Source organism: Ruegeria sp. BK1 (assembly GCF_056535645.1).
On record NZ_JBQFIS010000001.1, the window covers coordinates 2,918,300 to 2,975,970 of the forward strand.

Annotated in this window: 52 protein-coding genes (2 of these 52 running past the window's edge); 33 read left to right on the forward strand and 19 right to left on the reverse strand. The window is 58.8% G+C overall.

The window, feature by feature from the left end:
* The 3 genes from ACR3E7_RS14480 to ACR3E7_RS14490 all read left to right on the forward strand — a co-directional run.
* Nucleotides 1-1,173: the 3' portion of an ABC transporter ATP-binding protein gene (locus ACR3E7_RS14480; RefSeq protein ID WP_480504229.1), read on the forward strand. Its footprint begins 537 nt before the window's first position; the window shows 1,173 of its 1,710 coding nt (coding positions 538-1,710); its start codon lies off the left edge, out of view; the stop codon is at nt 1,171-1,173.
* A 117-nt stretch (nt 1,174-1,290) separates the two neighbouring features.
* Nucleotides 1,291-4,557, forward strand: coding sequence for an adenylate/guanylate cyclase domain-containing protein (locus ACR3E7_RS14485; RefSeq protein WP_480504228.1), 3,267 nt, complete (start codon nt 1,291-1,293; stop codon nt 4,555-4,557).
* Between the two features lie 12 nt (nt 4,558-4,569).
* A complete protein-coding gene (locus tag ACR3E7_RS14490; protein WP_480504227.1) occupies nt 4,570-5,733 on the forward strand; it encodes a hypothetical protein in 1,164 nt (387 codons plus the stop codon).
* Here the strand turns inward: ACR3E7_RS14490 and ACR3E7_RS14495 are convergent.
* On the reverse strand, nt 5,726-9,511 hold the full coding sequence (locus ACR3E7_RS14495) for a flavoprotein (protein ID WP_170790134.1): 3,786 nt from the start codon (nt 9,509-9,511) through the stop codon (nt 5,726-5,728). The two genes, ACR3E7_RS14490 and ACR3E7_RS14495, sit on opposite strands and share 8 nt — an antisense overlap.
* Nucleotides 9,512-9,713: 202 nt before the next feature.
* Here ACR3E7_RS14495 and ACR3E7_RS14500 point away from each other — a divergent pair, with 202 nt between their 5' ends.
* Both ACR3E7_RS14500 and amaB read left to right on the forward strand, forming a co-directional pair.
* Complete coding sequence (locus ACR3E7_RS14500) at nt 9,714-10,820, forward strand: saccharopine dehydrogenase family protein (RefSeq protein WP_480504226.1); 1,107 nt, start codon at nt 9,714-9,716, stop codon at nt 10,818-10,820.
* Between the two features lie 18 nt (nt 10,821-10,838).
* Nucleotides 10,839-12,335 carry an L-piperidine-6-carboxylate dehydrogenase gene (amaB, locus tag ACR3E7_RS14505; RefSeq protein WP_480504271.1) on the forward strand — a complete coding sequence of 499 codons (1,497 nt, stop codon included), beginning with the start codon at nt 10,839-10,841 and terminating at the stop codon, nt 12,333-12,335.
* Nucleotides 12,336-12,372: 37 nt separating this feature from the next.
* On the opposite strand, the gene ACR3E7_RS14510 is transcribed toward amaB, so the two are convergent.
* Nucleotides 12,373-13,950 (reverse strand): DUF5928 domain-containing protein, encoded by a 1,578-nt coding sequence (locus ACR3E7_RS14510; RefSeq protein ID WP_480504225.1) that lies wholly within the window; start codon nt 13,948-13,950, stop codon nt 12,373-12,375.
* Between the two features lie 141 nt (nt 13,951-14,091).
* Between ACR3E7_RS14510 and ACR3E7_RS14515 the strand changes: the two genes are divergently transcribed.
* Both ACR3E7_RS14515 and ACR3E7_RS14520 read left to right on the forward strand, forming a co-directional pair.
* Entirely contained in the window at nt 14,092-14,910 is an 819-nt protein-coding gene (locus ACR3E7_RS14515) for a sulfotransferase family protein (RefSeq protein WP_480504224.1), read from the forward strand.
* A 236-nt stretch (nt 14,911-15,146) separates the two neighbouring features.
* On the forward strand, nt 15,147-15,587 hold the full coding sequence (locus ACR3E7_RS14520) for a hypothetical protein (protein WP_480504223.1): 441 nt from the start codon (nt 15,147-15,149) through the stop codon (nt 15,585-15,587).
* An 85-nt stretch (nt 15,588-15,672) separates the two neighbouring features.
* Here the strand turns inward: ACR3E7_RS14520 and ilvD are convergent, their stop codons facing one another.
* On the reverse strand, nt 15,673-17,505 hold the full coding sequence (gene ilvD / locus ACR3E7_RS14525; protein WP_480504222.1) for a dihydroxy-acid dehydratase: 1,833 nt from the start codon (nt 17,503-17,505) through the stop codon (nt 15,673-15,675).
* Between the two features lie 108 nt (nt 17,506-17,613).
* Here ilvD and ACR3E7_RS14530 point away from each other — a divergent pair, with 108 nt between their 5' ends.
* The 4 genes from ACR3E7_RS14530 (at nt 17,614) to ACR3E7_RS14545 (ending at nt 20,576) form a co-directional block, all read left to right on the forward strand.
* A complete protein-coding gene (locus ACR3E7_RS14530) occupies nt 17,614-18,165 on the forward strand; it encodes a helix-turn-helix domain-containing protein (protein WP_480504221.1) in 552 nt (183 codons plus the stop codon).
* A 22-nt stretch (nt 18,166-18,187) separates the two neighbouring features.
* On the forward strand, nt 18,188-18,457 hold the full coding sequence (locus ACR3E7_RS14535) for a CBU_0592 family membrane protein (protein ID WP_480504220.1): 270 nt from the start codon (nt 18,188-18,190) through the stop codon (nt 18,455-18,457).
* An 80-nt stretch (nt 18,458-18,537) separates the two neighbouring features.
* Nucleotides 18,538-19,392, forward strand: a complete 855-nt coding sequence (gene sseA / locus ACR3E7_RS14540) for a 3-mercaptopyruvate sulfurtransferase (RefSeq protein ID WP_480504219.1) — start codon at nt 18,538-18,540, stop codon at nt 19,390-19,392.
* Nucleotides 19,392-20,576, forward strand: a complete 1,185-nt coding sequence (locus tag ACR3E7_RS14545; protein ID WP_170790128.1) for an amino acid aminotransferase — start codon at nt 19,392-19,394, stop codon at nt 20,574-20,576. The genes sseA and ACR3E7_RS14545 overlap by 1 nt, the downstream gene beginning before the upstream one ends.
* Nucleotides 20,577-20,683: 107 nt before the next feature.
* Here the strand turns inward: ACR3E7_RS14545 and ACR3E7_RS14550 are convergent, their stop codons facing one another.
* Together ACR3E7_RS14550 and ACR3E7_RS14555 are read right to left on the reverse strand one after the other, a co-directional pair.
* Complete coding sequence (locus ACR3E7_RS14550) at nt 20,684-21,988, reverse strand: ammonium transporter (RefSeq protein WP_480504218.1); 1,305 nt, start codon at nt 21,986-21,988, stop codon at nt 20,684-20,686.
* Between the two features lie 32 nt (nt 21,989-22,020).
* Complete coding sequence (locus tag ACR3E7_RS14555; RefSeq protein WP_058273036.1) at nt 22,021-22,359, reverse strand: P-II family nitrogen regulator; 339 nt, start codon at nt 22,357-22,359, stop codon at nt 22,021-22,023.
* A gap of 258 nt (nt 22,360-22,617) precedes the next feature.
* On the opposite strand from ACR3E7_RS14555, the gene ACR3E7_RS14560 reads away from it, so the two are divergent.
* On the forward strand, nt 22,618-24,804 hold the full coding sequence (locus ACR3E7_RS14560) for a transglycosylase domain-containing protein (RefSeq protein ID WP_480504217.1): 2,187 nt from the start codon (nt 22,618-22,620) through the stop codon (nt 24,802-24,804).
* 57 nt (nt 24,805-24,861) lie between these two features.
* Here the strand turns inward: ACR3E7_RS14560 and leuB are convergent, their stop codons facing one another.
* Entirely contained in the window at nt 24,862-25,965 is a 1,104-nt protein-coding gene (gene leuB, locus ACR3E7_RS14565; protein WP_170786345.1) for a 3-isopropylmalate dehydrogenase, read from the reverse strand.
* 91 nt (nt 25,966-26,056) lie between these two features.
* On the opposite strand from leuB, the gene ACR3E7_RS14570 reads away from it, so the two are divergent.
* Complete coding sequence (locus ACR3E7_RS14570) at nt 26,057-26,584, forward strand: redoxin domain-containing protein (protein WP_170786347.1); 528 nt, start codon at nt 26,057-26,059, stop codon at nt 26,582-26,584.
* Nucleotides 26,585-26,608: 24 nt separating this feature from the next.
* Here ACR3E7_RS14570 and ACR3E7_RS14575 read toward each other — a convergent pair whose 3' ends face one another.
* The gene (locus tag ACR3E7_RS14575; protein WP_480504216.1) at nt 26,609-27,463 is read right to left on the reverse strand and encodes a LysR family transcriptional regulator; all 855 of its coding nucleotides are present in this window, start codon (nt 27,461-27,463) and stop codon (nt 26,609-26,611) included.
* 182 nt (nt 27,464-27,645) lie between these two features.
* Here ACR3E7_RS14575 and ACR3E7_RS14580 point away from each other — a divergent pair, with 182 nt between their 5' ends.
* Nucleotides 27,646-28,044, forward strand: coding sequence for a hypothetical protein (locus ACR3E7_RS14580; protein ID WP_480504215.1), 399 nt, complete (start codon nt 27,646-27,648; stop codon nt 28,042-28,044).
* Nucleotides 28,045-28,141: 97 nt separating this feature from the next.
* Here ACR3E7_RS14580 and ACR3E7_RS14585 read toward each other — a convergent pair whose 3' ends face one another.
* The 6 genes from ACR3E7_RS14585 to ACR3E7_RS14610 form a co-directional block, all read right to left on the reverse strand.
* A complete protein-coding gene (locus ACR3E7_RS14585; RefSeq protein WP_480504214.1) occupies nt 28,142-29,170 on the reverse strand; it encodes an endonuclease/exonuclease/phosphatase family protein in 1,029 nt (342 codons plus the stop codon).
* Nucleotides 29,167-29,997 (reverse strand): hypothetical protein, encoded by an 831-nt coding sequence (locus ACR3E7_RS14590; protein ID WP_480504213.1) that lies wholly within the window; start codon nt 29,995-29,997, stop codon nt 29,167-29,169. Before ACR3E7_RS14590 ends, ACR3E7_RS14585 begins: the two co-directional genes overlap by 4 nt.
* A 327-nt stretch (nt 29,998-30,324) precedes the next feature.
* A complete protein-coding gene (gene leuD, locus ACR3E7_RS14595) occupies nt 30,325-30,930 on the reverse strand; it encodes a 3-isopropylmalate dehydratase small subunit (protein WP_170790125.1) in 606 nt (201 codons plus the stop codon).
* 42 nt (nt 30,931-30,972) lie between these two features.
* The gene (locus tag ACR3E7_RS14600) at nt 30,973-31,527 is read right to left on the reverse strand and encodes an HdeD family acid-resistance protein (RefSeq protein ID WP_480504212.1); all 555 of its coding nucleotides are present in this window, start codon (nt 31,525-31,527) and stop codon (nt 30,973-30,975) included.
* A gap of 37 nt (nt 31,528-31,564) precedes the next feature.
* Entirely contained in the window at nt 31,565-32,968 is a 1,404-nt protein-coding gene (gene leuC / locus ACR3E7_RS14605) for a 3-isopropylmalate dehydratase large subunit (protein ID WP_170786357.1), read from the reverse strand.
* Nucleotides 32,969-33,011: 43 nt separating this feature from the next.
* A complete protein-coding gene (locus ACR3E7_RS14610) occupies nt 33,012-33,119 on the reverse strand; it encodes an isopropylmalate isomerase (protein ID WP_174819376.1) in 108 nt (35 codons plus the stop codon).
* A 90-nt stretch (nt 33,120-33,209) separates the two neighbouring features.
* Here ACR3E7_RS14610 and ACR3E7_RS14615 point away from each other — a divergent pair, with 90 nt between their 5' ends.
* The 4 genes from ACR3E7_RS14615 (at nt 33,210) to ACR3E7_RS14630 (ending at nt 36,076) form a co-directional block, all read left to right on the forward strand.
* Entirely contained in the window at nt 33,210-34,559 is a 1,350-nt protein-coding gene (locus ACR3E7_RS14615; RefSeq protein ID WP_480504211.1) for a mechanosensitive ion channel family protein, read from the forward strand.
* A 155-nt stretch (nt 34,560-34,714) separates the two neighbouring features.
* Entirely contained in the window at nt 34,715-35,074 is a 360-nt protein-coding gene (gene rsfS / locus ACR3E7_RS14620) for a ribosome silencing factor (RefSeq protein WP_058276550.1), read from the forward strand.
* Between the two features lie 44 nt (nt 35,075-35,118).
* Complete coding sequence (rlmH, locus tag ACR3E7_RS14625; protein ID WP_480504210.1) at nt 35,119-35,589, forward strand: 23S rRNA (pseudouridine(1915)-N(3))-methyltransferase RlmH; 471 nt, start codon at nt 35,119-35,121, stop codon at nt 35,587-35,589.
* 1 nt (nt 35,590) lies between these two features.
* A complete protein-coding gene (locus tag ACR3E7_RS14630; RefSeq protein WP_170771071.1) occupies nt 35,591-36,076 on the forward strand; it encodes a flavodoxin family protein in 486 nt (161 codons plus the stop codon).
* A 2-nt stretch (nt 36,077-36,078) separates the two neighbouring features.
* On the opposite strand, the gene ACR3E7_RS14635 is transcribed toward ACR3E7_RS14630, so the two are convergent.
* Nucleotides 36,079-36,426: a hypothetical protein gene (locus ACR3E7_RS14635; protein WP_170786363.1), complete on the reverse strand. Its 348-nt coding sequence runs from the start codon at nt 36,424-36,426 to the stop codon at nt 36,079-36,081.
* 35 nt (nt 36,427-36,461) lie between these two features.
* A complete protein-coding gene (locus tag ACR3E7_RS14640; RefSeq protein WP_170786365.1) occupies nt 36,462-37,160 on the reverse strand; it encodes a DUF599 domain-containing protein in 699 nt (232 codons plus the stop codon).
* An 82-nt stretch (nt 37,161-37,242) separates the two neighbouring features.
* On the opposite strand from ACR3E7_RS14640, the gene ACR3E7_RS14645 reads away from it, so the two are divergent.
* From ACR3E7_RS14645 to ACR3E7_RS14675, 7 genes are all read left to right on the forward strand, one after another.
* Nucleotides 37,243-38,682 carry an FAD-linked oxidase C-terminal domain-containing protein gene (locus tag ACR3E7_RS14645; protein WP_480504209.1) on the forward strand — a complete coding sequence of 480 codons (1,440 nt, stop codon included), beginning with the start codon at nt 37,243-37,245 and terminating at the stop codon, nt 38,680-38,682.
* A 66-nt stretch (nt 38,683-38,748) separates the two neighbouring features.
* Entirely contained in the window at nt 38,749-39,849 is a 1,101-nt protein-coding gene (locus ACR3E7_RS14650; RefSeq protein WP_170790120.1) for an FAD-binding protein, read from the forward strand.
* A gap of 4 nt (nt 39,850-39,853) precedes the next feature.
* Nucleotides 39,854-41,176, forward strand: coding sequence for a glycolate oxidase subunit GlcF (gene glcF, locus ACR3E7_RS14655; protein ID WP_480504208.1), 1,323 nt, complete (start codon nt 39,854-39,856; stop codon nt 41,174-41,176).
* A gap of 111 nt (nt 41,177-41,287) precedes the next feature.
* The gene (locus ACR3E7_RS14660; protein ID WP_237217300.1) at nt 41,288-42,076 is read left to right on the forward strand and encodes a trypsin-like serine peptidase; all 789 of its coding nucleotides are present in this window, start codon (nt 41,288-41,290) and stop codon (nt 42,074-42,076) included.
* Nucleotides 42,073-42,885 (forward strand): trypsin-like serine peptidase, encoded by an 813-nt coding sequence (locus ACR3E7_RS14665; protein ID WP_480504207.1) that lies wholly within the window; start codon nt 42,073-42,075, stop codon nt 42,883-42,885. The genes ACR3E7_RS14660 and ACR3E7_RS14665 overlap by 4 nt, the downstream gene beginning before the upstream one ends.
* 123 nt (nt 42,886-43,008) lie before the next feature.
* Complete coding sequence (locus tag ACR3E7_RS14670) at nt 43,009-43,476, forward strand: Hsp20 family protein (RefSeq protein ID WP_170771055.1); 468 nt, start codon at nt 43,009-43,011, stop codon at nt 43,474-43,476.
* 255 nt (nt 43,477-43,731) lie between these two features.
* Nucleotides 43,732-43,974 (forward strand): glycine zipper 2TM domain-containing protein, encoded by a 243-nt coding sequence (locus ACR3E7_RS14675; protein ID WP_170771051.1) that lies wholly within the window; start codon nt 43,732-43,734, stop codon nt 43,972-43,974.
* Nucleotides 43,975-44,047: 73 nt separating this feature from the next.
* Here ACR3E7_RS14675 and ACR3E7_RS14680 read toward each other — a convergent pair whose 3' ends face one another.
* Nucleotides 44,048-46,231 (reverse strand): esterase-like activity of phytase family protein, encoded by a 2,184-nt coding sequence (locus tag ACR3E7_RS14680; protein ID WP_480504206.1) that lies wholly within the window; start codon nt 46,229-46,231, stop codon nt 44,048-44,050.
* 270 nt (nt 46,232-46,501) lie between these two features.
* Between ACR3E7_RS14680 and ACR3E7_RS14685 the strand changes: the two genes are divergently transcribed.
* The 8 genes from ACR3E7_RS14685 to ACR3E7_RS14720 all read left to right on the forward strand — a co-directional run bounded on the left by ACR3E7_RS14685 (nt 46,502) and on the right by ACR3E7_RS14720 (nt 54,097).
* Nucleotides 46,502-47,584 (forward strand): hypothetical protein, encoded by a 1,083-nt coding sequence (locus ACR3E7_RS14685; RefSeq protein WP_480504205.1) that lies wholly within the window; start codon nt 46,502-46,504, stop codon nt 47,582-47,584.
* An 11-nt stretch (nt 47,585-47,595) separates the two neighbouring features.
* Complete coding sequence (locus tag ACR3E7_RS14690) at nt 47,596-47,901, forward strand: hypothetical protein (RefSeq protein ID WP_480504204.1); 306 nt, start codon at nt 47,596-47,598, stop codon at nt 47,899-47,901.
* Nucleotides 47,901-49,022 carry a hypothetical protein gene (locus tag ACR3E7_RS14695; protein ID WP_480504203.1) on the forward strand — a complete coding sequence of 374 codons (1,122 nt, stop codon included), beginning with the start codon at nt 47,901-47,903 and terminating at the stop codon, nt 49,020-49,022. Before ACR3E7_RS14690 ends, ACR3E7_RS14695 begins: the two co-directional genes overlap by 1 nt.
* A gap of 57 nt (nt 49,023-49,079) precedes the next feature.
* Nucleotides 49,080-51,011 (forward strand): AAA family ATPase, encoded by a 1,932-nt coding sequence (locus ACR3E7_RS14700; RefSeq protein WP_480504202.1) that lies wholly within the window; start codon nt 49,080-49,082, stop codon nt 51,009-51,011.
* A 154-nt stretch (nt 51,012-51,165) separates the two neighbouring features.
* The gene (locus ACR3E7_RS14705) at nt 51,166-51,462 is read left to right on the forward strand and encodes a hypothetical protein (protein WP_480504201.1); all 297 of its coding nucleotides are present in this window, start codon (nt 51,166-51,168) and stop codon (nt 51,460-51,462) included.
* A gap of 371 nt (nt 51,463-51,833) precedes the next feature.
* Complete coding sequence (locus ACR3E7_RS14710; protein ID WP_480504200.1) at nt 51,834-53,171, forward strand: DUF6638 family protein; 1,338 nt, start codon at nt 51,834-51,836, stop codon at nt 53,169-53,171.
* Nucleotides 53,172-53,438, forward strand: coding sequence for a hypothetical protein (locus ACR3E7_RS14715; protein ID WP_170790109.1), 267 nt, complete (start codon nt 53,172-53,174; stop codon nt 53,436-53,438).
* An 11-nt stretch (nt 53,439-53,449) separates the two neighbouring features.
* A complete protein-coding gene (locus tag ACR3E7_RS14720; protein WP_480504199.1) occupies nt 53,450-54,097 on the forward strand; it encodes a DUF1523 family protein in 648 nt (215 codons plus the stop codon).
* Nucleotides 54,098-54,153: 56 nt separating this feature from the next.
* Here the strand turns inward: ACR3E7_RS14720 and ACR3E7_RS14725 are convergent, their stop codons facing one another.
* The 3 genes in view from ACR3E7_RS14725 to flgK are tightly spaced (at most 2 nt apart) and all read right to left on the reverse strand, a layout consistent with a single transcriptional unit that may run on beyond the window.
* Nucleotides 54,154-55,248: a flagellar basal body P-ring protein FlgI gene (locus tag ACR3E7_RS14725; protein WP_480504198.1), complete on the reverse strand. Its 1,095-nt coding sequence runs from the start codon at nt 55,246-55,248 to the stop codon at nt 54,154-54,156.
* Nucleotides 55,245-56,252 carry a flagellin gene (locus tag ACR3E7_RS14730; protein WP_480504197.1) on the reverse strand — a complete coding sequence of 336 codons (1,008 nt, stop codon included), beginning with the start codon at nt 56,250-56,252 and terminating at the stop codon, nt 55,245-55,247. The genes ACR3E7_RS14725 and ACR3E7_RS14730 overlap by 4 nt, the downstream gene beginning before the upstream one ends.
* A 2-nt stretch (nt 56,253-56,254) precedes the next feature.
* On the reverse strand, nt 56,255-57,671 hold the 3' portion of the coding sequence (gene flgK, locus ACR3E7_RS14735; protein ID WP_480504196.1) for a flagellar hook-associated protein FlgK. Its footprint extends 35 nt past the window's final position; the window shows 1,417 of its 1,452 coding nt (coding positions 36-1,452); the start codon falls outside the window, past its right edge; it ends in the stop codon at nt 56,255-56,257.

The window sequence follows — 57,671 nt, forward strand, 5'->3', positions numbered from 1 at the left end:
CCGACGACAGCCTTGGATGTGTCCGTTCAAGCGCAGATTCTGGACCTGATCAAAGAGCTGGCGACCGAGCGGCAGGTAGGGGTTATCCTAATTACCCACGACATGGGCGTGATTGCCGACACCACCGACAAGGTGACGGTGATGTATGCGGGTAAGGTGGTCGAAAGCGGCCCTACGTCTCAGGTCATGGGCCAGCCGACCCACGAATACACCAAGTCCCTGATCGCCGCCGTACCGCGCCCAACACTCAAACTGCATCGCTTTCCGCAAATCAGCTATGGCGGGCGCGAGACCCGCTTTGCGATCGAAGACATGGCCCGCCACTGGCCCAAAGTGGACAATGACACCAGCAAACCGGTGTTTGAGATCCGCAACCTGACCAAGAAGTTCCTGCAAAAGCGAGGGCTTCTGCCGTGGGACCGCACCTATTTCACCGCTGTGGACGATGTCAGCTTTGACATCCGCGCGGGCGAGGTGTTTGGCGTCGTGGGGGAGTCCGGCTCGGGCAAGTCCACCGTCGCGCGGATGATTGCGGGGCTCTATCCGGTTGATGGCGGCACGATCACATTCGAAGGGCAGACAGTCAGCGATCTGACCAACAAAGCCGCGCTGGATGCGTATCGCAAGAACATCCAGATGATCTTTCAGGACCCCTATTCCTCTCTCAACCCCCGGATGCGCGTGGATGAAATCGTGGCAGAGCCGATCCGCCATCACAAGCTGATGGACGGGGCTGATATCAAGCGCCGCGTGGATGAGCTGTTGGATCAGGTTGGGCTGGGTCATGAGGCCGGGCTGAAATACCCGCATGAATTCTCGGGCGGTCAGCGTCAGCGGATTTCCATTGCCCGCGCGCTTGCCACGCAGCCCCGCTTTTTGATCTGTGACGAACCGACCAGCGCGCTGGACGTGTCAATTCAGGCCCAAATCCTGAACATCCTGAAGGATTTGCAGGAGCATCTGGGTCTGACCTTGCTGTTCATCAGTCACGATTTGCCAGTTGTGCGCCAGATGTGCGACCGGGTGGCCGTGATGAAACAGGGCAAGGTGGTCGAGCTGCAAGAGACCAACGACCTGTTCGCCAATCCACAGACCGAATATGCGAGCGAGCTGTTGCGGTTGATGCCCAAACTGGACGATCTGTCCACGGAAGGGTTGAACGCCGAAACCTAACTCTCGCAATCCGTGCAAATATGCGAAAATAAACATTAAATTCGTTAACCATTGCAGACTCGGGCGTGTCTGCCGTGCTAGTCTCACCTTTGGAGTTGGGGGCTTCAGAGGGGCGACATGTCTCAGGACCTTAGGGACTGGCTGAGCGCGCTTGGATTGTCTGACTATGCGCAAGCCTTTTTGGATAACAAAATTGATTTCGCCATTTTGCCCGATCTAACGGGCGAAGACTTGATCGAAATCGGAGTGACGGCAGTCGGTGATCGCCGACGGCTTCTGCGTGCGATTTCGGAACTGGACGTGGCCGAAATGGTCTCGGCCTACACGTCGCAGGCCCCGCTCGAGCCTGCCAAGCGGCAAGTCACCGTCATGTTCGCGGACCTGACCGGATTCACGCGCCTGTCCAGCGAGTTGGATGCAGAAGACATGCACGCGCTGCTGAACGAGTTCTTTCAAAAGGTCGATCACGTGGTCGAGAAATACGGCGGGCGGATCGACAAACACATCGGCGACGCGGTCATGGCCGTATTTGGCGCGCCGATCTCGCACACCAACGACACCGAACGGGCGGCGCGGGCGGCGTTGGAAATTCACGCGGTCCTGCCCAGCCTGACGCGGCCTTTGACTTGCCATATCGGCATCGCCTCGGGGCAGGTGATCGCCAGCACGACCGGCAGCGAAGCGCATACGGAATACACGGTGACGGGAGATGGGGTGAACCTGGCCTCGCGCGTGACAGATATGGCGGGGGTTGGCGAGACGCTGGTGTCCCACGACATTCAGCGCGCGCTGGGGCCCTTGTTCGTGGGCGAGTCGATGGGCGAGAAGGCGATCAAGGGTCTGAATGACCCGGTCGAGCTGTGGCGGCTGGAGCGTCTGGCGCAAAACATCCGGTCGCGCCGTCACCGCTTTGTCGGGCGCGAGCGCGAGATGTCCATCTTCGAGGCCACATTCGACCGGTGCAAGCGCCACGGCAAGGGCGAGGTGCATATCATTCTGGGCGAACCCGGTATCGGCAAAACACATTTGTCGGAACAGGTGGCCGAGCTGGCCAGTGGGCTGTCTTATTCCACGCATACAGGCGTCGTGATGGATTTCGGCGCGCGCGAGGGGCATTCCGCCATTCAATCCGTCGCGCGGAGCATTCTGGGATTAGAGCCTAGCGCCGATGCCGCCACCAGCGCCGACGCTGCCAAGCGGGCAGTTGCGAAAGGGTGGGTGTCGCCCTCCAATGCCGCGCATCTGAATGCCTTGCTTGAGCTGGAACAGGACCCCGGTCTGGCGGAAGTTTATGCCGTGATGGACAACGCCACGCGCCTGCGCGGGCGGCGTAGTGTGATCGATGAGTTGATCGCCGGGCGCAGCCGGGACAACCCGCTATTGATCCAGATCGAGGATATCCACTGGGCCGCGCCAGACATCCTGACCGCATGCGCGCATATGGCGGCGGCGACGCGTGACTTGCCCTGTGTACTATTGATGACAAGCCGCGTTGAAGGCGACCCGATCGACCGGGAATGGCAGATGGGCACGGAGGGTGCCTTGATCTCCAAGCTGGAACTGGCGCCGATGGGAGATGATCAGGCGCGGCAATTGGTCGAGGAATTCACCGGAATAGACCCTGAATTGCTGGAGGCCTGCGTAGAACGGGCCGGTGGCAACCCGCTGTTTCTTGAGCAGCTTCTGCGCAATATCGACGTGCTGAAACGCGAATCCGTGCCCGGCAGCATACAGGGCATCGTTCAGTCGCGGCTGGATTCACTGGACCGCAAGAACCGGGCGGCAATTCAGGCGGCCTCGGTCCTGGGGCAGCGGTTCTCGCCCGAGGTGCTGAATTTCGTGCTGGGTGAGGGGCATCTGGATGTGTCCACCCTGATCCGCTCGGCCCTGATCCGCGAGGCGGGGCAGGATCTGATGTTTGCCCATGCTCTGATCCGCGACGGGTCTTACGCCACGCTGGTCAAATCCGAACGTGCGCGGCTGCATCGGCAGGCAGCAAAATGGTTCGAGGATCGCGACGCCACCCTACGCGCGCAACATCTGGACCGGGCCGGGGCCAATAACGCTGCGCAAGCCTATCTTGAGGCTGCGGACAAGCTGATCCAGGCCTTCCAGTTCGACGATGCCAGCCCGCTGATCGAACGGGCACTGGAACTGCCTGCACCGGCCGGAGTGCGGTTTGATCTGCTTTGCGCGCGGGGGGAGACACACCGCCTACAGGGCTTGTCTGATGAGGCCCTGCGCGAGTTTCATGAGGCCGCATTGCTGGCCGATACCGACGAACAGACCTGCCGCGCCCATATCGGGTTGGCGCAGGCCGCGCGTCAGGCCAGCCGGTATACCGAGGCTTTGGAAAGTCTGGCGACAGCCGAGGCCGCCGCCAAGCGCTGTGGCTCGGATCGGGACATCGCCCAGATCAACTATGTGCGCGGCAATGTCTATTTCCCGCTGGGGCAGGTCGATAAGGCACTGGCCAGCAATGAAACGGCTCTAACACTGGCGCGTAAGCTGGATTCGGTGCGACTTGAGGTTGGGGCGCTCAGCGGTTTTGGCGATGCCAATTTCATGAGCGCCACGATGCAGACGGCGGTCGGGTTCTATACGCAGGCCGTAGAGCGGGCGCGTGAGAAGGGCCTTGTTCGGGATCTTGCGGCGAACCTGCACAACCTCAGCGTTGCGCGCAGCTATTCCGGCGATGTGGCGCAGGGCAAGCTGGACGCGCAAGAAGCCATTGAGGTGTCGCAAAAGTATTTTGCCTTTGTGCCGGAATGCGTGGCCCAGACCTGTCTTGGCGTGGCGCATACCTTTCTGGGTGAGCTGGATCAGGCGTCCGAGGCCTTTTCGGTTTCCGCCGAGATTGCCAACCGGGTCGGGGCCAAACGGCTTGAGGCGCAGGCGCTAGAGCATCTGGCCCGCACACAGGTTTATACCGGGCAACTGGATCAGGCCCGGAAGACGGGCCAGCATGCGGTCGAGATCGCGCTGGAACACGGTCGAAACTTTGTGGGCCCCAAGGCGCTTTCGGCACTGGCCATGGCCGAGCCGGACGCTGATGCGCAGGATCGTCATCTGAAACTGGGGGCCGAGATCATCGCCGAGGGCTGCGTCGGCCACAGCCATTTGCATTTCTACACCGATGCTAGCGCGGTGATGTTGAACCGGCAGGAATGGGACCGGGCCACGGCCTATGCCGATGCCCTGGCCGCCTTTACTGCGAAAGAGCCGCTGCCCATGGTGGACCTGTCCATTCAGCAAACCAAAACGCTGGCGGAATGCGGTGCGTGGGGCATCCCGCTAACCGCACATGAAGGGCTGGAGGCCCTGCGCGCCGGGTTCCGCGACATGGGCATCACGCAGACGCTGGTCGGGCGGCTGGACGATTAGGTAAGGGGTTGAATGAGTATCGAACGCAAAGTCTGGCGCATCTCAGGTGTATTGACGGTTCTGTTGTCCGTTTTGCTGATCGTACTTTGGAACGCGCTGAACCATTTCGAAGGCGATCCGACGCAATTGCCCGATCAGGCTTCGGTCGAGGATTATCTGAAAGACCTTGAGACCGTGCCCGAATATCGCGTTAAAACCGGGATATTCATCAAGTCCTTTGTCTTTACCGGTGCCAGCGACGTTCATGTGACCGGCTATGTTTGGCAGCACTACAAGGATGGCGTGCATGATGCGATCAAACCGGCCAAGGACGATGTCGGGTTTGTTTTGCCCGATGCCTCGGACGCGGCCAGCGGGACGATTGAAGAGGCGTATCGCATTGATCAGGGCGACGAAGAGCTGATCGGCTGGTATTTTGAACAGACCCTAAGACAGAGTTTCGATTACACCAGCTATCCGTTCGACCACAAAACCGTCTGGGTGCGGTTCTGGCCCGCCAGTTTCGACACTGCCGTGGCGCTAATCCCCGATTTCGACGCCTATCCCGCCACAGGGCCCAGGGATATTTTCGGCATCGACAAGCGCATCGTCATGGGCACGTGGGAGCGTGAGAATACCTATTTCGATTATCGCCTGTCCGATCTGGGCACCACGATGGGCCTGAAGGATATCGACTTTCAGACCAACCTGCCCGAGCTGCATTATAACTTTGTCATCAAGCGCAATTTCGGCAACGCGTTCATCGTGCATATGATACCGCTGATCGTGGTGACGATGCTGCTGTTTGGCGCGGTGATGACCGTGACCCGTCGCCCCGAATTGGTCGAGAGGCATGATTTCAGTACCTCCAGCGTGATCGGTACCTGCTCGGTTCTGTTCTTCGTGATCCTGCTGGCCCATGTGCAACTACGCGAAGGCTTTGCCGGTTCGCCGGTGATCTACATGGAGTCGTTCTTTTTCCTGATGTATTTCCTGCTGCTGGCCGTGTCGGTGAACACATACCTGTTCGCGTCCCAAGCCGTGCCATCCCTGCGGTTCATTCACTACAAGGACAACCTGATCCCCAAGGCCGCGTTCTGGCCCTTTGTTCTGCTGTGCATGGTGGCGATCACGGCCTACAACCTCAGCCTCAAGGCGGACCCCGAGGATGAGGCCGTGATCGAGATGCTTAACTAGGGGGCGTAAAACCCGGCTTTGGCGTGCCGGTCGCCATATCCAGCGTGTATTCCGCCACCACCCCGGCAGACCCATCGGCCCATTGGTCCAGATATTTGGTCGGATGCGCGATCACATAGACATAGGCGGGTTTCTTTACCCCATCCAGCAGCACATTGATCCGCTTGCGGACATAGACATTCTCGGGCGAGCCGGGACCGTGATACCCTTCGAGCTTGTCCAGATCCTTCAACCCCGAGGATGACACGCGATAAACCTCGCCCTGGATCGGTTCGCCTCGGCCTTTCTGATCGACCAGCGTGGCCATCCGGTGCAGATAGCCGCAATTGGGATTGTCGCAATGGGGTTCGTGCGGAACGATCAGTGGCATCCGTTGCCGCGTCACCGCCTGCCCGACGAAATCATCCAGCACTTCGGCATGGGCGTCGTGGTTGGGGAAGCCTTTCTTCAGCGACCCGTAGGTGAAATACAGATAAGTCCGCTCGCGGTCGTCGATCAGATCGTCTTCGTCCACCTCTTCGGGGGCGATGACCGTGTGCGCATTGGCCCAATCGTCCAGCATCGCCGCAATCTCGGGCTTTACCTTCCGCACGTCCCTTGCGTTCTTGGGATCGCGCAGGAAATTGATGCAGGAACTGGCGTCGATCCCCGGCGCGCCCAGTAGAACCTTCACCATCTTGGCCGAGTTGTTCATTACCGCCACATGTAGGCTGGTAAAGCCGTGATCGTTGGTGGCGTTGACGTCGATCCCGCGATCTATCAGCTCTTGCGCTGCTTCAAGGTCGGGCTTGCCAAGGTCTTGCCCGTTCTCGTGCAACTCGCCCTCACCACCGGCCGCATAGTGCAGCAGCGTGTCGCCATTGCTGTCATCGACGATGTCTATCCCAGCCATTCCTCGGTCGATGGCATCAAAGACGCGCCCCCATTGGGCGAACTCGTCCGAGGCCGCGGCCTCCTGCGCCCATTTGCAGATATTGTGCTCCTGATCGGCTAGTTCTTCGAAGGCTTCGTCCAGGACCTCCATGATCTGATCCGGGGTGGCCATCATGCCGATCCCCATCATGCCGTTCGAAAGCCGTCCCCGGCGCGGTCCGACGATATCGACCCCCAGATCCCGCAGCTTTTCGACATTGTTCTGGGTTGTGACGTTGTTCCACATATTCGTGTTGCATGCAGGGCAAAGGATCACCGGCTTGTTCCGGTACTGCCACGCCACAAAGACCGAGGTCAGCAGATTGTCAGCAATACCATTAGCGATCTTGCCCATCGTGTTGCACGTCACCGGCGCCACGATCACGCAATCTGCCCAGTCGCACAGCGCCAGATGCGAGGCCCGCAGGGGCATTCCGAACTCGGTATAGCGGAAATTCCACTCATCATCGTCGCGGTAGTAATCATGATGCGAGATGTAATCCTCGATCGTTTTGGGGCGCATGGTTCTGGGGCCGTCTGTTTCGTCCTCGACCTCGATATCGCGAAAGAATTTCTCGGCCGAGACGGATGGGATCAGCTTGACGTTATGGCCCGCATCCTTGATCCGTTTGACCAGATCCGGCACCTTATCCGCCGCCGAGGACCCGCAGGCACACAGCAGTACATTGCGCTTTTCGCTGGGCGCATCGGTCAGCCCGCCTTTGGGATAGCCGAAGATATTCTTGTCGAGGCTGGGGGATTCATGGCGCAGCAACACCGGCAGCCCGGCATCTTTGACGCTTTGCTGAAAACTGCCATCCAGAACAACATCGACGATATCCTTGCGCCGCCCCAGACATTCGCCCTGAAAGAACAGGTAGGGCGCGGTTTCCTTGCCGGTCATCATCGTCAATTGCCGCCGCATCTTCATCACGTTGGCCCCGTGGCCTTCGATGTCGATCAGACGGGCGGTGGTGATGCCAATATTGGCCAGCATACTGCGCAGCATATAGGACCACGGGTCCTCATCCGCGTAGAACAGCACGATCGGGTTCTCGCGCACGATCCGTTCCACATCAGTGGGGTCCTCGGGCGGCTCGTGTTCCTCGATCACCAGCATCGCAGGGTTTGACAGGTCACGTAGGCCGCGGAACAGATGCCCGCGCGGCGCTTGCCAGACTTGCGAGGTCGCGGGGCTCATATCCACCACGGTCACCAGATCGGTTGCCTCATCATAGGCGATGCACAGGCACCAGAATTCTTCCAGCAGCGCGGTCTCGCGATACACATTCGCAGGCGGGCGAATCACTTCGAACCCCAGCACGCGGTTGAAGTCGATATTGATCATCAAATGCCGGTCTTTTTCGATGTTCAGACTATGCAATTGAGCGCGAAACCACTCTTCCGGCGTTGGGTTCCCCTTTCCGGGGTGTTCGGCAAAGCTGCGGAAAGTGCTGCCCAAATGCACATCGGGGGATTGTCCCAGATAGCGTTGCGCCAGCAAGTGCATTTCCTTGGCCGTGGACACCCGGTTGAGCTTGTCGGTCAGATTGGTCTGCGTGGCGATAAGCAGCTTGTCTTCATCCACCTGTTCATCCCCGAGGATGTTGAGGCTTTCCGCCAGAACCCCCAGCGAGTTCATGTTCGGGCTGGCCCGCCGGAACAGGTTGCGGCGTTTCTTGGGGTCTTTCGCCAGATATTCGGTGCTATCCACATAGTTGCAATCCTGTTGCAGCGTTTGCAGCGTTGTCTTCACAGCCTCGAGCGCGGAGAACCGCAAAATCCCCCGCGACCGCATCGAGGTTCCGTCGCGGTCGGACATGCCCGCCCATAGTCGGTCAATCGTCGTGACCCAAAGCTTGCCGTATTTCTCGGGGTGGACATCCATCATATGCACCAGACCGGTGCTGGGGTTGCATTTGGCGATGATCGCAAAATGCCCGCCCGGCATGTTCTGCTTGCCATGGGCCACGCCGACCTGAAAATTGGCCACCAGAATGTCGTTGTCGCCGCCCACCCGGTTGGATTCATCAATCGCCTGCAACAGCAACTCGACCGAGGTTGTGGCCTCATCCATGAAATAGGCCTGAACCTGTATCTTCTCACGCAGGTCCTGCGTGTTGATGAATGTGCAAGCGACGTCGTAAAGCTCGCCCAGCGATATCCCGTCATTGACCACGAAAGACGTGGGCAAGGCGCATTCGCGGAAGATGTCGTTGACCTCGTAGCTGAACCCCAACGCCGACATGCTCAGCGCAGCGGCTGTCACGCTGCAACAGTTGATAGGTTGCTGAAAGTTGTGCAGATGCACGCTGACCAGATCCCCGAACAGGGTGTCGTAACAGTGCTTGCGGATCGCAATCGGGATTTCCAGCCATTGGCTGCTGGACAAATAGGCCAGCCTGGTCCCCGCCGTCGCAAGCGCCTGAAGGCTGACGGGGATATCGAAAATCTCAAGATGTTCTTCATAGAAATAGTCACCGGCGTCAGCGGTGGCCAGAACCACCTCATCCTGCTGCAACTGGACCAGACCGGACAGGACCACATACATGCCTTCGGGTGGCAGGATGGTGTCGGCTTCAACCTCGAAGCACTCGAAATGCGGTTTGATGGGTTTGTCTTCCGATGCGGACAGGATCGCATAGATCACTGACCAGTCGGACTCGGATGGATTGAATGTACGGAAATTCTCAATCGGATCTTTAGGCACGCCTGTTCCCCCCTGAACGTTGGCTTCAATGCATTTCAGGACCGATGTCGGGATCAACCAGAACAGGCGCATTGGTCCGGTAATTGGGCGCAATGCGTTTCCCGACAGGGTCAGGGCCACGCGTGACGCGGAATTGGCGCGGACAAAATGGCCCAATAGCCTGCACCTTACCTTAGGTTAGGCGGAAAATCACGGAAGTATTTGGATAATTGCATATCTACTCGGTATTCGTGTGGTCCGTCTAAAAGACGAAAAAATCGACATTATGACGGATCAATTGGCTATTTCGTCAAGATTGCCTCTGCGGATCGAACAACCGCGCCTTCATACTTTTCCAAAACACTTGAGGAGGCGCACTATGAGCTGGAATATCTGTGTCATCGGAGCAGGCAAGATCGGTCATATGATCGCCGCCCTGCTGAAATCGTCATCCAACTATTCGGTCACCGTGGCCGACCGCGACTTGTCGGCCCTTTCGGTGCTGAACCGGCAAGGTATCTCGACCCGGCAGATCGACGTCGGCGATGAAACGCAATTGGCGCAGGGCTTGGCGGGGTTTGATACCGTGATCTCGGCCGCGCCGTTTTTTTTGACCCCGCAGATCGCCAAGGCGGCCAAAGCGGCAGGGGCGCATTACTTTGACTTGACCGAGGATGTGGCGGCCACCAATGCCGTGCGCGAACTGGCCGACGGCAGCGAAACCGCCTTCATGCCGCAATGTGGTCTGGCACCCGGTTTTGTCGGCATCGCTGGGGCTGCACTGGCGGTCGAATTCGACACGCTGGACAGTTTGCATATGCGGGTGGGGGCGTTGCCTCTGTTCCCGACCAATGCGTTGAAATATAACCTCACATGGTCCACCGACGGGTTGATCAACGAGTATTGCAACCCTTGCGACGCCATCGTGAATGGTGAGCGGATCAAGACCGCGCCGCTGGAAGATTACGAACTGCTGGGCCACGACGGGGTGGAATATGAGTGTTTCAACACCTCGGGCGGCTTGGGCACTTTGCCCGAAACGCTGGAGGGCAAGGCGCGCGCGGTGTCCTATCGCTCGATCCGGTATCCCGGCCATTGCGATATCCTGAAGCTGCTGCTCAAGGATCTGGGGCTGGAACGCCGGCGCGATCTGCTCAAGGATATTTTCGAGACCGCCCTTCCGCGCACGGATCAAGACGTAGTGCTGGTCTATTGCACAGCCAAAGGCATGATCGAAGGAAGCTTGCGCGAGAAATCCCTGATCAACAAAAGCTATGCCCGCAAGATCAACGGACAGGTCTGGAGCGCCATTCAAGTCACCACTGCCGCAGGCGTACTGGGCGTGGTCGATCTGATGCGCACCGGTGCGCTGCCTGCCAAGGGCTTTGTCCGGCAGGAACAAGTGGCCCTGTCCGATTTCCTGAACACCGAATTTGGCCAGCTTTATCGCGCTGGCGATGCAACCCAACAAAACAAGGCGGCCTAAGATATGAAAGACATCGTGATGACTGCGCAAACCACCCTTGCCAATCTGGACCTGACAGCGGCTGAGCTGACCGGCGGCTCGCTGACCGTGCGCTCGCCCATCGACGGCAGCCTGCTGGCCGAGGTGCATGAAACCCCGGCGGGCGACATGGAGACTGTGTTTGCCAATGCCAAAACGGCATTCAATGCCTGGCGCACCGTACCCGCTCCGCGCCGGGGTGAATTGATCCGTCTGCTTGGCGAGGAACTACGCGCCGCCAAAGAAGATCTCGGCGCGCTGGTGAGTTGGGAGGCGGGCAAGATCACCTCCGAAGGGCTGGGCGAAGTGCAAGAGATGATCGACATCTGCGACTTTGCCGTGGGTCTGTCGCGCCAGCTATACGGCCTTACCATCGCATCCGAGCGCCCAGGCCACCGGATGATGGAGACATGGCACCCGGCGGGGCCAGTCGGCGTGATTTCGGCCTTCAACTTCCCGGTTGCGGTTTGGTCGTGGAACGCGGCGATCGCGCTGGTTTGTGGCGATACGGTGATCTGGAAACCATCCGAAAAGACACCTCTGACCGCGATGGCTTGCCAGAAGATTTTCGAACGGGCACTGGCTCGGTTCGGTGATGCGCCGGATCACCTGCTGCAAACCCTGGTCGGCGGTGCCGCGCTGGGCGAGGCGTTGGTGGCCAGCGAAGATGTGCCGGTGATCTCGGCGACCGGTTCCACCCGCATGGGTCGCGCAGTGGCTCCTGTGGTGGCATCCCGCTTTGGCAAGTGTATTCTGGAACTGGGCGGCAACAACGCGATGATCGTTGGCCCCTCGGCCGATCTGGAAATGGCGGTGCGCGCAATTGTCTTCTCAGCCGTGGGAACAGCCGGTCAACGCTGCACCACGCTGCGCCGCCTGATCGTGCATAACTCGATCCGTGAGGAACTGGTGGGTCGCTTGAAAAAGGCCTATGCCGGTCTGCCCATCGGCAACCCGCTGACCGAGGGCACGCTGATTGGCCCGCTGGTCGATGAGGCCTCGGGCGCCGCCATGACCGCAGCGTTGGACGCGGCCAAAGCCGAAGGGGGCACCGTGTTCGGCGGTCAGCGCGTCACCGAGGGCGTGCCGGATGGCGTCTATATGCAGCCCGCCATTGTTGAGATGCCCGACCAGACGGCCACCGTAAAGACCGAGACCTTTGCGCCGATCCTCTATGTGATGGGCTACGACGATTTTGATAACGCCATCGAGATCCAGAACGATGTGCCGCAAGGCCTGTCGTCTTGCGTGTTCACCCTGAACATGCGCGAAGCGGAACAGTTCCTGACCGCAGCCGGATCAGATTGCGGTATTGCCAACGTCAATATCGGTCCGTCTGGGGCCGAGATTGGCGGAGCCTTTGGTGGTGAAAAAGAAACCGGCGGCGGGCGTGAAAGCGGATCGGACGCGTGGAAGGCCTATATGCGGCGCCAGACCAATACGGTGAATTACTCGGCCGAACTGCCGCTGGCGCAGGGTGTGAAATTCGACATCTGATCGTTGTCCCGGCGGCCTTTTCGGAGTGTCGCCGGGATTAATCTGCAAACAGGTAGTCCAGACGCAGAATGCGTTCCGCAATGTCCGTCGTGGCGTTCAAAAACCCGGCAACAGCCACCGCATTCTCGTCTTTTGTATTGGTTTCACGGATGCGGAAATAATCGTCCGAGGCAGCCGCGCGGATCATTTCGGATTCGTAGGCCAGCGAATGGCGCAGAGTGGGGATCAGGGGCGCGACCGTCTGTTCGGGGCTTTGCGCGCCTGCCAAACCGACCCGACGGGCGTGCCCGATCAAGTAATCGTTGGAATACTCGCACTCGACCTCAAGCACATGGGTACGCGCTTGATCGGCGCAGAAGTCCTGAACGATGTCCAGATTGGCTGGGTCAACGCACAGAACCAGCTTGTCGGTGTTGAAACTGTCGAACAGCATACCCACAATCGCCCGCCTGTGGCGTGAGCGTTTCAGCAAAGTGGTCTCGATCCCGCCCAGATCAGGTAACGCAGTGTCTTGTTCGTTGAACAGATATTCGACGCAGGCCATGTCAGTTTCCGAGACGATCTGATCAATCAACCGCTTGGCCACGTGCCACTTTTTGCACACCACCAGGTACAGGTCACGATCCGGGCCTAGCGTATTGGCGGCCTCCCAGAACCTTTGGCCGTGGCGACGTCCGACTCGGCCACGCCCGGTCAGGAAGCCGTAGAGATTGCGCCCCTCATCCGAGATCTGAAACTCCACCCCCTCAGCCGCGTAGAGCGCGCCAAGCCGGTCCTTCAGCTCATGCGCCTCGGGGCTGATTTTGCGGGCAAACAGGTAATCCTGCCCCAGCAACATGTCATAGTGGTCGTTGTAGAACGTGACCGGCATCCCGTAGTCCGAAAACATCAGGAAAGTGGGCGTTCTGTTCTCGATTTCGTCGCGGGGAACCAGGTGGCGGACGAGGGTCTGAAAGAAGGTCTCATCCGGAATCCATGTGGTCGAGAAGAACCGTTTCACGTCCGGCCGTTGGCGCAGGAATTCCAGGATCATCTCAATCGTGCGGCGGCGCAAGCACCACCATTGACTGCCGATCATCACTTGGATGTCTGCCGGAACCTCTCGGGTCAGGCCAAAGCGTTTCTGCAATTCGTATGAGGTGTAGAACGACCAGCTTTGCGTGCGTTCGTTGAAGAAATGGCGATAGATCAGCCGGTCTTCTTTCATCCCGGTCTTGATCCAGTTGCTGTCAAAGAAATCGTGGCTTTCGACAAAGTCGTGGTCGCGTTCGTCCAGAAAGTTGTGCGTGTACTCGGCCGTCTTGATCGCCATGCAATCGCCCGACACCATGTAGAAATGCGTGGCGCGTGGAAAGGCTGTAACGGCGGCTTCGATCGCATTGAGGGTGGCTTGAACCAACGACCATTCCCCCCAGCCGCATTTTATGCGCTTTTTGGCAAAGGTGACGTTCGGATTGTCCTTTAACGCGTCTTGAATGCGCTGAAAGGCGTCCTTGCTGGCGCGCGCATCGAAATGGATCGCCATGCAATCGCCTGCGGCCGTCAGTTGTTCGGCCTGCGCGATGATCGCATCAGGGTCTTTGTGGCACAGCAAAATATAGGCAATCTTTGCCATTTGTTTCACAATTTCCGTTTCTGCCCGTTTGCAACCGTGATACTGAGGATGAGCGATTGAATAAACAGAATATTTTTGGTTCTCTGATTTGAAAATGCGGACAAGATTTCAAGGTTCTGATCCGCGCAGGAGGCATAGCAGATGGGTTTTCCCGGTACATGGATGACCGAGAGTGAAAGCATGGTGTACCGGGTGGTGCCGAAATGTGCCTGCTCGACCATTGGCCAGATCATGTACTACTCGGATCATGGCCGCTTCTTTGACGGTGATATCCATGACGCCAAGGATGGGATGCACAAATGGGCCTTTGATGGCAGTCAGGGGCCGATCTCGGACAATGTCAGGTCTCATGCGTCTTACGCGTTCACATGCGTGCGCAATCCCTACACGCGGATTCTCAGCTCGTTTTTTGACAAGATCTGTGGGATTCAGCGCAACGGAAAACGGTACCGCGGGAACCTGGTGCCGACGCTGATCTATAATTATGGGATTGAGGTTGGCGGCGATGACGGCAAGGGCGAGTTCGACCAGATTGCCAGCTTTCGTCGGTTTCTGCTGTTCGCGCGGGACACGATCCGCTGGCGCAGACCGATGGACCCGGATATTCACTGGTCGGCCATGTCAGGCCATGTCTCGACCTTTATCGTCAACGGCGGGCGCTATGACCGGATTTTCTGGACCGAAGCCTTCAACGAAGGGATGCAGGATGTCCTGAACCATCTGAACACGCCGCACTCTGTGGACCTGTCCCAGATCCCGCGCTTCAACGAATCCGAGGGCCACGGCCCCAAGCGCGCCCATCCGGTCGAGGATTATTTCGACGATCTGTCGATGCATCTGGTCTACGAAATCTACAAACAGGATTTCGAGCTGTTCAAATACGATTTCGAGAACCCGGTCAACAAGATGCCAATCGGCGAGATTGATCTGGACGAGGTCCACGCCAAACTTGGCGATTGAAGAGCAATACGATGCATCTGTTTAGAACATGATTTGCACGTGAGTGCCTGCATTGAGCCCAGAGCAGAAGCTGCGAAAGATGTGTTTTTCGACCAGTTGATTGGCTCTGGCGACAAACAAACTGATTGACCCAAGTCAAAGAGACACTTTGCGCGGCTCAATAACTTAATCAGAAAAATGTCTGGGTAAGTCTTTCCCTAAAGTCTTAGATTTCAACACTATCTAGGAGCAGATGTATGCGTTTTCTGAGAAGTGGTGCCATCGCGGTCTTTGTCCTGGCATTCGTATGCGCGACGGCCTCTTATACACAAGCAGACACAGTGGTTAGTCACATCAAAACTATGCGGGATTATGACCTGGTGGAAATCGATGGAAAGCCGCCAATACGCCCCCTCAGGTTCTACATTGGCGAGAACTCCGCATTCGCAATTTGTGGTCATTGTCTTTGTGCTACAGGCGTTATGAAAGGTCGCTATCCCAAGTTAAGGATCAAACCAACTTCCGCTTCGCCAGCATGCGCCTGGGGTTCTCCTGGAATTGATGCGGATTCACCCATGGTGCAAAAGTTTCTCAGTATGAAACAGGTTAGTTCGGAAGAAAGCAGCTTGGTATTCGTTGACGGTAAAGGTGGCGAAATGCGCTTTGAACTGGGAGGAGCGAACCTGAGCCCGCCATAACATGCTGAATGGCCGAATTGTCCGCACAACAGAACAAAAACGGCCTACCGGATAAGTAGGCCATTTATGTTGAGCGGCGTCTAACTCAGACCTGACGCACAGCTCCTTTAGCCGCGCTTGTGGTCAGCTTGGCATAGGCTTTCAGGGCCGTGGACACCTTACGTTTGCGCGGTGCAGCGGGCTCCCAGCCCTTTTCATCCTGCTCGGCGCGGCGGGTGGCCAGTTCTTCGTCCGAGACCGCCAGATGGATCGTGCGTTTGGGGATGTCGATCTCGATCTTGTCACCCTGGCGCACCAGACCGATCACACCACCCTCGGCCGCCTCAGGCGAGACATGGCCAATCGACAGGCCCGAAGTGCCGCCCGAGAACCGACCGTCGGTCAGCAGCGCGCAGGCTTTGCCCAGCCCTTTGGATTTCAGGTAGGAGGTCGGATACAGCATTTCCTGCATCCCCGGACCGCCGCGCGGGCCTTCGTAACGGATGACGACCACGTCGCCCTCTTTCACCTTGCCGGTAAGGATGTCGTTCACCGCCTGATCCTGACTTTCGCAGACATAGGCCGAGCCGGTGAAGGTCAGGCTGGCCGGGTCCACACCGGCGGTTTTCACGATACAGCCGTCGCGCGCGATATTGCCGAACAGAACGGCCAGACCGCCATCCTGACTGAACGCGTGCTCCTTGGACCGGATCACGCCACCTTCGCGGTCGGTGTCCAGCTCTTTGTAGCGGTTCGACTGGCTGAAGGCCTGCGTGGTGCGCACGCCACCCGGTGCGGCCTTGAACAGGTCTTGCGCCTTGGGGTTGTTGGCAACCTTGATGTCCCAATTGGCAATCGCTTCACCCATGGTGCCGGAATGTACGGTGCTGCACCCCTCGTGCAGCAGACCGGCGCGGCTGAGTTCGCCGAGGATCGAGAAGATGCCGCCGGCGCGGTGGACGTCCTCCATATGCACGTTCTCAGTATTGGGCGCGACCTTGCACAGACACGGCACTTTCCGGCTGAGTCGATCCATGTCGGACATGTCGAAATCCACGCCGCCCTCATGCGCGATGGCCAGCAGGTGCAGCACGGTGTTGGTCGAGCCACCCATGGCGATGTCCAGCGACATGGCGTTCTCGAACGCGTCAAACGTGGCGATTTCGCGGGGCAGGAAGCCCTTTTCGTCCAGATCATAGTGGCGCTTGGTGATCTCGACGATGCGGCGGCCTGCTTCAAGGAACAGCTCTTTGCGATCCGAATGGGTGGCTAGCGTCGAGCCATTGCCCGGCAGGGCCAGACCCAGCGCTTCGGCCAGACAGTTCATCGAGTTTGCAGTGAACATGCCGGAACACGACCCGCAGGTGGGGCAGGCATTTTCTTCGATGTGCTGAACCTGTTCGTCGGTGAACCGGTCATCCGCGGCAGCAACCATTGCATCCACAAGGTCGATCTTTTTGGCGTCCAGATCGGCGATGTCGATCTTACCCGCCTCCATCGGCCCGCCCGAAACAAAGATTGCAGGGATGTTCAGGCGCATGGCGGCCATCAGCATACCCGGCGTGATCTTGTCACAGTTCGAGATACAGACCATCGCATCGGCGCAATGTGCGTTGACCATGTATTCGACCGAATCCGCGATAACCTCGCGCGAGGGCAGCGAATACAGCATGCCGTCATGGCCCATGGCGATGCCGTCGTCCACGGCGATCGTGTTGAATTCTTTGGCGACACCACCGGCCTTTTCAACCTCGCGCGCAACCATCTGGCCAAGGTCTTTCAGGTGAACGTGACCCGGCACGAATTGCGTGAACGAGTTGACGATTGCGATGATCGGTTTGCCGAAGTCGTCGTCCCCCATACCGGTTGCGCGCCACAGGCCGCGGGCACCGGCCATGTTACGGCCATGGGTAGAAGTTCTGGATCGGTAGAGTGGCATGACGCTGTTTCCCTATTGCCTCGGGTTGCATGTCTTGGGGTTCGTACGTTATAGCGCACGTATCACATGTGCGCTATAACGCACAAGAGGATTCGAAAGACGAACGACATGGCACCGGATGAAATAACGCTGAAACTGCGGGATGTGCGCGCGGCCTCGGGGCTGAGCCTGTCCAAGGTGGCCGAGATGACAGGCGTCAGCAAAGCCATGCTGGGCCAGATCGAGCGCGGTGAATCCAGCCCTACCATCGCGACTCTGTGGAAGATCGCCAAGGGGTTTCAGCTGCCGCTCAGCGCGTTGATCGGATCGTCCGTTCTGCGTGACCCGGCGGATGCCAGCCTGTTCCAAACCGTGACTTTCCCCGGCAGCATCGAGGTCAAGATTGTCTTTCCCTATGACCCCGCGCTGGGGGCCGAGACCTTTCACGTTGATCTTGCCCCAAACCAAAGCCACGAATCTGCCGCCCATGCCGCAGGGGTGACCGAAGAAGTGTTCGTGCTGAATGGATCGCTTGAAATTCTGCGCGATAGCGAATGGGTGCCTTTGCAGGCCGGGCAGGGGCTGCGTTTTGCCGCCGACTTGCCGCATGGCTATCGCGCCGGGCCCGAGGGGGCCGCGTTTTTGAATATGCATCACTACGCGCGGGTCGCATCCGTCTGAACGTCGTAGAAAAGGGGCTCTAGTGGCAGATTTCATCACCTCACTCACGCTGGCGGATGCCATCGGGTCTTTCGGGGCGCTTGTCGTCGTGGCCGCGTATTTCGCCACTCAGATGCGGATGATGAATTCAGACGATCTGGCCTTCCCGATCCTGAACCTGGCCGGGTCCATCCTGATCGTCTATTCCCTGCTCGAGAATTTCAACCTCGCCTCGATGTTGATCGAGACATTCTGGATCTTGATCAGCCTGACCGGTATTGTGCAGTTTTTCCGCCTGCGCCGCACAAGGTAGCTGTTCTGCCGGCCATCCAGCCTTGAACCCGCATCCGCGCGCGTATAGGGAAAACGCAAGCGCGCGCAGCGGAGGCCCAGATGCAGGACGATCCGAAAACCCTCGTTTCCACCGAATGGCTTGCAGCCCATATGAAAGACCCCGATCTACGGGTTTTGGACGGGTCGTGGTACCTGCCGCAACAGCAGCACGACGCCAAGGCTGAATATGATGCGGCCCATATCCCCGGTGCGCGGTTTTTTGATATCGACGAGATTTCGGATGCGCGGTCCGACCTGCCGCACATGGCTCCTCCGGTCGAGAAATTCATGTCGCGGATGCGGGCGATGGGTGTCGGCGACGGGCATCAGGTCGTGGTCTATGACGGCGCAGGCCTGATGTCGGCGGCACGGGTCTGGTGGCTGTTCCGCCTGATGGGGCAAGAGAACGTGGCCGTTCTGGACGGCGGCTTTCCCAAATGGCAGGCCGAGGGTCGCGAGATCGAGGATTTGCCTCCTGTGATCCGGGACCGTCACATGACAGTGCGCGTGCAGAACCATCTGGTGCGGGATGTGACGCAGGTCTCGGCCGCAGCCAAGCTGAACGATCACGAAATCATCGACGCCCGCGCGGCCGCCCGCTTTGCAGGCACCGCGCCCGAGCCGCGCGAAGGGCTGCGTTCGGGCCATATTCCGGGGTCGCGCAACGTGCCTTTTGGCGAATTGTTGAACAAAAATGGCACGATGAAATCGCCCGAGGAGTGCCGCGCCGTGTTCGAGGGCGCTGGCGTTGATCTGTCGAAACCCGCCATCACCTCATGCGGGTCGGGCGTGACCGCCGCGATCCTCAGCCTTGCGTTGGAACGCATGGGCAAGAAAGACCATTCGCTTTATGACGGCTCCTGGGCTGAATGGGGTGCCTTCCCGACCCTGCCCGTCGCAACCGGAGAGAACTGATGTTCGAGAACCTCAAACCGCAGCCTGCCGACAAGATCTTGGCGCTGATGCAGATGTACCGCGACGACCCGCGCGATCAAAAGATCGACTTGGGTGTGGGCGTCTACAAGAATGCCGAAGGCGTGACCCCGGTGATGCGCGCCGTCAAGGCCGCCGAAAAGCGCATTCTGGAAGAGCAGGAGAGCAAAGCCTATACCGGTTTGGCTGGTGATCCGGCCTATGCCGATGCGATGATCGGCCTGATCCTTGGCGATGCCGTGCCGCGCGGCAATATCGCTGCCGTGGCGACCCCCGGGGGCACCGGTGCCTGTCGTCAGGCGTTTGAGATGATCCGCATGGCCAACCCTGAGGCCCGCGTGTTCGTGTCGAACCCAACATGGCCCAACCACCTGTCGATCCTGAACTATCTGGGCATCGAAACCGTCCCGTACCGCTACTTCGACGGCGAGACGCGCGGCGTCGATTTCGACGGCATGATCGCCGATCTGAAAACGGCCAAGGCGGGCGACGTGGTGCTGCTGCATGGCTGCTGCCACAACCCCACCGGTGCAAACCTGAACATGGTGCAGTGGCAAGAGGTCGTGGACTTGATCAATGCGCAAGGCCTCGTGGCGATGATCGACATCGCATATCAAGGCTTTGGCGATGGTCTGGAAGAGGACGCGCAGGCGACTCGTCTAGTGGCCTCGTCGGTCAAGCGTTGCCTGATCGCGGCCTCCTGTTCCAAGAACTTCGGCGTCTACCGCGAACGGACTGGCCTGCTGATGGCGATCAGCGATGACGCGGCGCAGACATCGCTGAACCAATCGACGCTGGCCTTCCTGAACCGTCAGAACTATTCCTTCCCGCCTGACCATGGCGCGCGCGTTGTGACCACGATCCTGAATGACGACGCCCTGCGCGCCGACTGGGCGGCAGAACTGGAAGAGGTGCGCCTGTCGATGCTGGGTCTGCGCCAGCAACTGGCGGACGAGCTGCAACGCCTGACCGGTTCTGACCGCTTTGGTTTTGTTGCTCAGCACCGAGGCATGTTTTCGCGCCTGGGTGCCGCGCCGGAACTGGTCGAGCAATTGCGGGTCGATCACGGCATCTATATGGTGGGCGATAGCCGGTTGAACATCGCCGGTCTGAACGCAACGACGGTGCCGATTTTGGCTAAGGCGATTGTTGACGTCGGCGTCTGAGGCCCTTTCAAAATCAAGCAAAGCCGCGCTTTCCTGCGCGGCTTTCTTTTTTGAAAAACAAAAAACCGGGCGCGAACGCCCGGTTTTGACTTGAATACTCTCGAGTCTTAGCCCTTCGAGAACTCGGGGTAGGCTTCCATACCCAGCTCTGCCATGTCGAGGCCGTTGATCTCATCCTCTTCGCTAACGCGGATGCCAACGGTGGCTTTCAGGATACCCCAGAGAACCAGTGCACCGACAAAGGTGAACACACCGTAGGCCGCGATACCCAGCAGCTGAGTGCCCAGCGAGGCCTCACCGTAGAAGATCACGGCGATGGTGCCCCAGATGCCTGCGAACAGGTGAACTGGGATCGCACCGACAACGTCGTCGATCTTGAACTTGTCCAGCATCGGAACCGCGAATACTACGATGATGCCGCCGACCGCACCGATCCACAGCGCGCCGAACAGGGTCGGGGCCAGGGGTTCAGCGGTGATTGAGACCAGACCGGCCAGCGCGCCGTTCAGCACCATAGTCAGGTCAGGTTTCTTGTACAGAACTTGCGTCAGGATCAGGGCTGCTACAGCACCCGAGGCTGCGGCCATGTTGGTGTTGGCAAAGATGCGCGACACGTCCGATACGTCACCCACGGTGCCCATCGCCAGTTGCGAGCCGCCGTTGAAGCCGAACCAACCCAGCCAAAGGATGAACGTCCCCAAAGTGGCCAGCGCCAGGTTCGAACCGGGCATCGGGTGCACTTTGCCGTCCTTGTACTTGCCGATACGCGGGCCAAGGATGATTGCACCGGCCAGTGCCGCCCAGCCACCGACCGAGTGTACTACGGTCGAGCCTGCGAAATCCGAGAAGCCAGCCTCAGACAACCAGCCGCCGCCCCACTGCCACGAGCCCGAGATCGGGTACAGGATACCAGTCAGAACAACGACGAAGATCAGGAAGGGCCACAGCTTGATCCGCTCGGCGACGGCACCTGACACGATCGAGGCGGTTGCCGCAACGAATACAAGCTGGAAGAAGAAATCCGAGCCGATCGAGGCATAGTCAAGCGCCGCTGCATCGGAACCAACACCCACTGGATCAAGCACGGTCGGACCACCAATGGCAAAGAAACCATTGAAGTCGCCGGGATACATCGTGTTGAAGCCGACCAACCAATACATGATCGCCGCTATGGAAAAGAGCGCGATGTTTTTGATCATCTGCATCGCCACGTTCTTGGAACGCACAAGGCCGCCTTCCAACATGGCAAACCCGGCCGCCATGAAGAAGACCAGGAAACCGGCCATCAGGAACAGCAGAGTGGTGAAGATATAGCCCACGTCCTCCATCGAAGAAGGCGGGTCATTCGCGAATGCAGCCGCCGGAAAGGCGACCAGCACAGCGGCTGTGGCGAGAATTCGGTTTAGTTTCATTTGATATCTGTCCTTTTACGGATGGGCGCGGATTACAGCGCTTCCTCGTTGGTTTCCCCGGTCCGCACGCGCAGGGCCTGCTCGACGTCGAGGACGAAAATCTTGCCGTCGCCGATCTTGCCGGTCTTGGCGGTTTTGGTGATGGTTTCGACGATCTGATCGGCCATCGTGGCGGGCACCACGATCTCCAGCTTGATCTTGGGTACGAAGTTCACGGCATATTCTGCGCCGCGATAGATTTCTGTGTGACCCGATTGCGAGCCGAAGCCCTTGATTTCGGTCACCATCATGCCGCGCACGCCTGCTTCGGTCAGTGCCTCGCGCACCTCCTCGAGCTTGAACGGCTTGATTGTCGCAATGATCAGTTTCACGTTGATCCCCTCTGCTTCCCCGGTCTGTCCGGCTTGTTTGCACTCGCAGCAAAAAAGCGTGCTCGGGTGCTGTAGGAAACGTCCCAGGTCTGCGAAGAGAGGGAAAATTGTGGCAAGGTGCACAATTTTTGCACAAATAATGCAAAACGATTAAAAATTATGCATTCAAGAGAGAGAATTTACCAGTAATTCTGACCTCAACTTCATCGGTACGGCAGGGTATGGTGCGTCAAAACGATAATCGGGCAGAGTTCGGAAATGACTGAGTCCAGGCGCCGCAAGACCCCTCTGGTCGCGGATAAAAGATACCCGTCCAAGGGCCGCAAGCCCAAGACGACCAAGCGCGCGGCCAAGCCAGCGGGCAAGAAATCTGTTGCGCGCAAAACCACCTCGCGCAAGGCCACGCGTAAGAAAACACGAAAGAAATCCGGTGGCGAGGGTGGCGGAATCTTCCGCCGGATGTTCCGCTGGCTGTGGCGTCTGGTCTGGGGCGTGACCTGGCGCGTTGGGGCTGCGTGTGCGCTGCTATTGGCGCTGGCGATCGGCGTTGTCTACTCAACGCTGCCCAATGTCGATTCGCTTTTGGACGGTCGTGCGCGCGGTTCGGTCACGATGCTGGACCGCGATGGTAAGGTTTATGCGTGGCGCGGGGATCAGTTTGGTGGGGTCATCACCGCCGATACCGTGTCGCCGCATCTAAAACACGCGGTCATCGCGACCGAGGACAAACGCTTCTATCGCCATTTCGGCGTCAGTCCCCGAGGCGTTGCCAGTGCTGTGCGCATCAACCTCAGCGAAGGGCGAGGGCCGTTGTCGGGCCATGGCGGGTCGACCATTACCCAGCAGACGGCCAAGCTGTTGTGTCTTGGTGTGCCCTACGATCCCGCCGAGTGGGAGTCCGAGGCCGCGTATGAGGCGGATTGCCGTCAGGGTTCGCTCTGGCGCAAGGCAAAAGAGGCCGTCTATGCGATGGCGATGGAGGTCAAGTATTCCAAAGACGAGATTCTGACCATTTACCTGAACCGCGCTTTCCTTGGGGCCGGTGCCCGTGGGTTCGAGGCTGCCAGCCAGCGTTATTTCGGGATCTCGGCGGCCGAGGTTTCGCCGTCCGAGGCAGCGATGTTGGCAGGGTTGCTGGTCGCGCCCACACGCTATGCTCCGACGAACAACCTGCAACGCTCGCAGGATCGGGCGCGACTGGTCGTCGGGCTGATGGAGGACCAGGGATACCTGTCCACCGCGCAGGCTAGCGAAGCCCGCGCGCGCCCGGCGGTTTTGTCGGATGCTGCTGCTGCCCGCGCAGGGGGGTATTTCGCCGATTGGGTCATGGCCAGCGGACCTGAATTCTTTACCCGTAATACGACCGAGGATGTGGTGATTCGCACCACGCTGGATCAGCGCATCCAGACATCGGCAGAAGAGGCGCTGAAATACATCTTTCAGGAAAAGGTGCGCGAAGGGTCCAAGGCGCAGGCCGCCATTGTGGTGATGTCGGCCGATGGGGCGGTGCGCGCCATGGTTGGCGGGCGCAAGACCCGCGTGTCGGGGGCGTTCAACCGCGCCACGCAGGCGCTGCGACAGACCGGGTCATCGTTCAAGCCGTTCGTCTATGCCACGGCGCTGGAACTGGGCTATTCGCCGTTGGATACGGTGATGGACGAGCCTTACTGCATCGATATCCCCGGCTCGGGCCAGTGGTGTCCCAAGAATTACACCAACAAGTTCTATGGTCGGGTGACACTGGCGGATGCCCTGAAGAACTCGCTGAACATCCCGGCGGTGAAAGTGGCCGAGATTTCAGGGCTAGAGAATGTGCGCACCGTTGCCAGCGAATTCGGTATCGCCAGCGATCTGGCCGAAGGCCCGGCACTGGCATTGGGCGCGTCTGAGAGCACGCTGATCGAGATGACGGGCGCCTATGCGGGTATTTTGAACGGAGGCTCTGCGGTTGAACCTTATGGCCTGACCGAGCTGAAGCTGTTGGGTGACGATACCCCTGTCATGGTGACGACAACCGGTATTGGTGAGCGTGTCATAAATGACAAGGCGGCCAAGCAACTGACCTGGATGATGGAGCGTGTGGTGTCCGAGGGCACCGGTGGGCGCGCCAAACTGCCGGGGTGGCAGGTGGCAGGCAAGACCGGCACCACGCAGGCGGCGCGGGATGCTTGGTTCATTGGCTTCACGGCGGATTATGTGACCGGTGTCTGGATGGGGTATGACGACAACACGCCGCTGTCTGGCGTCACAGGCGGCGGCCTGCCCGCCGAGATCTGGAAAGAGACGATGGTGCGCGTGACCGAAGGGATGACACCCACCCCACTGCCCATGCTGGCCCCGGACCCGCCGGTGCGAACCGAACAGCCTCGGCAGCAGCGCCGCAGGCAGAACAACGGGTTTGAGAAGGCCATCAACAACCTGCTGAACAATATATTCGGCAACTAAGTCACAAAAAAAGGCGGTGCGCTGGGCACCGCCTTTTCTACACGTGGTGAGGCGAAATCAGACGCTTTCGTTCAGTGCGGCCAGAATGGCGTCGCCCATTTCTGTGGTCGAGACCGGCTCAACGCCCTCTTCGGCCAGCAAGTCGGCGGTGCGGACACCATCGGCCAGAACCTTCTCGATCGCGGCTTCCAGGCGATCGGCCTCATCCCCTTGGTCAAAGCTGTAGCGCAGCGCCATGGCAAAGCTCAGGATACAAGCAATCGGGTTGGCCTTGCCCTGACCCGCGATATCGGGGGCCGAGCCGTGGACGGGTTCGTACATCGCCTTGGGGCGGCCGTTGGCCATGGGCGCACCCAGCGAAGCGGATGGCAGCATACCCAGCGAACCGGTCAGCATCGCCGCGCAATCCGACAGGATATCGCCGAACAGGTTGTCGGTGACGATCACGTCAAACTGCTTGGGTGCGCGCACCAGCTGCATCGCGCCGTTATCGGCATACATATGGGACAGCTCGACCTCGGGGTAGTCCGCTGCGACACGGTCCACGACCTCGCGCCACAGGATGCCCGATTCCATCACGTTGGCTTTCTCCATCGAGCACAGCTTCTTGTTTCGGCGCATCGCCAGTTCAAAGGCCGAGCGCGCGGCGCGTTCGATCTCGGACTCGGTATAGCGCTGGGTGTTGATGCCTACACGCTCATTACCTTCGTTGAAGATGCCGCGCGGCTCGCCGAAATAGACACCCGATGTCAGTTCGCGCACGATCATGATGTCCAGACCGGCGACGATGTCTTTCTTCAGCGACGAGAAATCCGCGAGTGCGTCAAAGCACTGGGCCGGGCGCAGGTTGGAAAACAGGTCCATTTCCTTGCGCAGGCGCAGCAGGCCGCGCTCGGGCTTTACGCTGAAATCCAGATCGTCGTATTTCGGGCCACCCACGGCGCCCAGCAGAACCGCGTCCACCTCTTGCGCCTTGGCCATGGTTTCGTCCGTCAAAGGCGTGCCATGCGCGTCATAGGCGGCACCGCCGACCAGATCCTCGCTCACGTCAAAGTGAAGGCCGCGTTTTTCGCCGAACCAGCCGATGATTCTGCGCACTTCGGCCATAACTTCCGGGCCAATTCCGTCTCCGGGCAGGATGAGGAGCGAGGGGTTGGACATGAAAGGTCTCCTTGCGTTTCGTCGCACAGGCCCTAGCGTCTGCATCGCATCGGGTCAATGAGACGATCCCGCCAAACCACGAGGAAAACACATGCTGACACCCGGAAACCCGGTTCCCGCACTGAAAATTGAAACCGTCGCCGGTGGGGACTTCGATCTTGAGCGCGACAAGGGCGAAAACGGCACGTTGGTGATTCAGTATCGCGGGTTGCATTGCCCAATCTGCATTCGTCAGATGGGCGAGGTCGAAGCGGCGCTGGATGACTTTGCCGAACTGGGGATCGAGGTGGTGATGATCACCACGGACACCGCCGAGCGCGCTGCTGAAACGGTTGAAAAAGCGGGCGTGTCGCGCCTGCGTGTGGGTCACAGTCTGCCTATGGCCGAGGCGCGGGAAGACTGGGGGCTGAACATCTCGGAAGGACGTGAAGGGACTGCAGAGGCCGCGTTCTTCGCCGAGCCGGGACATTTCTACATCTCGCCCGACCGCAACCTGTATTTCGCCTGGCAGCAGACCATTCCCTTTGCACGCCCCGCCATTGCCGATATTGCCGGAGGCATCAAATTTGCGCTGAACAACGGCTATCCCCCGCGCGGCACCTATACCGGTGCCCTGTAGGTGGTGGTAGATGGACCTTCTGGATCAGCCAGAGGGCCCAAATGCGTCCGAAAAGGCGGCGCGCAGCCATTCGACCGTGACCTGAACCCGTTTGTATCCGACTGTGTCGGGGTTGAGATAGAGGTTCAGGCTTCGGTTAAATTCGGGCCGACCTGTGCCCACACGCACCAGATCGTTGCGCCCTTTGGCCAGACACATCGGCAACAGACCCTTGCCGACCCCTGCGGCGACGGCTGAAACCAGAACGCTGGCATCGGTGGCGGTGACGCGCATGGTTTCGGTACTTTTGCTCAGCCGCTCGACAGCCCGGCTGATGATCGGGCGACTTGCTTCTTCGTCAAAAAAGGCGACCCAATTGGCAAGGGGTGTGTCCAGATGCGCCGCACGGTATACGGCATATGGCACCTGACCAAGCGTAACGGTGTATTCCGCAGCTTCGGGTGGAACCTCGAACCACATCTGGATCGATGCTTCACCCGAGACACGCGCAGACGGTGCGCGGGTCATCAGTCTCAGATCCAGCCCCGGATTGGTGGCCAGAAAGCGATCCATGCCGGTCATTGCCAGCCGTTGCATTGTCCATGAATTTCCAACCAGCCGCATCACGCCTACGGCGCTGGCCTGCGATTGCGAAATCTGGTCGGTCATCTGGTGATAATGTGCCTCGATCTGTTCGGCCTGCCGGATCGCGATGACGCCCGCCTCGGTCGGGACAAAGCCGGATTTAGAGCGCACGAACAGGATAACTCCCAGCTCTTTTTCAAGCGCAGTCAGACGCCGCCCCATCGTCGTCGCGTCGACGTCAAGCGCGTGCGCCGCGCCGGTCAGTGAACCGGCCCGACCAATGGCCAGAAGCACTTTCAGATTGTCCCAATTCATGTCAGTTACCTGCAAAATTGCATGATCTTGATGCAGTTTAGTGCCTTTTTGTCAGCAGAAATCAAATCTAAATTCAGGCAATCCAGAAGAGGCACTGCACTTTCCAAAGTTCACAGTGGGTTACGAGTTTTCTTTTTGGGGTGTTGGGGTCTGTTCTAGATCCCGTGATAAAGGACAAGTGAATGCAAGTTTTTTCGAAAGTTTGGACTACGGCGGTCTGCCTGACATTTGTGGCGGCGTGCAGTCAAACCGAGGCTCCGCAGCCCATTCAGGCTGAGCCGATTTTCAACAAGTATGGTGACGTTATCGGATGCTCGGACGGTTCATTACCCGCAGGTACGGCAACCGAGCCCTGTGTGCCGCCGCCGCCTCCACCGGAAGGCTGTGATGATTCCTCGGTTGCTGGAACGGCGTCTGTTCCTTGCAGCCCTCCGGGGGAAGAGCGTGACCCAAGCGACAGTTCGACATCCGGCGGTGGGCGTGACCCTGACGGAGGGCGCGATCCAAGCGACAGCACCTCGACCGGAGATGGGCGTGACCCAACGGGGGGGTCGTCCGCACCCGGCACGCCGCGCACGTAAGTTTTTCGATTTATAAGTTTGTATAGTAACGAGTCTGTCCGGGTAATTGACAATCCTCGACCTGAAATTGGGCCACCGCTTGGTGGCCCTTTTTTCTTCAGTCCATGTCTATGTCGACCCAGACCAGCCGGTGGCGGCTGGCTTTTTCGGCTGCGTCCCGCTCTGGCGTGCCCGGTTTGGGCCAGTACACGCCCGCGCGCTGCACGGTCCAGTGGGCCGAGGGCAGAACATAGTCGACCCTCAGATCCCCGACCGCTTTCCATGTGACCGTAGTCAATGCACCGGTAGGGTCCTGCGGACGCGGGTCGGTCAGGCGCGGGTCGGTCAGCAGGCTGTGGATCGCCAGTTTGAGGCCTTCACCCTGCGTCGGATCCTGGTTTGCATCCCCGGCGATGATGAAAGGGCCATTGGGGGCCTGTCCCAGATCGCCATCCAGAACTGCGCGCCACAGCATGATCTCATCATGATTGCGCAGACCATTGCGATCCTCTGGCCCATCAAACACCGGAGGGGCAGCATGGAAGGTCATCAAAGTTAGCGGCCCTTGTGGGGTTTCTATTGGGACCGCCCAATGGGCCACGGACGAAAGTCGCTGGATGTCCTGCGCGTTGGTGGAGGGGAAGGGTCGCCCATCGACCAGCGGCAACTTGGCATTCGGCAGGTCGCGCCAGCGCAGCGCGGTAAATTCCTGCACCTGATCCGTGGTGATGGGATAGCGCGACAACACTGCCATCCCCGCTTGACCGGTGAACCGGCCCCAGCCCTGGGCATCACCGGGCCCTGATGTGCGGCCATCGCCATCCATATCCAGCCCGGTTTCCAGGCCAGAGTTCGGCTGGGCGGCATAGATATGTGGATAGCTCAGCCCCTGTGATGACACTTGCGTGGTCAGCGCCCGGATCGTCTTACCGTTCAGGTCCCAGTCGATCCCCTGCAACGCGACGATATCGGCCTGAACCGCTAACAGGACCTCTACCACCGCTTGAACCTGTGCATCGCCGCGCTGGATATCGCGCAGCAACAGTCCGGGCCCGTCGCGGCTGAGTTCGGTGTTGAAGGTGGCCACGCGTAAAGGTTCTGCCTGCGCCATGATCGGCAGCAGCAGAAAGATCAGGGCACGGATCATGCGGCCTGAGTGGACTCGGTTGTGGAATAGGCGCGGCGTTTTTCGACGATCAGGTTGGCAATCCGCAAAGTCGCCATCCCGCGCATGATCATGCTAGCGGGCAGGAAGGCCCATGCGCTCATCGTCCAGATCAGGGTTTGCGGGTTATTAAGCGAGATGGGATCGGCGTATTCCGTCAGTATCTTGATCAACGCCGGGATCAGGAAGGGCAACAGCACCCCGATCGAGATGTTCAGCCGTCCGTCCCGTTGCAGCCGGGTGACGACGTCGCCGCCCTTGGTCGGGTCGAATAGCGGTAGATTTGTCCAGACATTGAATGCACCGTTGCCGGTTGGCCAACCACGCAGCTTCACCGCATAAGCAAAAGCCGCGATGGTCGCCAAGGCGGCGACATAGGCGACGCTGGCGGAAATACGCACTAGCTCGGTCAGTGGCGCACTTGCCCCTGACGGCAGGATCAGGACGATCAGGCGGACCGGAGAATAGGGGAAGTCCACGATATTCGCGATACCCAGGCCGACCGAATAGAAAACCTCGGTCAGGCCGGTGGGCATATAGGCGTTCTTGCAGATCAGCGTCAGGAAGGTGACCATTGTAACTAACCCGACAAAGCGCAACCGGTTCACCGGCGGCGCATCGCGGAATTCGATAAAGCTGGGAAAGGCCGAGTTATATTCGGCAAAGGTCAGAAAAAACGCGAGAATGGCGAGAAAGACGACGATCTCGGTCCCATTCGTTGACGATACGGGCAGATACAACGCGGGGGTCAGCACCACAAGTGCAACAAGAATGCCCCGAATTGCCGCCCCTGTTGTGCGCGCAATCACTTTCCGAACCCTTTCAAACTGGACGGGCCGATCTTTGCCGACTTCATTCCAACTTGTGCCCGTCATTGATTATTTTGACGGATGCCTCATTAGCGCCAACATTGACCCCCCAAGGCAATTCGCTCAAGCCAAGGTGCAGAAAACACGCCATTTGAGGCAAAAAGATGGCAAAACTGGTGCTGGTTTGCATCATTCCTGACGCAAAACCGTCGTCTAGTTTAAGGTCACCGCAACATGTTGTGTTTGCCGAATTTCAGACCCCAAGAATGCGAAAGGGACCGCCGAAGCGACCCCTTTAAGTTGCATTGCATACGATGTCTAAAAGAATCACACCCACGGACGCGCCTGAGAGGCGTGCTCTTCGAATTTGTCGATATGATGTTCTTTTTCCATCGACAGGCCGATATCGTCCAAACCGTTCAGCAGGCAGTGCTTGCGGTGAGGGTCGATGTCAAATTCGATCTCGACGCCGTCCGAGGTCGTGATCTTCTGATCTTCCAGATGCACAGTCATGCGGGCGTTCTCGCCCTTGTGCGCGTCATCCATTAGAACCGCATGATGCTCTTCTTCGACGACGATGGGCAGGATGCCGTTCTTGAAGCAGTTGTTGAAGAAGATGTCCGCGAAGCTGGTCGAGATCACGACCTTGATGCCGAAATCCTTGATCGCCCAGGGCGCGTGTTCCCGCGACGAGCCGCAACCGAAATTGTCGCCTGCTACCAGAATCTCGGTGTTGCGATAGGCAGGTTTGTTCAGAACGAATTCTTCATTCTCGCCGCCATGGTCGTGATAGCGCATCTCGTCGAACAGCACGACGCCAAGGCCAGACCGTTTGATGGTTTTCAGGTGCACTTTGGGAATGATCATATCGGTGTCGATATTGATCAGTGGCATTGGGGCGGCCACCCCGTGGACTTTGTCAAACTTTTCCATGTTCACACTCCTGCGGGAGAGGGCCGCGCCCGTGCCCCGCGTTTAAGCTTCTTTCGCTTCTGTTGTTTCGTCTTTGGGTGCGTCTTTGACGTAGAACGCCATAAAGACCAGGCCGAGCCCGTTAAAGATCATCTCGATGCCCAGTAGAATGCCCAGCAATTGCAGCATGATCGCAGGCTCGACTGTGGCAAAGCGCCAGATAAGCATCGCCAGGACAATCGACATGATGCCAGAGATCAGTGTGGCCCAGAAATATTGAGTGCCACGCATCTGGAACGACAGGATAACTCGGGCGATACCGCCTGCCAGAAACAGGATCAGACAAACGGTGGCCAGCGTCAGCGTGCCCTGCAACGGGTGACCCAGAAAGGACCAGCCCAGAAACAGCATCACCACACCCATGATGAGTGACAGGATTTTGTTACCCGTGCCTTCGACGGTAAAGCCGCCGACAACTTGCAACGCGCCCGTGATCAGCAGCAACACACCCGTCACCACCGTTACGGCAATCGACGCCACCGCCGGCGCGCCCAGCACAAAGATGCCAAACACGATGGACAGAAGTCCAAGCAGCAGCCATTTGATCCAGTCACTCATTTGTTCAATCCCTCAAATATCTAGATATGAGGGTACCTTACATCAAGTCGCGGACGTCTGTCAGCCGTCCTGTTAGGGCCGCTGCGGCAGCCATTGCCGGGCTCAGCAGGTGGGTGCGTCCTCCGCGGCCCTGACGACCCTCAAAGTTACGGTTCGAGGTCGCGGCACAGCGCTCGCCCGGTTGCAACTGGTCGGGGTTCATCGCCAGACACATCGAACATCCTGCCAGACGCCATTCGAAACCGGCCTCTTTGAAGATGTCGGCCAGACCTTCTTCCTCGGCCTGCAATCGGACCAGACCCGAACCGGGCACGACCATTGCGCGCATCCCGTCCTTGATCTTTTTGCCTTTGAGGATTTCAGCAGCGGCGCGCAGATCTTCGATCCGGCCATTGGTGCAAGACCCGATAAAGACGGTGTCGATTTCCACGTCGCTCAGCTTCTGACCGGCTTCCAGTCCCATGTATTCGATCGAGCGGCGGGCCGCGTCAACTTTGCCGCCTTCGAAATCTTCGGGGTTCGGCACGGTTGCGGTGATCGGCAACACGTCTTCGGGGCTGGTGCCCCATGTCACCACGGGCGCGATATCTTCGCCGCGCAGGGTCACGACCTTGTCGAAATGCGCGCCTTCATCGGTGTAAAGCGTTTTCCACCACTCCATTGCGGCTTCCCACTGGGCGCCTTTCGGGGCGTGGGGGCGGCCTTTGACGTATTCGAACGTGGTCTCATCGGGGGCGATCAGACCCGCGCGGGCACCGCCTTCGATCGCCATGTTACAGACGGTCATGCGGCCTTCCATCGACAGATCGCGGATCGCTTCGCCGCAATATTCGATGACATAGCCGGTGCCGCCTGCTGTGCCAGTCTCACCGATCACGGCCAGAGTGATATCCTTGGCGGTCACGCCCGGCTGCAATTTGCCGGTGATTTCCACCTTCATGTTCTTGGATTTTTTCTGGATCAGAGTCTGCGTGGCCAGAACATGCTCAACCTCAGAAGTACCAATGCCGTGGGCCAGAGCACCAAACGCGCCATGGGTGGCGGTGTGGCTGTCGCCGCAGACAACGGTCATGCCGGGCAGGGTCCAACCTTGTTCGGGGCCGACGATGTGGACGATGCCCTGACGGACGTCATGCACCGGGTAGTAGTGAATGCCGAAATCCTTGGCATTCTTGTCCAGCGCCTCGACCTGAATGCGTGATTCCGGGTTTTCGATCCCGTTCACGCGGTCCGGCGTGGTGGGCACGTTGTGATCCGGCACGGCGATGGTCTTTTCTGGCGCACGCACCTTGCGGCCCGCCATGCGCAGGCCTTCGAAGGCCTGAGGGCTGGTCACTTCGTGTACCAGATGGCGGTCGATATACAGCAGGCAGGTGCCATCGTCGGCTTCATGCGCGACATGGGCATCCCAGATCTTGTCATAGAGTGTTTTGGGGGACATCGGTCCTCTCCCGTATGTAATGAGAATTGGCTGGCGAGGTGGCTTAGGCCGCCGATAGGCGGGCCAGAACCGTGCGGGCAGCCCCATAGAACCGTTCGCGCAGACGGGCGCGATCTTCAAGGTTCTGAATCTGGGCTACGGTGAGTCTCATGGCGTCCAGATATATTGCCCATTGCCGTCAATCAAGGTTCAAAACCGCGTCAGGCTTGCATCATGGGGCTGTGCTGTCCAAGCTGCAGGTATGAATCAAGACCTGATCCCCAGCTCGCTGTCGGACCTTTATGACAACATGGTCGCGGGCTTTTCTGTGCAATTCGAAAACCTTCTTGAACTGGTGGTCACGCCGGGCTGGCGTCAGCACCAGCTGGTGATCATTCTATTGCTATGGGCTTTGGCATTTGGCCTTAAGCTTTTCACGCAAGGCCGGTGGGATTCTTGGGCGCGGGCGCGCACTGGGTGGCCCAAATGGCGTTTGCGCGTTTTAGTACAGCTGATGCAGCGCTTGACGCTGGTCTATTTCGTGTTGCTGTCCTGGGCACTGTATCTGGTCATGCAGCAGATCACATGGCCGTCCCGCAGTTATATCATTGGCGTTATCGCGACTTTGGCGACGGCGTGGTTGGCCATAGCGCTGGTGGCGCGACTGGTGCGCAACAGAACGCTTCGGCGGATCTTCAAATGGGCCATGTGGGTCTATGCAACGCTTGTTGCATTGAATCTGACCGATGATGTGGCCGAGTTTTTGGACGGAGTCGCGATTTCTATTGGAGATCTGCATATCTCGGTGCTGGGGATCATCAAGGCGACGCTGTTGATCGGTGTTCTGCTGACGTTGGCGCGTGTGGGTACGCGCGCAGCCGAACGTGGTTTGAAAAACAACGATGACATTACGCCTTCCATGCAGGTGCTATTGGCCAAGGGCATGCAGGTGGTTCTGTATGGTGCGGTTTTCTTGGCAGCCATTCGAACGTTGGGCTTTGACCTGACCGGGATTGCGCTGTTGTCCGGTGCCATCGGTGTGGGCATCGGGTTTGGGCTGCAAAAGGTGGTATCGAACCTAATCTCGGGGATTATCATCCTGATGGATCGCTCGATCAAACCGGGCGACGTGATCTCGCTAGGGGATACGTTTGGGTGGATCAACGCGCTGGGCGCGCGTTATGTCTCGGTCGTGACACGGGACGGGCGGGAATACCTGATCCCGAACGAAGATCTGATTACCAGTCAGGTCGTGAACTGGTCGCATTCCGACAAGTTCGTGCGGCTGGATCTGGAGTTTGGTACCAGCTATGGCGACGATCCCCACAAGGTGCGCGCCACCGCTATCCGTTCAGTGAAGTCCGTGGCCCGCGTGCTGAGTGGCGGTCTACATGAACCGGTCTGCCATATCACTGGATTCGGGGACAGCAGCGTCGACTACGTGCTGCGGTTCTGGATCAGCGACCCAACCAAGGGGCTGACCAATATCCGCGGCAATGTCTACCTAGCGCTCTGGGATGCGTTTCAGGCCGAGGGTATCTCGCTGCCCTTCCCGCAGCGCGAGGTGCGCCTGCTGCACGACGCAGACCCGCAACAGATCGTAGAGGATTGACGCTGCGTTGATGGCGCGTTCATTGAAATGTTGCATTCCCCTTGTTACCTTATTAGTACCCCGGCGCCGGGATTTGATGGCGCGCAGCAAAGGAGGACTATGTCCTGTCTCTACATACCCAGGCGGGGTTGCCCGCCGATGACGGGGCCAGCGTGATGGCCCACTCTCAGTCAATCAGCGACAAGCTGCTTGAGCGTATCCTTTCCTCACTTTCCGATGACAAGGCCGAAGACGTCGTGCAGATTAACCTGCAAGGTAAGTCTTCTGTTGCGGATCACATGGTGATTGCCTCGGGTCGGTCGACCCGTCAGGTCTCGGCCATGGCGGAAAAGCTGACGGATCGCATCAAGCAGGAATTCGGTTTCACCTCGAAGGTCGAAGGCAAGGATGCCGGCGACTGGGTGCTGATCGATACGGGCGACGTTATCGTCCATATCTTCCGCCCCGAAGTGCGTGAATTCTACCAGCTGGAAAAGATGTGGCTGCCTCAGGGCGGCAGCGCCTCGGCGAACTGAGGCGCTATCCCGGCCTGTATTGAAAGGCCGGAGGCGAGAGAGATATGCGGATTAGCATAGTTGCGGTCGGGCGATTGCGCGCCGGACCCGAGAAGACCCTGCTTGACGATTACCTGACACGCTTTGACCGGACCGGACGCGCTTTGGGCCTTGGTCCTGCGCGGGTGATCGAGGTTGAAGACAAGAAAAACGCTGGAATGGGCGCCGAGGCGACGCTGCTTCGCAAGGCGCTGCCCAAAGGCGCGGTCATCTGTACTCTGGACGAACGGGGCCGTGTGATGTCCTCGCCGGAATTTGCCAAAAAGCTGGGCGGCTGGCGCGATGCCGGGCGGCAAGATTTGGCGCTGATCATCGGCGGGGCAGACGGAATAGACCTTAATCTGCGTGCCGAGGCGGATTTTTCGATCTCATTTGGTTCGATGGTATGGCCCCATATGCTGGTCCGTGTGATGCTGGCCGAGCAACTCTATCGGGCCGCAACCATTTTGTCGGGCGGCCCCTATCACCGGGTCTGATATGGCGCAGCTTTTGATCATTTACCATTCGCGCACCGGCGGGGCCCGGCAAATGGCCGAAGCTGCAGCCAAGGCTGCAGGGGATGAGGCGGATGTGGTTCTGAAACCCGCCGATCAGGCCGGACCCGAAGATTTGTTGCAAGCCGACGGCTATATCTTCTGCGCGCCCGAGAATCTGGCCGCGATTTCGGGTCTGATGAAAGAGTTTTTCGACCGCAGCTATTATCCGGTGCTGGGTCGGATCGAAGGCCGCCCCTATGCGCAGATGATCTGCGCCGGGTCTGATGGCGAAAACGCCGCGCGACAAACCGCCCGCATCGCAACCGGTTGGCGGTTGAAAGAGGTGCAGCCGCCGCTGATCATCTGCACCCATGCGCAAACACCCGAGGCGATTCTGGCCGAGAAAACCATCCCCGACGACCAGCTTGAAAATTGCCGCGAGCTGGGTCTTGCCATGGCCGCCGGTTTGCAGATGGGCGTGTTCTGACTTCAGTTCAGGTCGACCACAAAGGTATTTTTGGCCCAGCCATCCGTATTGGTGCGGGCCTGTACCTGCACTTGCGACGTGCCCGCCGGGATCGCCACACCGCTTAGTGAGCGGGTAAAGGGCTGTTCATTCTCATGCGGGTGATGCAGCACGCGCAGTCCCAGCTCTTTCCCCTCCATATCCAGCACACGCCAGCCATCTGCATAGTCATCCCATCCGGTTTCAGGATGTGAGACGGTCACATCGAATCGCCATGTGCCACCGTTTGATTTCGCGGTGACGGCTTCGATCACGGGGTCATCTGCAAGGGCCGGAGTGGCCAGAAGGGCGCTCAGAACAAGATATCTCATGATATGAACTTAACCTTTTGTGGTGAGCTGAGGGATCACGATCCGGTGTTGAGGAGAATTGTGCGGGAATGCGACGCGAATTCACGCCGATAGAGCATAGCCAGCGTGATCACCGTGCCCGCAATCAGCGCATAGGGGCCCAAGATCCATGCAACAGAAGCCAGCGCAAAATAGGTCGCCCGCAGACCACGATTGAAACTACGCGCGGCGGTGACGCAAATCTCGGCCGCTTGGGCGGCGCGCGGATAGGCGGCGGGCTCTTCAGGGTCATTTGGCACAGCCGCCATCAATACGGCGCAATAGCCAAACAACCGGTGTGCCCAGACATATTTTAGAAAAGCATTCGCCAAAAACAGCAGGATCACAAGAATTTTGACCTCCCACACCAGCGCGGGCGCGGTTCCCAGTGCCAGATCCTGCGCCAGCCCGGCCAGGCGCTCTGTGTTGCCCAGCAGAGCTAGTCCACCCCCGATGGCAATCATCGTGGTTGAGGCAAAGAACGTGCTGCCCTGCCGCATCGTGCCGACGACCTGCGCGTCAAACATGCGCGGCTGACGGGTCACCATTTCTTTCATCCAGTCTCGGCGGTAGTCGTCCATGATCATTCCAACCGAGGGCTTGTTCGGTGACGGGTTTTCGATCCGCCAGCCGATCCCCAGCCACGCGCCGATCAGCAGGGCGATACCGACGAAATCCAACGGTGCGAAGGGCATTGATTGATAAATCCAGGACATGCATTGGACCCTACGTTTTACGGGAAAAACTTGCCAGATCGGAAAATTGGTAATATTATTTTACCAAACTGGAGGATCAGCCATGGAAATGCCGACGCCTAACCCTGACGTTCTGCGCCGAAAGGATGCGGTGTTGCGCCGTTTGCTGCAAGTGCTGCCTGAAGACGCCGTTATTCACGACCCGGCCGAGACGCGCGCTTATGAATGCGACGCGCTGACAGCTTATCGTTGCCCTCCGATGCTGGCGGTGCTGCCGTCTACGACCGGCGAAGTTTCGGACGTGCTGCGCATCTGCAATGAAGAGGGGGTTCCGGTCGTCCCGCGCGGCTCGGGTACTTCGCTGGCGGGTGGGGCGTTGCCCACGGCTGACAGTGTTATTCTGGGCATTGCCCGGATGAACGATGTGTTGGAGACCGACTATGACAACCGCATCATCCGCGTGCAGACCGGCCGCACCAACCTGAGCGTGACCGGCGCGGTGGAGGCGGAAGACTTCTTCTATGCTCCTGATCCTTCATCGCAGCTGGCTTGTGCGATAGCGGGCAATATTGGAATGAATTCGGGCGGGGCGCATTGTTTGAAATATGGTGTGACCACAAATAATCTGTTGGGCGTCAAAATGGTGATGATGGACGGCAGCGTGGTCGAGATCGGCGGCGCGCATCTGGACGCGGGCGGGTTGGACCTGCTGGGCGTGATCTGTGGTTCGGAAGGGCAGTTAGGCGTTGTGACCGAGGCAACGTTGCGAATTCTGCGAAAGCCCGAGGGTGCGCGGCCCGTGCTGATGGGGTTCGATGATAACGAAGTCGCCGGACAATGTGTCTCTGACATTATTAAATCGGGCATTCTGCCGGTGGCGATCGAATTCATGGATACACTGTGCATCAAGGCGTGTGAGAATTTTGCGCAGGCGGGCTATCCCGATTGCCATGCTTTGCTGATTGTCGAGGTCGAAGGATCAGAGGCCGAGATCGACTATCAGCTGTCCAAAATCATAGAGATTGCCAAGCGTCACAATCCGGTCGAGCTGCGCGAAAGTCAGTCGGCTGAGGAAAGCGCGAAAATCTGGTTGGGCCGAAAATCCGCCTTTGGCGCGATGGGGCAGATGAACGATTACATGTGCCTCGATGGGACGATCCCAGTTTCTGCCTTGCCGCAGGTACTGCGCCGTATCGGAGAGCTGAGCGAGGAATATGGCCTTCCGGTGGGCAACGTATTCCACGCGGGCGACGGCAATATGCACCCGCTGATTCTGTTTGATGCCAACAAGCCTGGCGATCTTGAGAAATGCGAGGCGTTCGGCGCGGAAATCCTGAAGCTGTGCGTGGATGTGGGTGGCTGCCTGACCGGCGAGCATGGTGTGGGCATCGAAAAGCGGGATCTGATGTCGCATCAATACGCGCCAGCGGACCTTGAAGCGCAGATGGCCGTCAAGGATGTGTTTGATCCGAACTGGTTGCTGAACCCGGCCAAGGTGTTCCCGCTGGATGTGTCTGAGGCGCGCCGGATTGCAGCCGAGTAAGGGGGCGCTGCCCCCATCGCGGCAAGCCGCGATTCCCCCGAGGTATTTTTGAACAGAAGAAATGTCATGAGACCTGAAACAGAGGCCGAACTGGCCGAAATAGTGGCCGGGCTGCAGGGCCCCGTGCGAATTGCCGGTGGTGGATCCCGCGGGATCGGCGGGCCCGAGATGACCATCGAAACCGGCGGACTGAGCGGTATTTCCCTGTATGAGCCGGGTGCGCTGACGATTGTGGCGCAGGCCGGTACTCCGGTGGCCGAGGTCGAGGCGGCGTTAGAGGCCGGAGGGCAGCAATTGGCGTTTGAACCGATGGATCATCGCGGTCTGTTGGGCACGAATGGTGCGCCGACCATTGGCGGTGTCGTGGCCGCTAATATCTCAGGCCCGCGCCGCATTCAGGCCGGGGCTTGCCGTGATTTCCTGTTGGGCGTGCGATATGTCGATGGCAAGGGCCATGTGGTCAAGAATGGCGGGCGGGTGATGAAAAACGTCACCGGCTATGATCTTGTCAAACTGATGGGCGGGTCATGGGGCACGTTGGGTGTTCTGACCGAAGTGTCGCTGAAAGTGCTGCCCAAGCCAGAGGCGGTGGCGACATTGGCCTTGCGCGCTGATGATGTCAGCGCGGCTGTTGCGGTGATGTCAGCGGCGTTGAAATCCCCGTTCGAAGTGTCGGGTGCGGCCTATGACCCGCAAGAGATGCGGGTTCTTCTGAGGGTCGAAGGGTTCACGGACTCTGTCGCCTATCGTGTTGAGCAGTTGAAATCGACATTGGCCGTTTTCGGAGAGATTGCTGAGATCGATGGCTCGGTCGAGCGGTGGCAGGCCATTCGGGACGTATCTGCGTTTCATGGTGTGGATGGGGATGTGTGGCGGATTTCGGTCAAACCTTCGGATGCGACCGGGATTGCGCAGCGGATTGGAGCGGATCGAACCCTCTATGACTGGGGCGGCGGGCTGATCTGGGCGCTGGTGCCCAAAGGCACGGACCTGCGCGCACGCGTCGGCGCATTTGACGGTCACGCGACCTTGGTCAGAGCAAATGCGGAAACGATTGAGGTCCTGGGGCGTTTTCAGCCGGAAAGCCCCGGAGTTCAGGCTCTGACAAAGGGCATTCGACAGCGTTTCGACCCGCGCGGGTTGTTCAACCCGGGTCTGATGGGGTAAACAGATGCAGACAATATTCACTGAAAAACAACTGCAAGACCCGGCGATTCAGCGCTCGAACGAGATCCTGCGCAACTGCGTCCATTGCGGGTTTTGCACCGCCACATGCCCCACCTATCAGGTGCTGGGCGATGAGCTGGACAGCCCGCGCGGGCGGATTTACCTGATCAAGGACATGCTGGAAAACGAGCGTGTGCCGGATGAGAAAACGGTCAAACATATCGACCGCTGCCTGTCCTGTCTGGCCTGCATGACCACGTGCCCGTCCGGTGTGCATTACATGCATCTGGTCGATCACGCGCGTGAATATATCGAACAGAATTACAAACGGCCCTTCACCGACCGCGCCCTGCGCTGGGTGCTGGCGCAGATTCTGCCCTATCCGATGCGGTTCCGCTGGGCTTTGATCGGGGCTAAGCTGGGCCGTCCGTTCAAATTCCTGATGCCAGATGCGCGGTTGCGGGCGATGCTGGATATGGCGCCAAAACATATCCCTCCGGTCAGTCGCAACGACGATCCGCAGAGCTTTGCCCCAAACGGTGCGCGCAAAAAGCGTGTGGCGCTGATGACAGGATGTGCGCAAAAGGCGCTGAACACTGATATCAACGATGCAACCATCCGTTTGCTGACCCGGCTGGGGTGTGAGGTTGTCGTGGCCGAAGGTGCGGGCTGTTGTGGGGCGCTGACGCATCATATGGGCAAGTCCGATGACAGCCACAAAGCAGCCGCTGCCAATATCCGCGCTTGGGTGGCCGAGATGGACGGGGATGGGTTGGATGCCATCGTCATCAACACTTCGGGCTGTGGGACGACCGTGAAGGATTACGGGCACATGTTCCGCAATGACGCGTTGGCCAAAGATGCGGCGCGGGTGTCGGAGATTGCCATGGATATCAGCGAGCTACTGATGCAGCTGGATATGCCCGAAGGCGGCGAAAAGGGTCTGACTGTGGCCTATCACGCAGCCTGTTCGTTGCAGCATGGTCAGAAAATCAAAACCTATCCCAAGGACCTTTTGAAACGTGCGGGGTTTACTGTGGTCGAACCTGCGGACAGCCATCTGTGCTGTGGCAGCGCCGGAACCTACAACCTGATGCAGCCTGAGATTTCCGGGAAACTCAAACAACGCAAGGTCAGGACGCTGGAGGCTGGTAACCCTGATGTGATTGCCGCAGGCAACATCGGATGTATGATGCAGATCGGATCGGCTACCGAGGTTCCGATTCTGCACACGGTCGAGTTGTTGGACTGGACGACCGGAGGGCCCCTGCCAAGGGCCATGCAGCAGGACCACAGGCCGGACCGCGAGGTGCCGATCTTAAGGTAGGTGTCTGAAGACGACTACGGTCGCGTTCAGATCCCGGCTGTCAAGCGAGCGCCCTAATTTCGCCTTACGCACTGCGTAGGAGGATAAGTCGAAGCTACGCCGGAGAACCGCTTGCGAAACTGGATCAAGGTCTTAGCACTGGCGCTGATGCCCATGGCCGCAATGGCTCAGGATTCAAGGTTGAAAAGCCTGGAAACCACCGATGCCGGGCGCGCGTGGATGGCTGTTGGGCGGCTGGATATCGGCGGTGCCGGGTTTTGCACAGGCACCCTGATTTCGCCGACTATTGTACTGACCGCCGCGCATTGTTTGTTTGACAAGGTTACTGGCCAACGCGTGGACTTGTCAGATGTCGAGTTTCTAGCCGCATGGCGCTTGGGTCGAGCGTCGGCCTATCGGGCGGCGCGGCGAGCTGTCATTCATCCCGAATACCAGTTTGGCGAGGACTCCACTGCCCGGATTGGCAGCGATATCGCGCTGGTCGAGCTGTGGCAACCGATCCGCAACACCACCGTCATCCCGTTTGAAACCGGCGCACGCCCGGCGCGAGGGGAAGAGGTTGGCGTGGTCTCATACGCGCAGGACAGGGCTGAAGCGCCATCGTTGCAAGAGGTCTGCTCGGTCATGACCCGACGTTCGGACGTTTTGGTGATGTCCTGTGATGTGGAATTCGGCGCGTCCGGGGCGCCTGTGTTTTCATTCGAAGGCGACCGCCCGCGCATCGTCTCGGTCGTGGCTGCCAAGGCCGAATTCAATGGCCAACGCGTGGCCGTGGGCACAACGGTCGAGGATTCACTGGATGTTCTGCACCGTGAATTATCCGCCGGGCGCGGGTTCATCGCCGACACGCCGCCAGGGGCGGCCCGCAACAATGTGGGTGCGAGGTTTGTCAAACCGTGACGCGTATTCTTGCGACCCTATTGTGTCTGCTGGTGATGGCGACAACCGCAAGCGCCCAAAGTGCCAAGCGCAAGCTGACCGACCGGGAAGACCTCTATGGTTGGGAAGCGGTCGGGCGTCTGGATATCGGAACCCAAGGCTTTTGCACTGGCACCCTGATCGCGCAGGACATTGTACTGACCGCCGCGCATTGTGCGCTGGATAGGGCAACGGGCCGACCCTATGCGCCGGGGCAGGTGACGTTCCGCGCGGGTCTAAGTCAGGGGCAATCGCTGGCAGACCGAAAGGTTGTACAGATCGCAGTTCATCCCGACTATGCCAAGCATCCATCGCTTTCGAATGCTGGCGTTCGGGCCGACGTTGCCCTGATGAAGCTGGAACAACCGATCCCTCTTTCCATTGCGGACCCTTTTGCCTTGCACAGCGGGCGTGTGACGGGGGGTGAGGTCAGCCTGGCCTCGTACGGGCGGGGTCGATCCGAGGCGATTACCCGCGAACGGTCCTGCGATATTCTGCAAAGAGTGCAGGGGCTAATCCTGTTTAACTGCGATATCACCTTTGGGTCTTCGGGCTCGGCCCTGATGGCGCGCAAAGGGTCGCGCTGGCAGATTCTGTCGGTGGTTTCGGCGGTTGGCGCAGTTAATGGCCGCAAGGTTGGGTTTGGCATGGAACTGGCCGGAATTGTCTCGGATCTGAAGGCCGATCTGCGCCGCGACGCACCGCAGCCCAAAGCCTCGATCAATCGTCTACAGGTCGGGTCGGGCAAGTCCAATTCCGGTGCGAAATTCATCAGCCCCGGCGGGGGTTGAACTCGGCCAAATCGTTACCCATGTGAACTGTATCGGGTCGCCACGAACGGGGCCTGATACAGCAAACCGCCCGTCCGAACCGGAGGGCATATCGTAGATCGCTCAGACTTGAGGATATGACACATGCGAACTTTTGATTTTGCTCCGCTGCACCGCGCAACCATTGGCTTTGACCAGATCGCCGACATGATGGATCGCGTTCTGACCAATGACGTGGCTCAGCCCAGCTATCCGCCTTATAACATCGAAAAAACCGACGCTGACGCCTATCGGATTTCCGTCGCTGTCGCCGGTTTCGCCGAGGCCGATCTGTCGGTCGAGGTGAAGGAAAATGCCCTGATCGTGGCCGGCAAGAAAGCCGCCGAGGACAAGGACCGCTCCTACCTGCACCGTGGCATTGCCACCCGCGCGTTCGAGCGCCGCTTTGCGCTGGCCGACCACGTGCGCGTCACCGGTGCCAGCCACGAGAACGGCATGTTGAACATCGACCTCAAACGCGAGGTGCCCGAAGCGCTCAAACCGCGCCGGATACAGATTTCGTCTGGTCAGGCCATCGAAAAGGACGTGGTTGACGCCAAAGCCGTGAACTAAGGCCGTCCGACCACCGCGATAGTCCTGCCTCTCGGGGCTATCGCAGACTGCACGCCCCGCGTTCCTCCAGACGCGGGGCGTTGTTCCCCAAACCAATATCGACCCTGCGCAATAGTGCAGAGGTTGAATGTTCAACGAGCTACTTGAACCCAGCCGTCTTGATCTGGGTCAGTTCCTTGGTGGGTAGGGGTTCGTTGGGTCTTACATGACCAAAAGTAAGGACAATTGAGTGCGAGTGAATGGAAGGAATCTGAAATGAAGAAAGTAACTGTATCTTGCTTGCTTGTGGGCACGCTTGCGTTAGCGGCGTGCGGGGCGCCAACGACACCAACACAGGCCCAGGTCCAGCACGATGCGCGTTGCGCAGCAGGTATTTTGGGCGGCGCGGCTCTTGGTGGCGTTGTCGGTAATCGCTTCGGCGGCGGATCAGGCCAAACACTGGCGACTGCGGCAGGTGCCGGACTTGGAATGTATGCAGGTCAGTCGGCTTGCAACTGACGAAAAGTTACATGCTGAACAGTTTAGCGCCGCGCAGGTAATGCGCGGCGCTTTTAATTTAGGAATATGTGCTTCAGTTCCCAGCCGTCACCTGTCCGATCGACCAGAACATCGTCTCGCCCGAGGCATCGTCGACGCCGTCATTGTCGGTCATCACGAAAGCCTCGCCCGAAGGCAGGATGGCCAGACCTTCGATCTTGTCCAGCACGTAGCCGCCCGTTGAGGTCAGGTCTGGCAGCAGGTCGCGGACCTCTTCCTTGGTGACCACTGGCAGCTCACCACCCAGCGGGGCAGGGGTCATTTCTGACAGCGGGATGCGATAGATCTTTTTGGTCACGGCACGGTGGTCATGCTGGTTGTCGCGCTCGATCACATAGACATGGTCGCCGAAGGCCACGATTTCCGACAGACCGACCCATCCAGTGTCCGGGTCTACCTTGGGATAGTGGACTGCGCCCCATTCCTGTGTCTCAAGGTTGTAAGCCACCAGTTTGACGTGGTTTTCCGGATCGTCCTTCCATTCACGCTGAACAGCCATCCACAGAGTGTCACCGACGCGGGTGATGCCTTCGAAGCCGAAACGTTTCTCGACTGCCATCAGTTCGGCAGGCAGGCCGATCTCACCCTTGCGGTCCTTGATCAGACCATCTGCGCTGACGTGATAGATCGCGTGCGGGATAACACGGTCGGTGCGGCCTTCGGAGGCCACGTAGAACCCGCCGTTGCCGTCCAGCGTGATACCTTCAAGGTCCAGTTTCTGTGCCGGATTGCCGTCCTGACGGTGGATGCGGATGACGTCAACGATGCGGGCGGGCTGCTGGCTGGGGTCGATCTTGAAGATCGAGGGCTGGAAGCCGTAAAAGCTGTCATTGACCGCATAGATCATGCCGTCTTCATCCGCGACCAGACCGGACAGCGCACCCCATCCAATCAGCTCATCCGCGCCTTCCGATGTCAGGTGCGGGTAGGCGGCGGGCGCATCCTGATATTCGAAGATCGACACATGTGCACGCGGGCCACCATCTTCGATCAGGTCTTTTTCGTTGGCCGAGATCAGCAGGTTCCGCTCGGGGATCGCCACATAGCCTTCCGGTCCAACGCCTGATGGCAACAGTTGTTTCAGAACCGGGTTCGCGGGGTCAGTGGCGTCATAGACACCCACGACCGAGGCGCGCTCCGCCCCGACAAAGATCATCGGCGTCCCGCCAAAGGTGGCTGCGGTCACGCTTTCCGGCTCAACGCCTTTGCTGTCCGAGCGTTTGTCGGGGTAGTGCCCGATTTGGATGATCGCTTTCTCGAACTCGGTGCCGTTCTCATACACAACGGTGCCGTCCTTGTGGAAGATCGTCCAACCACGCGAGCCGCCCTCATAGTCGCCTTCATTGGCGGTGGCGAAGTGGTTGTCGTCGATCCATTTCACCGCGTCGGGTTCACGCAGGCGGCCCGGCTGGCTTTCGGTGAAGATTAGCGCGCCACGTTCATCGGTGGCATCGATGCCTTCCAGATCCACGCTGCCGGCCGAGAAATGGCTGATCACGGTGCCATCTTTGGCAATAACCGCCATGTGGTTATTTTCTTGCAGGGTGACGACGGTTTCACCCAAGCTGTTTATGTCCACGAACTCGGGCTCGGGGTCGGTCGGCGCAACCTCGGCCAAACCGGTCAGCGAGGCCATTTTCATGCCCGCACAATCCAGCGCGCCATCTTTCAATGGCACCAGAGCCAGCTCACCTGCAGGTAGCTGTGGGATGAAACCGTCGTTCAGATCTTCGTCACGCTCATTCTCAATGGCGACGGCGACAAAGCTGGCATCCGGGGCGATTGCGACGCTGTCAGGCTGACCGCCCAGATCACAAGCGCCGGTTTGCGCTTTGCCCGCAATATCGACCGAGATCAGCTTGCCCGAGGGTGCGGTGTAGCTGTCCGACGTGTTCACGCCAACAAAAGCCGTCGAGCCAACGATTCCAACTGAGGTTGGCTCGCCACCCACCTCCATCGCACCCAAAGGTGCCGGGTTCGCCGGGTCGGCGATGTCGACCATACCGATTACGCCCAGCGGGCTGTCGGTATAGACCAGCGTCATGCCATCTGCAGTCGCCGCGATAATCTCAGGCGAGGTTTCGCGGTTCATATCCGCACCCTCAGCCATGTTCTTCACAACTGGAAATGACGCAATTCGGTTGAAATTCATCTCTGCCACGGCCTGACCGGCGGTCAGGGCCAAGGCAGATGTCAGACAGACACAGCGCAATGACATCGGTTGGTATCCTCTCTTGCTTAGTTGCAAGGGGGGATGGACGTGGTTCATTACGCTGGCGTGACGGTTTTGTTTCAAATTGGTGACAAGATGGGCTGCCTTCTTGCTGCCGCGATGCGTTTGTTCGTTTCAGGTCGCGCCCAGATTGCAGGGTCTATCTTTTGCCATGTATTTTTGCCAGTCTTTGCAGGAATTTTCCGCCCAAGGGGATGTAAATAGGCGTAACATTGCCTATCTTATTGGGGATTTTAACAAAAAAAGGGATAGCAGATGTCGAACCATCAATTTGACGCCTTGATCGAAGAAACGCAGACGAAAGTGCGTGAAAGCCAGTCGCAGATCGAAAGCCTGACCTCGCGGATTGACGCGGCGCGGGCCAAGATTGGCACGGCCGAGGCAGATATCGACATCGAAAACGCCACGCTTGAAGACGTACATGCCCATACCGAGGTGATGAACGCCAATATTGCTGAGCTGATTATGGGGCTGGATGACGTCACCAACGCGTTCTCCAAGGATTTCGACGAGATGCGCTCGAAAACCGGGTGGGAGAGCTTTGTGGGCATTTTCGCCAAAGCCAAGTCCGAGTCGATGCGGCAGGAACGGATGCGCACCGCCAATATCGACGACAAGCTGCAGGACCTGATCGCCAAATCGGACGTGATCGTAAAGCTGTTGGAAGGGCAGCTGTCCGTGCTGGAAGAACAGCGAGTGAACGTCGAAAACAACCTGACCGGCACTCTGGACGACCGTGAGGCCACCGTGGCCGAGCTGGAATCGCTGCGGGCCGAGATTCAGGGTATGGACCCGACCATTATCACTCTGGAAAACAAGATCAGCGTCGAACAGGACGCCGCTGCGCGGACCCAGTTAGAGACTGAATTGGCCGAGCTGAACAAGCAATACAACGCCAAGGTTCAGGAGGAACAGGTCAAGCTGGCCAAATCGCAAACGCTGGAGCGCTATATCGAAAAGGGCAAAACCTGGGTCGATTCACTGCAAAACCAGGCGGCGACGCAGATGGTGCTGATCAACAAGCTGCAGACAGACACGCAACAGCGCGTGGTGCTGTATGACGCCCTGACCAAATCGCTGAAAACCGCGCAGCAGCAGGACGTGGCCCACCGCATCAACGAGATCGGCGTGCAGACGGACCAAGAGGCGCAGACTGCGATGGCCGCCATCGGCACCGCGACCAACCAGAAAATGGCCGACATGCTTGAGGCGCACGAAGGCCACATGGTCTTTGCCCGCGATGTGCTGGAGAAAAAGGCCAAGGCGGATGAGCGCTTTGCCCGCCGGTTTGCCTCGATTGTCGAGAAGCATGATAAGAATTTGTATGGGGGTTCTTGAGGGTCACCGTTGTGACTAAACACACCAATAACCGTAATACATCGGGTCTTGCGCGCAGGGACATTCAGCTTCCCGCATGGGTAGAGAATGCGATGATCCTGCGCTGGTTCGCTATCGGCCTTGGCGTAATTTTCTACTGGATCACGGAGTCCCTTTGGGCTCCGGCTATTGGGATCGCAGTGTTCGCAGGGATCGGGCACTTGGTCTATCTAATTTACAAAAAGGAAGACCCGGTTTCGGCCGAAATCGCGTTCCACAATGACACTGATGGGTATCACTCAGGAGACGCGGATGGGGACGGAGACGGTGGAGACTAATGGAGACTAACCCCACCAAAGACCATGTCGGCCTGACTGACACCTTCGCCTCGCGCCGATATTTCCGCAAATTCGAGGTGATCTCCGTCCACCTCCTGCGCGTGGCCGCGACGATGGAGGCGGAGGGCGCCATCAGCAAGCAAGAGGTGCGGATCGTGTCGCGCTACCTTTCGGGGCTGCTCTACACCTTTAGGGCGCTCAGCATGAAATACCTGCTGGTCGGTCGCGATACGGGGCGGTTCTTTGGCAGCCTCGCCATGGACAAGCGCGACAGCGGGTTTCCGGTGTCGGCCGAATTGCTGACCATGGCCAACGACGCGCAGCAGGCGAAGGTGCATCTGGCGAATATGCCCTCGGAAGACGATCTGAAAACCGACATGGTGCGGACGATCATTGGCGACCGGGAAATTCCGACCAAGCTGCAGTTCGCGCTGTCTCAAAGGCTCTATTACGAGGAATTGCTGAAAGGTCAGTTGTTCTGGTCCCGCAACGATCCCGAGTGCCACTGGATTGGAAATGAGGGTGAGCGGCGCAAGTTCCTGATCCATTGGGCGGTCTATGGCAGCCAGATCAACCTGCCGGTCATCTACATGATGCAGGTGGAGGACAGTGGCAGGACAGCTCTGCCCAAAGACCAACGCCGCTGGCCCGAGGTGCAGGCGCATCTGATGGCGCAATCCTTGGGCGGGTTGAAGCTGGTGACGATTGCCAAAGGGTTCGATCAGGATTTCGACGATCTGCACCCCAAGCACCTGCGCCGCATCCATGTGGGGCCGATGTATTCCTCGGCCTATACCGAGCAATCCGGTCCCTTGCGGCAAGTGCTGGAGGACGCTCAGGCCCCCGAGGGTCAGGATTGGGCGCTGGCCTGGACCACCGAGGAACTGGAGAGCGAGGACGTTTTCGAGGAACGCGCGGGGTGGTTCTCGACCGTTGAGCGCGAAATTTTTGCTTTGGATCCGTTTGGCGCGCAAGGGGCCGAGACTGGGGCCACGCGCACGCAGCGGTCGATTATCCTGCCTCAGCGCCCGTTTCAGGTTCTGGCAGAGCGCGACCCGCCGGGCTTTGGTGACGTGCGCAAATTCGTTGTCAGCAAGACGGGGCAAGTGTTGCGCTATTAGATTTTTTGCCTCCGGCGGAGGTATTTTTGAACAGAAGAAGCAAGGGCAGTTTTTGAGATGAGTTTGACGTCAGATCAGATGGGATTGCGCGAAGACGATATTCGTAAGCATTACCCGGCAGCGACCGCCTTGCTGAACGGGTTCGAGCATGCGCCGCGGATTGCCAAACCGGTTGAGGCGGCGGTCGAGCGGTCCTCGGGCGTGTCGACGGGGCGGCGGTTTCGATCCACCACACCGGGGTTGGTGACACGGCGCACGGTGCGCGCGGATGGGGTGCATCTGGTCGAGCGGATCGAGGCTGCGGATGATGGCGATGCGTTGGTTTCTCCGCAACAGGCCACGACGCAGCAGGCTGTGCGCCGCGCGATTGCCATCGCCCTGGCCGTGGCCGAGGCTTATGCGGAGCAAACCGCTCTGGCCGATCTGAAGCGCGCCAATCTGGCGGGGGATTTGCCAGCTGCGCGCAAGAGCGAGTTTTCGGAATTGCTGACGGCTGAGGCTTTGATTACATCTCACACCTTCGGCAATGCACTGGCGTATCTGATGTCGTCCCATCTGGGCGAAACCACCGTTGATCTGGGCGAGATTGAAGAGATTCTGACCGACAATGGCCAGCTTGCGCTGCACGGTGCCTTGTGGGAGCTGGATCAGATGTTGGCGAAACACGCCCCGGACGATGCGCATCTGATCGCGGCCACCAGCGCCTATGCCGAACAACTGATGGACAAGGCCGCCCTACGCGCGCAGTCGGCGGGTCATTTGACCCCGTTCCAGAACGCCGCCTGGCATATCGAGGCGGATGACTTGACGATCCGGGGGTTCGAACCCGCCTCCAAGGCCAAATCCACCACCCTGACCATGACGTTCAAGAAGCCGAACGAGGTGGTGGGCAACCACATCGCAAAATATCAGGCCATGAAGCTGGCCAAGATGCTGATGGCCTATGATTTCGACCGGCGCCTGAACCCGTTTGCGGAACTCGGCGGGTTCATCTTTACCTTCATGGGCGACGGCAAACCGGGCACAGGCAAGACCACCCTGATCCAAATGATGGCCGGGCTGATCAACGATTATTGCCAGAACGCGGGCTATCCTTTCCGCTATCAAAACCTGAGCACCGACAATATAGACAGCTATCAGGGCAAATCCGGACAGAACGCCAAGGCGTTTATCAACACGATCATCGACCCCTCGGTTATCGGCTTTGGCACCATCGACGATATCGATCAACTGGCGGGTAAACGCGGCGACCGGCAGTCCTCGGCTGGGCAGCTGGAAATCACCGCCGTTCTGATGGAGAGCTTTGCGGGCGCCAACACCGTCGTGCGCGGCAATTGCACCTTTGGCATGTTCTCGAACTATCCCGAGAACGTGGACGATGCTCTTCGCCAGCGGGCGGGAGCGCGGTTTCTGGTGGACGGGCCGCAAACGCGCGAGGACTACATCGACATTCTGCACCTGCTGATGGGCCGCAACCACGACATCCCGCTGGGTGAACACGAAGCTTATGCCGCGCAGGAAATCAAAAAGGCCGTTGCCGCCAGTTTCGAAAGCCACTCGCGCCCGCATGAGGACGCCTTGCTACAGGTCTATGACCGGGTTTCCGGTGAGATCGGCCAGATGGACACAATTGCCAAGCTGGGCACCTACCTCAAGGCGATCCAGCAGGCGGACGAGCGGTTTACGGGTCGCGCGATCAAGAACATCACCGACGCGGTCAAGGTCCGTGCGATGGATTTCGAACTGCCGGATGAGTGGATGGAGAACCCCGACCTGTTCCTGTTCCGCGACTACGACACCAAGAAGGGCATGATCGAGGAGCTGCGCCAGCCGATCACGGTCGAGATGGTGATGCAGGAAATCAACCGCTACGCCGACAGCGAGTTCCGCTATGCCGACAAGAGCGATGAGGTCGCGATTGAAAACGCTGTGCGCGAGATGGGTCGGATGGAAGAGGCCAAGCGACGGTATCTGGAGGGGAAAGGGTGACGGCTACTTTGATCAAGCAATCAAACTGTCCAGATCAGTTGGCTGAAATGCCTTCACGTTTTCTTGGTCGGCCGTTGTTACCTCATGTGATCGCGCAGACTTTGAGCGTCAGAGCGCGCACTGATGCGCTCTGTCAGTCAAAGGAGAAAGAGACATGACGTTGACAGTCGCAATCACCGGTTTGGCCCTTGTTCTGGGCCTGAATTTGCCTTTGCGCTGGGGTGTGATCGGTTTTTTGGCTGCCGTAGCGGTACTGTTCCTGACCCAATTCGGCGTGAACGCGGGTGGCGGGTTCGAGGGCACCTCATGGGAAGAGACGCTGATCCTGTTTGAGGGCAGCGTGGTGTCTTACATCGGGTTCAACCTGCAAATCACCGCGCGGGCGTTTGCGTTGCCGTTGTTGGTGTTGGCGGTTGTTTTTGTACGCCGTGCGACAGCGAGTGCAGATTAGTCGATATTCATTCAACAAAAAGGAAAGGATAGGGCCATTTGAAATCCAAAGGACTGAAAAGGATCATCTACATTCTAGCGCTGCCTTTGTCGGGCGCGTGGGTTATAGTCTTCGCCGAGTTCGCAGAGTTATGGCCGTTTTCCAACATTCCAGTCGAGTTGGACGGTCAAACGCCTTCGAGCGCTTTTAGGAAGAGCTTTTTTGGGTTGGCCGTCGTCGTTTTCGTGATTGTAGACTTACCTAACATTCTGGGATGGAACGACCGTGCGAAGCGTCTGGGCTCCCATTCAAACGAAGATACGACCAATGCTTGATGTACGAAACGTTGTCTGTGAACTCCCAGCGCGAATTCTACTCTTGGAGGCCTTCCAATGATCCGCCTCATCGAAAAAGGCCTGATGTTCGGCAATCTCGTCCACATCTCCAGCCCGGCTTTGGTCGAGCGGTATAACCGCGCGTTGCAGCATCTGGCGGGCAAGGCCACTCAGCTGACGGATTTCCACGTGGATATCTCGGGCTATTCCCCAGAGATCGGGCAGGAATTGGACGACCCGCTCTACCTCAATCCAAACGGGGTGAACCGGCAGTTCATCCTGCTGACGACCGAGCAGAAACGCGCGCCTTTGCTGAACGTCAAATTCTCGACCTCGCGCGACATTCTGCGCGAGTTTATCGAGATGAACGAGGCGCAGTTGTTCGCCCTGACCGCCACCGATGCCGTGGCCGGAGAGCTGGTGAACTCGGTCTTCAAACTCAGCACGCCCAATGATCTGCTGAACCTGCGCAAGATTGAGATCGAGGCCGATACGGTCGGCGGCACCTTGCGCAAGGCTGAACAGCTTGCGGGTTTGGTCGAACGGTTCAAGACCGAACAGGACGCCTGGTTCGATGATGTTCTGATTGCCGAGATGATCGATACCGCCAAGGACACCGGTGACGTCACCCGCAACCCGGTTCGGCTGCGCCACACAGCCTTTGAGCAGCCGAATTTCTGGACCGCGCATTATGGCGGGCTTTACCTTTTTCCGGACCTCGACCATCCGGCGGCGATCTGTATGGGTGATACGCCTGACGATCTGTCGATGACGTATGTGTTCCACAAATCGCAGCGCAATCAGATCGCCAAGTTTCTGGGCTACAACAATCTTGTCGAAACGGTCATCGAGGCGCGCGGCGTGGATTCCGCCGCCATTCTGCAACAAAAGATGGATTTTCTGACCGTGGCGGCGGCTGCGGGTTCAGGGGTTGATCTGACAGGGTTGGAGCGCCGCGACATGCGTCGTCTGGCCCGAAACCACGCCGACCACCTGCCCGATGCCTATCACGGGTTGGCGCAATTGCTGCGCTGGGCGACCGATGGCGGGCCGTGGCCGCGAATCACTTCGGACCATCCGGCCTATTTCTACACCCTGCGCGCAAAGGACACCCCGCATCGGGATCTAGTGAATATGCTGCTGGCCGAATTGGCCCCGTTGGACCCGCGCCAGTTGTTCATCTGCCACAAGGAATTGTTCTACAGCACCTACAAAACCTGGCCTGAGAACAAGAAAACCTATGTTGCCGACTTTCTCGCGCGCGAGTATCAGGTGGACAAGGCCGGGGCTCGCGCCGCCTTGTTTGGGCATGAGCCCGACATGAGCGGCCAGGACCGGGTCAGTGAGGCGGTGATTGCGCGGGTCGGCCCCTGGGGCGCATTGGAGAGAGGGTGAATGTTCGTCGCGATACGATTTCTGATCCCCCTGTTGATTGTCCTGACCGTGATCTATGTTGGGCTGTCGATCTATTCCCGTCTGGTGCGTCGCCGCAAGCTGATTGCCCATTGGGAAAAGAAAGGGTTGCGCGGTGATCGTGACGCATTTCTTGAACGTGGGATGCGGCAGTATGACAACTCGTTTCGCAAGAAACTGTTGTTGGGTGTCTATGTCATCCCGCTTGGGGCGATTGCTCTGTTGATCTATATAACAAATTTCATGTGAGGGCCGGATAGATGGTTTATGTCAAATGGGCGTTCATCATTGTGTTCTGGGGGCTGATTGCCTCGGTTTTGGAATACACTCTGCCACAACAGGATGTGGTGCGTATCGTGAAGACCGAGGTGCGGCGCGTCGATTTCGGTGAGAATTCGATCTTTTGGGCGCAGCAGGACACCGGGCAAGAAGGTGCGCAGACCGTCAACCGCGACGTGCGCTTTGTCGAAACCTTCCGCCCCAACGGCAAGCCGCGCGTCTATCGCAACGAAGATACCGGTTGGGGCTGGCCACCCTATTTCAAGTTGGATAGTTCCAACTTGCAGGCCGAGTTGACCAACCTTGTTTCGACAGCAGACAACCCGCAATGGGTGGTTTTGCGCCACTATGGCTGGCGCAATCAGCTGATGTCGATCTTTCCCAACGCTGTTTCCGTACGCCCCGTCGACAGCCCGGATGTGCGCCTGATCCCCTGGTTCAACATCATTTTTCTGACGGTGCTCGCAGCGCTGATCTGGGCCATTTGGGTGCGCTGGCGACGCTTCCGCGCGGCGCGGGTCGATCCGGTGATCGAGAATGTTGAGGATGGGCTCTACGCTGCCGGCGACGCGATCGGCGAACAAAGCAGCCGTTTCAAAAAGTGGCTGAATACCTGGAAATCGAAGTAACGTATTCCAGATACCGGGTCTGCTGCCATTCTTTGCCGAAGCAGACCCTTGTACATCTAGCGAACGACAAATTCCGCGTGGAGCGCCCCAGCGGCTTTGATTGTCTTGAGGATGTCGATCATATCACGCGGCGACACACCAAGCGCGTTCAGGCCGGCGACAACCTCGGACAAGGTTGTCGCCTCGGGAATTTCGGCCAATCCCGTGCCTTCTTCCTCTTCGATCCCGGCGATCGTGCGGGGCACCACAACAGTTTCTCCCCGGGCAAATGGGTTGGGCTGTATCGCAATTGGGGCTTCCTCGACCGTCAGGGTCAGGTTTCCTTGCGAGACTGCGACGCGCGAAATGCGCACCTCTTGTCCCATTACGATTGTGCCTGACCTTTGATCAACGACCACGCGGGCTTTTGTTTCGGGCTCGACCAGGATGTTCTCGATCCGACCAATCGCGTGTGCTGTTGATATGGCCTGAGTGGCGGCGATGTTCAGCTCAACGGTGCCCGAATCCCGCATGATGGCAACAGGTCGGTTGAATTCGGTATTGATTGCCACTTCGATCCGGCCTGCGGTGGTGAAATCCGGTACGCGCAGGGCCAATCGCATCTGTGTCAGGGTCGACAGATCAAAGTCGATTTCCCGTTCCACCCGCGCACCCGAAGGGATCACGCCCGCGGTCGGCACGCCTTGCACCACGGTTGCGGCCTGACCTTCAGCCGAGGCACCGCCCGCAAGTACTGTACCCTGCGCGACCGCATAGATCTGCCCGTCGGCGGCGTTCAGCGGGGTCATGATCAATGTCCCACCCAACAGGCTGCTGGAATCCCCTATGGCAGAGACTGTCACGTCAATCTGCCCACCTACCCGCGCAAATGGCGGCAGGCTGGCTGTCACCAGCACAGCCGCTACGTTTTTGGGACGAAAATCTTCACCGGTGACGTTCACGCCCAGCCGTTCCAAAATGTTCGACATGATCTCTTCGGTGAACGGCGAGTTGCGCAACCCATCCCCGGTTCCGTTCAGCCCGACCACAAGACCATAACCGACCAGATCGTTGCCGCGCACTCCGTCGAAATCCACCAGGTCTTTCAGGCGGATTGCCCCGGCAGATGCCAGGCTGGGCAGCAACATCAAAAGGAAAACAAGAACTCTCATCTCAGGAAATTCACCAGTGACAGGTTGGCGTTGCGGACTGTGACGGAATACAGGCTTTCCAACTGGAACTGGACTGTTTGCAGCTGTGCCGCCGTTTCATAGGGGTCTGCGGCGATCAGTTTGTTGCGGCTGTATTCCAGACTGGTCCGGGCGGCATTGTTGCGCGTGGCGGCTTGTTCAATCCGCGCCTCGGCCACACCGATCCTGGCCCGCAGATTGACGGTTTCGTTCTGGGTATTGGCCAGATCAACCCCGAGTTGCTTGAAGAGATCTGTTCGTTGATCCCGTGGAATTCCCAAGGCAGGGTCGGCGACAGCGGCCGCAACAGCGATATCGCGCAAGGCCGCCTTGAGCGCAGGATCGGTTGCCGTCACCGGGACTCTGACGCTTTCTGATTCCGATATTTGCATTGGGGACAGCGTCGTTGCAGAGCCCTGATAGATCACCGCATCAAAACCTGCCGGATCGTTGAACCAATCCTCGGCGCGTTGACGGATATCGGCCACTGTAACCGCCCCGGTTAGCTCGGTCTTGAGCGCGGCCAGCAGGGTTTGCGCCGGCGGCAAAGGAGAGACATCGGTCGCCGTTCCGGAAAACAGGCTGCGCCCGCCCGCCCGCGTGTTCAGCGCAGAAATAACCGTGTCCAACTCATTCTGCGCCTGAACCGAGGCGTTTTCGTGGGTTACGGCCTGGTTGGATGTTCCGAATGACAGCAGAGATGCAGTGATTTCCGAGACGGAATGGTCAACGGTTGTCAGGCTCAGCTGCATGGCATCGGTGAACAACCCGGCCTCGGACGTGGCGACCTGAAAGGCATCAAGTCGGGCAAGGCTGCGATCCAGATCCAAGAGATGCGAATAATCTCCGTCCAAACGGCCCGATACATCCTGCACTTTGCCGGTGGCCATTTCGTAGGACAGTGTTTCGATCTGGTTTTTGATGTCGGTCGCGCGAGTTTTCAACGTCAAACCCCGCGCCAGATCTCCGATAGACGTCAGACTCATTCTTACAACCTCAACAGGGTTTCCATCAGCTCATCCACTACCGAGATCAGCCGCGCATTGGCGGCGTAGGTCTGCTCGATCTGGATGAGGCGCTGTAATTCCTGATCCGTGTCGACGCCCTGCTCGGCTTCGATCCGGGCCATCTCTTCTTGCGTGCTGTTGGCGAAAACCAGACGCTGATTGGCCGTATGCGCGTCGGCCCCGGTTTTGGACATCAGCGCTTCGGTCAAGTCCGAGGCGCGCATATCTCCGGTGCCGAAAACTGGGTTTGCAACCGGCCGGGCCGCACTGAGGATGGCGCTGAACGCATGCAATTGCGAGGCATCCCCCGGATCACCCGGAGCCGCCGCCCCAAGCCCCGCGCGCAGCCGCCAGCTTTGGCCACCCGCATCAGGATCGACGATTTGGTTCAGACTGATTCGCGACGCAAGTCCAGCCGGAGCAGCCGGGTCAAACCGATTGCCTGCATCCGTAAACACCCCTGCGTCAGTGGGGAGGGCGGTGGGGTCCAGCCCCGGTGTTTCGAACCTTTCGATCAGGTCTTGGGCCACCGTGTCCAGATTGGACTGAACCTCAACTGCAAGCGCGTCGCGGATATGGAACTGCGCGGCCAGTGCGCCGCCTCGGATCTGCGCGTTGTCGCCTAATGTTCGAACCGAGTTACCGTTTAGTGTCAGACCCGAAAGCAGCCCGTTGTCGACGGTCATATGGGGCTTGGTGTCACCGGTCGTGGTGTAAGAGAACTCGGCCGCGCTGCCCTCTAAGAGGATCAAGCCGCCGTCAGAATAGATCGATACCTGATCATTCGCGCGCGGCACGACGTTGACGGGTAAGATCTGGTTCACCTGATCGATTAGTACTTGGCGCTGATCCAGAAGCGCGCCGATGTCGCCCCCCGCATATTTCACGGCGGGGATTTTGGCGTTGATCTCTTCCAGATCTTTGAGTGCCTGGTTCAGGCTGTCCACCTGTTTGCCGATTGCGCGATCGGCGTCCGATCGCATCTGACGCAACCCTTCCGAGGTCGCGTTCAATTTGTCTGCAAGGTCGCGCCCCGTACGCGCCACCTGATCCAACCGTTCGGACGAATCAGGTAGGCTGGCGGCGGTAATCAGACTGCCGTCGAAATCGGCAAGCCTAGCCGCAAGCGAGGTCGAATCGTCGGGTCCGCCCACCAGACGTTCGAATTGAGTGTGAAACCCCGAAACAGCTGTTTGAAGGGAAAGATCCGCGTCCGCGCTTCGCCTATTGGCCGTCAGGACCGGGTCCTGGTGCCGAACCACGCCGACACTCCGAACGCCGTGGCCGGAAATCGTGTTGGTCGTCAGCTCCAGCGACCTGCGCGCGTATCCCGGTGTCAGCGCATTGGCGATGTTGCCGGAGACAACTGCGGCGCCGCGGCTGGCGGCGGTCAGGCCG

Excerpts from the sequence above, each read along its gene's own strand:
- ACR3E7_RS14485 (WP_480504228.1), top strand. The coding sequence starts at position 1,291 with ATGTCTCAGGACCTTAGGGACTGGCTGAGCGCGCTTGGATTGTCTGAC.
- ACR3E7_RS14490 (WP_480504227.1), top strand. The coding sequence starts at position 4,570 with ATGAGTATCGAACGCAAAGTCTGGCGCATCTCAGGTGTATTGACGGTT.
- ACR3E7_RS14500 (WP_480504226.1), top strand. The coding sequence starts at position 9,714 with ATGAGCTGGAATATCTGTGTCATCGGAGCAGGCAAGATCGGTCATATG.
- amaB (WP_480504271.1), top strand. The coding sequence starts at position 10,839 with ATGACTGCGCAAACCACCCTTGCCAATCTGGACCTGACAGCGGCTGAG.
- ACR3E7_RS14510 (WP_480504225.1), bottom strand. The coding sequence starts at position 13,950 with ATGGCAAAGATTGCCTATATTTTGCTGTGCCACAAAGACCCTGATGCG.
- ACR3E7_RS14515 (WP_480504224.1), top strand. The coding sequence starts at position 14,092 with ATGGGTTTTCCCGGTACATGGATGACCGAGAGTGAAAGCATGGTGTAC.
- ACR3E7_RS14520 (WP_480504223.1), top strand. The coding sequence starts at position 15,147 with ATGCGTTTTCTGAGAAGTGGTGCCATCGCGGTCTTTGTCCTGGCATTC.
- ilvD (WP_480504222.1), bottom strand. The coding sequence starts at position 17,505 with ATGCCACTCTACCGATCCAGAACTTCTACCCATGGCCGTAACATGGCC.
- ACR3E7_RS14530 (WP_480504221.1), top strand. The coding sequence starts at position 17,614 with ATGGCACCGGATGAAATAACGCTGAAACTGCGGGATGTGCGCGCGGCC.
- sseA (WP_480504219.1), top strand. The coding sequence starts at position 18,538 with ATGCAGGACGATCCGAAAACCCTCGTTTCCACCGAATGGCTTGCAGCC.
- ACR3E7_RS14545 (WP_170790128.1), top strand. The coding sequence starts at position 19,392 with ATGTTCGAGAACCTCAAACCGCAGCCTGCCGACAAGATCTTGGCGCTG.
- ACR3E7_RS14550 (WP_480504218.1), bottom strand. The coding sequence starts at position 21,988 with ATGAAACTAAACCGAATTCTCGCCACAGCCGCTGTGCTGGTCGCCTTT.
- ACR3E7_RS14560 (WP_480504217.1), top strand. The coding sequence starts at position 22,618 with ATGACTGAGTCCAGGCGCCGCAAGACCCCTCTGGTCGCGGATAAAAGA.
- leuB (WP_170786345.1), bottom strand. The coding sequence starts at position 25,965 with ATGTCCAACCCCTCGCTCCTCATCCTGCCCGGAGACGGAATTGGCCCG.
- ACR3E7_RS14570 (WP_170786347.1), top strand. The coding sequence starts at position 26,057 with ATGCTGACACCCGGAAACCCGGTTCCCGCACTGAAAATTGAAACCGTC.
- ACR3E7_RS14575 (WP_480504216.1), bottom strand. The coding sequence starts at position 27,463 with ATGAATTGGGACAATCTGAAAGTGCTTCTGGCCATTGGTCGGGCCGGT.
- ACR3E7_RS14580 (WP_480504215.1), top strand. The coding sequence starts at position 27,646 with ATGCAAGTTTTTTCGAAAGTTTGGACTACGGCGGTCTGCCTGACATTT.
- ACR3E7_RS14585 (WP_480504214.1), bottom strand. The coding sequence starts at position 29,170 with ATGATCCGTGCCCTGATCTTTCTGCTGCTGCCGATCATGGCGCAGGCA.
- leuD (WP_170790125.1), bottom strand. The coding sequence starts at position 30,930 with ATGGAAAAGTTTGACAAAGTCCACGGGGTGGCCGCCCCAATGCCACTG.
- ACR3E7_RS14600 (WP_480504212.1), bottom strand. The coding sequence starts at position 31,527 with ATGAGTGACTGGATCAAATGGCTGCTGCTTGGACTTCTGTCCATCGTG.
- leuC (WP_170786357.1), bottom strand. The coding sequence starts at position 32,968 with ATGTCCCCCAAAACACTCTATGACAAGATCTGGGATGCCCATGTCGCG.
- ACR3E7_RS14610 (WP_174819376.1), bottom strand. The coding sequence starts at position 33,119 with ATGAGACTCACCGTAGCCCAGATTCAGAACCTTGAAGATCGCGCCCGT.
- ACR3E7_RS14615 (WP_480504211.1), top strand. The coding sequence starts at position 33,210 with ATGAATCAAGACCTGATCCCCAGCTCGCTGTCGGACCTTTATGACAAC.
- rsfS (WP_058276550.1), top strand. The coding sequence starts at position 34,715 with ATGGCCCACTCTCAGTCAATCAGCGACAAGCTGCTTGAGCGTATCCTT.
- rlmH (WP_480504210.1), top strand. The coding sequence starts at position 35,119 with ATGCGGATTAGCATAGTTGCGGTCGGGCGATTGCGCGCCGGACCCGAG.
- ACR3E7_RS14630 (WP_170771071.1), top strand. The coding sequence starts at position 35,591 with ATGGCGCAGCTTTTGATCATTTACCATTCGCGCACCGGCGGGGCCCGG.
- ACR3E7_RS14635 (WP_170786363.1), bottom strand. The coding sequence starts at position 36,426 with ATGAGATATCTTGTTCTGAGCGCCCTTCTGGCCACTCCGGCCCTTGCA.
- ACR3E7_RS14640 (WP_170786365.1), bottom strand. The coding sequence starts at position 37,160 with ATGTCCTGGATTTATCAATCAATGCCCTTCGCACCGTTGGATTTCGTC.
- ACR3E7_RS14645 (WP_480504209.1), top strand. The coding sequence starts at position 37,243 with ATGGAAATGCCGACGCCTAACCCTGACGTTCTGCGCCGAAAGGATGCG.
- ACR3E7_RS14650 (WP_170790120.1), top strand. The coding sequence starts at position 38,749 with ATGAGACCTGAAACAGAGGCCGAACTGGCCGAAATAGTGGCCGGGCTG.
- glcF (WP_480504208.1), top strand. The coding sequence starts at position 39,854 with ATGCAGACAATATTCACTGAAAAACAACTGCAAGACCCGGCGATTCAG.
- ACR3E7_RS14670 (WP_170771055.1), top strand. The coding sequence starts at position 43,009 with ATGCGAACTTTTGATTTTGCTCCGCTGCACCGCGCAACCATTGGCTTT.
- ACR3E7_RS14675 (WP_170771051.1), top strand. The coding sequence starts at position 43,732 with ATGAAGAAAGTAACTGTATCTTGCTTGCTTGTGGGCACGCTTGCGTTA.
- ACR3E7_RS14680 (WP_480504206.1), bottom strand. The coding sequence starts at position 46,231 with ATGTCATTGCGCTGTGTCTGTCTGACATCTGCCTTGGCCCTGACCGCC.
- ACR3E7_RS14685 (WP_480504205.1), top strand. The coding sequence starts at position 46,502 with ATGTCGAACCATCAATTTGACGCCTTGATCGAAGAAACGCAGACGAAA.
- ACR3E7_RS14695 (WP_480504203.1), top strand. The coding sequence starts at position 47,901 with ATGGAGACTAACCCCACCAAAGACCATGTCGGCCTGACTGACACCTTC.
- ACR3E7_RS14700 (WP_480504202.1), top strand. The coding sequence starts at position 49,080 with ATGAGTTTGACGTCAGATCAGATGGGATTGCGCGAAGACGATATTCGT.
- ACR3E7_RS14705 (WP_480504201.1), top strand. The coding sequence starts at position 51,166 with ATGACGTTGACAGTCGCAATCACCGGTTTGGCCCTTGTTCTGGGCCTG.
- ACR3E7_RS14710 (WP_480504200.1), top strand. The coding sequence starts at position 51,834 with ATGATCCGCCTCATCGAAAAAGGCCTGATGTTCGGCAATCTCGTCCAC.
- ACR3E7_RS14715 (WP_170790109.1), top strand. The coding sequence starts at position 53,172 with ATGTTCGTCGCGATACGATTTCTGATCCCCCTGTTGATTGTCCTGACC.
- ACR3E7_RS14720 (WP_480504199.1), top strand. The coding sequence starts at position 53,450 with ATGGTTTATGTCAAATGGGCGTTCATCATTGTGTTCTGGGGGCTGATT.
- ACR3E7_RS14725 (WP_480504198.1), bottom strand. The coding sequence starts at position 55,248 with ATGAGAGTTCTTGTTTTCCTTTTGATGTTGCTGCCCAGCCTGGCATCT.
- ACR3E7_RS14730 (WP_480504197.1), bottom strand. The coding sequence starts at position 56,252 with ATGAGTCTGACGTCTATCGGAGATCTGGCGCGGGGTTTGACGTTGAAA.